A 45,923-nucleotide genomic window follows, 5' to 3' on the forward strand; every position below is an offset into this window, starting at 1 on the left:
ACCGCGCTTCGCTCTCGATGGCAGGAAGGACTATCGCCGTTTAATAAACGCTAGGTTCGCCTTCAGGGCGGGTCTTAAAACGCCGGTGCAGCCATAGGTACTGCTCGGGGTGCTTGCGAATGGCCAGCTCAATAAACTGGTTGATCCGCGCTGCATCGCCGATTTCATCGCCGCTGGGAAATCCTTCCAAAGCTGGCAAGCTTTCAATCGTATAAGTAGCATTATCCGGGTTGCGGTGAAACATCATCGGCACCACCGGCGCGCCAGTCATACGCGCAAGCTTGGCCGTTAAACGAATAGTCGCGGCCTGCTGGCCAAACAGCGGTGCGAATACGCTGACATCGCGGCCAAAATCCTGATCCGGGGAGTACCACACCATGCGGCCCGCCTTGAGCTGACGCACTGCACCGCGCAGATCATAACGGTCAATCGCGACGCCAAAATTACGCTTTCTAGCACGGGTCATAAAGCGCTCAAACAGCGGATTATTATGCGGGCGATAGACTGCATCAGCAGAGAAAAATAGCGCGTGGATGGCTCCCCCCAAATCGAGGGAAGAGAAGTGAACACCCACAATGATCACGCCTTTACCCTGGGCCTCGGCGCGGGCCATATGCTCTTCGCCGATGTAAGCGACCCGGTGGCGCAGGCTTTCACCGTCGCGACACCAGCCCGTCGCGGTTTCAATCAGGCCAATGCCATTGGCAATAAAAGTATCTTTGACTAGCTGGCGCCGTTGTTCCGCGCTCTTTTCGGGGAAACAGAGCGCTATGTTGGTTTCAGTAATACGCCGCCGCCGTTTGGCAAAGCGCCATGCGAGCAGCCCAAGCCCTTTGCCAATGGCCATTTTTATTCGCCAAGGCAGCCAGGCAGCGATATACATAGCGCCAATAGCAAACCATGTGGGCCAGTATCGCGGGTGGGCGAATGAGCTCGGATAACGTGATTTCGACATGGAAACAACCGATTAAGCAGAGCACCCATGATAACGCCGCGGCGCCCGTGGCAGTACCCCTGTTAGTAGCGTATAGCTAATGGTATCGCAGTAACGGGCCACTTCATCCACCGAAAGCACCTCACCATTGCTGGCTCTACCCCACAATACAACGTCGCTGCCAATCGCGGCATCGGGGACGTCCGTTACATCAACGGTCAACATATCCATGGAGACTTTACCGGCAATCGCGCAGCGCTGGCCGTTGACCAACACTGGCGTGCCATCGCGGGCATGGCGGTCGTAACCATCACCGTAGCCGCAGGCGACCACGGCAATTCGTGAACGCCGCGGTGCACGCCATCGCCCGCTATAGCCCACGGGTTCGCCCTCTTCTAGCTCTCGCAGAGCAATGATTTCCGAGCGCAGGGTCATAACCGGCTGCAGTTGCAGAGTGATTTCGTTGGCGACTTCCAAAGGGTCGCTGCCGTAGAGCATCACACCTGGCCGATTCCAGTCGCCGTGGGCCACCGGCCACGCCAAGGTGGCCGGTGAGTTGGCCAGACACAGCGGCGCTTCTAGCTCGCTAGCAAGCCCCTGAAGCCGTGTCATTTGCTGGTGGAAGTAGCGGTTGTCGCGGGAATCGGCGCTGGCAAAGTGACTCATAAGATGGAGCGAGGCCACGCTCGGCGCGGCACTTAACTGACGCCAGATGGCGGCGGCCTCATCGATAGCAAAGCCCAGGCGGTGCATGCCCGAGTCAACTTTTAACCAGACGGGAATAGGCGCCTGCGGTGAGGCTGCTAGTAAGACATCGACCTGCCACTGGCTGTGTACCGCGATCCAAAAGCCATGGTTATCCACCAACGCCAGCTCATCGGCGCTGAAGATACCTTCCAGCAGGATGATGGGTTGGGTAATGCCCCCTTGGCGCAGCGCGAGGGCCTCTTCGATACAGGCGACGGCAAACGCAGGGGCTAGGTCCTCCAGCGCTTGGGCGCAGGCCAGCGCGCCATGCCCATACCCATCGGCCTTGATAACCGCCACTGAGCGGCTTTGGGGCGCGCAGCTACACGCCAATTGATAGTTGTGACGCAGCGCGTCCAGATCAATATCAGCCACTAGGGGGCGCATGTGCTTTCTCACTTACCTGATTTAGCAGTAAAAGCTTATTAATAAAAACGTCTGCAATAAAAAACCGAGTAAGCGCTCAATGGCACTCGCCCGGCTTAGAGGGGTAACGCGATTTACGTTCGCTTAAGCTTCACTTAGGTTTCAAACAGAGCTTCCAGAGAGAGGCCCTGTTTTTCCAGAGAACGGCGCAGTTTCTTGAGTGCTTCAACTTGAATCTGGCGAACTCGCTCGCGGGTTAAGCCGATTTCGGCGCCCACTTCTTCCAGGGTTGCAGACTCGTGTCCACGTAAGCCAAAGCGGCGGACAACCACTTCGCGCTGTTTTTCACTTAGTTCATCTAGCCAAAGATCCACATGCTCTTTGACATCACCGTCCACCAGGCGTGCCTCTGGGCCCTGAACCTCATCATCAGCCAATGTATCGATCAGCGGCTTATCACTCTCGCCACCCATGGGGTAGTCGACCGACGACACTCGCTCATTAAGGCCGAGCATCTTTTTGACCACATCGACCGGTTTATCGAGGTGATCGGCGATCTCTTCGGCGGTGGCTTCGTGGTCAAACTTCTGGGTCAATTCACGCGCCGCACGCAGGTAAATATTCAGCTCTTTGACCACATGAATGGGCAAGCGGATCGTCCGCGTTTGGTTCATCAGCGCTCGCTCGATGGTCTGACGTATCCACCAAGTGGCGTAGGTCGAGAAACGGAAGCCCCGCTCGGGGTCAAACTTCTCCACGGCTCGGATCAAGCCTAAATTGCCCTCTTCGATCAAATCCAGCAGCGTCAAGCCGCGGTTTAGGTAGCGACGGGCAATCTTCACTACCAGCCGTAGGTTGGATTCAATCATCCGCGAGCGCCCCAATAGGTCACCCTTACGAGCTAAGCGGCCGTAGTAAACTTCCTCTTCTGACGTTAACAGTGGCGAAAAACCGATTTCGTTGAGGTAGATTTGCGTAGCATCCAAGCTTTGGGTCGATTGACGATCCTCGCGCCCTAGTGCTTTTTCGAAAGCGTCTTCTTCTACCGTGGCTTCATCAGTATCATCAAGCGCCCCCTCAGCAGCATCCAGGTCAACCTCCTGTAGATCTTTCTCCAACATACTCATGGCCTTACCCCTCGTTTGTCGCCTACCCGTCATTTAGAAAGTCAAAGGAATGCTCTCTAAGACGCACACCATATTGTTATGTGACAATTGTTATATGACGCTCGAATCCAGCCATTCGGGCAACGTCCAAGTTAAACGCTGTTTGCTCACTCTAGCGGTGAGTGCACTATCGGGAAGGCAGAAAGTCCATGGGATCTTGAGGCTGCCCATCACGGCGGACCTCAAAGTGTAATCTGACGTTTTCTGCATCGCTATCCCCCATCGTGGCGATTACTTCGCCAGCCTCTACCACGTCATTTTCACTGACTCGCAAGCTGTCGTTATGGGCATATGCACTCAGGAATTGATCGTTGTGCTTGAGAAGGATCAGGTTGCCATAGCCCCTAACGCCACTGCCCGCATAGACCACGATGCCAGGGCCTGCCGCTTTAACAGGTTGCCCCTTTTCACCGGCGATATCAATCCCGGCAGTGATGCTACCACCCTGCCCAAATGCCCCGACGACATTGCCATCAGCAGGCCACTGCCAAGCGATGTTTTCAGCGGGCGTGTAGGCCCGCGAAGAGCGATCTATACTGGCACTTTGTGTGGCTTGAGCAGCTTCTGGCTGTGGTTCTGGTTCTGGCTGTGGTTCTGGCTTCGAGACGGGCTGCGGCTCTGGCGCTTGTTCGGGTGCTGATGGTGGCTGAGGTGCGGGCTGTTCAGCAGCCGCGACCACTTCAGGCTGAGGCGTCGAGGATGATTCACTTGCTTCCTGCTCTGCAGCATTGCGTTCAGCCGTAAGGCGCTGGTTGCGCTGAATCGCGGATTCATCGGGCAGCAACCAATCCAACTCTTGGTCATCACTCGCCACTGAGGCCGTCTGTGGGCTCAACCCGGTCGCCACAGCGCCGCCGCCACGTGAGGTATTAGCAGCAGGCTGATTACTGGCGATTGACGCTGATGAGCCGCCTTCGCGCAGGGCAATCGTTTGTCCTGGCCGAATTTGGTAAGGCGGATCAATATTATTCATTGCCGCGAGCTGGCGATAATCCAAATTGTGCTGCCACGCAATGCCATACAGGGTATCGCCTGCTTTGACAGTATATTGGGGCGAGTTTTCCACCGCCTGGCGTGCTTGGCTTAAATCCCGCACTTGAGGGCTACCGCCTTGCTGGCTGGCACAGCCAGCAATTGCTAGTGCCAGCGCCGACATCATTAGTACTTTAGGTAGATAACCTTTACGCATACAAACCTACTCCTTTTCAGCGCCAAGCTGGGTCTCGATTGGCCGACGATCCGCATGTCGGTTAAGTAACACGACAATGAGAGCTCCCACGGCCATTAACGCGACGACACCAGCCACTTGTGCCGAAGCACCGGTCAATACGGCATAGTCAGCGGGCAATAAATAGCGGTGCTCCAGAGGTATCATTTGCCCTTCTGGCCCTATTTGGTAGCGTAACAGCTCTCGCCATGGCCAGAGAACCGGTAGCGAACCGACAATAAACCCCAGTAGCAGTTGCATGGTCGAGGTGTGGTGACGCCGTAACAGCCAGGACAGCAGCCGTGAAAACAGCGCTAAGCCCACCATACAGCCCATGCCAAACAGCACAATAATGCCCATATCTAAACTGCGAATTGCCCCCATGATGGTGCCGTAGAGGCCCATGGTCAGCAGTAGAAAGCTGCCTGAAACGCCTGGTAACAGCATGGCGCTAATGGCAATACAGCCTGCCACCATTACTACCAGCGCTTCATTACCCATTAATAACACCAGCGGCATCATACCGGGCAACGCTTGGGCCAGCATTACCCCAACCAGTAGCGGCACTAAATACCACACTTTCCAGCCGTTACTCGCCTGCCCCACCACCAGGGCAGAGGCAGCCACAAGGCCAAAAAAGAACCCATCCAGCAGCAGCGGGTGCGCCTCCATCAACCAGAGCGCTAAATGCGCCACGCTAAACAGACTAACCGCGACCCCCGCCAGTAACGGCACCAGAAAGGCGAGATTCAAATGTGTACTCAGGGCCCGCCAGCCACCGCGGCGCCAAGCGCCAATGGCACTTGGGCCAAACTGCTTGATCGTGTTAATCAGCTCTTCGTAAATACCGCTAATAAACGCAATCGTTCCACCCGACACACCGGGCACCGCGTCGGCGGCGCCCATCCCTGCGCCTCGTAAAAATATTCCCAAGGGTTGCCGCTTCAATCCACTACTCCTTGCAGTAAGGGTACAAAACGCACGGGCTCAAGCCGACGTTTTTCAAAAGCACTACCGATGCGCTTTACCTGAGTAAGCCACTGGCTGCCGTCAGGCTCTTCCAACGGGGCAATCAGCACCCCGTCGTGGCTCAATTGCTCTAGAAGCGCTGTAGGCACTGTCTGAGCACAGGCGGTTAACAAAACAACGTCAAACGGCGCGACCTCTGGCCAACCATAGCCGCCGTCCGCCACCGCCAGCGTGGCAGGTGCTGCTAGCCGCCTTAAACGCTTCGCTGCACGCTCGTGTAGCGCGCTGATGCGCTCAATGGAGTAGAGCTCTTCGACCAATCGCGACAGTATTAACGTTTGATAGCCAGACCCTGTACCCAGTTCCAATACCCGGCGCGCCCCGGCGCGCAACACGAGCTCCGTCATCCGCGCAACAATGAACGGCTGCGACAGCGTTTGGCTAAAGCCAATCGGTAGCGCGGTATCTTCGTAAGCGCGATGAGCCAGCGCTTCATCAACAAACAGGTGACGCGGTTCACTGGCCATCACCTCCAGCACCCGGGCATCGCTGATACCCTGCTGCATGAGGCGTTCGACCATACGGTCACGGGTGCGCTGGGAGGTCATGCCGCGACCGCGCAACTCTCCTGGAGAGATATCAGGCAAAAACATCCAACCAATCCTGCACATCGTTAAGCGCGGGGTGCCGCGTTAGGTCTGTTTGTAGGGGAGTAATCGATATATAGCCCGCCTCGACGGCAGCAAAATCGGTATCATCACCGTCATCAGCATTGGCTGCTACCGGCGCAATCCAGTAGCGCGTGCGCCCACGCGGGTCTTTTACCGCTAACGGTTTCTCTGCTGGCCCGCGGTACCCCAGCCGAGTCACTTTCACGCCTTTAATCTCTTCCCAGGGTACATCGGGCACATTGACATTCAGCAGTGTTCGCGGCGGTAGCGAGAGCTGATCCGCGGCGCCAATCAAGGTGGCTGCTACCCTGGCAGCGGTGGCGAAATGGCGCTCGCCACACAGCGACATGGCAATCGCCGTCATACCCAAATTGCGCCCCTCCATCGCCGCCGCGACAGTGCCTGAATAGAGCACATCATCACCTAGGTTGCTGCCGTGATTGATACCTGAGATGACTAAATCGGGTTTTTCGTCCCATACGCCATGAACACCCAAATAGACGCAGTCCGCGGGCGTGCCATCGACGCTATAAAAGCCGTTATCCAGCGGCGTCAACGAGAGTGGCCGTGACAGAGTGAGCGAGTTGCTGGCACCACTACGGTCTCGGTCAGGAGCCACTACGCGAATATTGGCATGGGCCAACAGCGCATCGTGCAGCGCACGCAGCCCTGGCGCGTGCACACCGTCATCATTGGAAAGCAATAGTCGCCGCATGGCGGGTCTCCTTGATCATAAGCGCGTAACGTGGTAGCTCATATCCATCACTTTTACTAACCTCTAGGCCTTATGAGTCATACAGGCACTAATGACTGAATCAGCCCACCGGCTTTAGTTCACTAATATCAGTTCGCCAACATCAGCTCACCCAGCACGGCGGTGGCAAAACTTCCCCGAGGTAATGCAAACGAAAGCCGGACGGCACCAGATTCCCAGGTAAGCTGGGGTTCCAGCAGCCGCATACGCAGTGAGCGGCGTGCCTGCTTTACCCCGCTGCGCTCTAAGCCACTGCATAGCCCAGGGTAGTGCTCCAGCAAACGAGCTTCATAGCCAGCGGCGTCGCCCTGGCCAGCTTCGCCAACGCCCCAAAGCGCCCCGGTGGGATGCACATCCAGTTCAGCGGCGCGGGTCTGTAGCGTCGCATCGGTGACGTCGATACGAAACACGCTTTGCGTGCCGTCCAGCATTAACGTATCGCCCGCCAGCGGCTGCGACCAGGTGCCATCCGCAATGCGCGCGCTGAGCAATTCGTTAAACAAAAAACTGCGCGCCGTAGAGAGCATCATACCTTGGCGATCATCGCGTTTGCGCCAACCTCGGTTAAGTATTGCTTCGGCACGCTGAAGATTACGTCCTTCAGGCCCAAAACGCTGGGGGCCAAAATAGTTAGGCACGCCATGCTGACAAAGGGCTTCCCAGCGGCCGACAAAATCTTCGCCCTCAATGGCTTCACCGCTCAAGCGCAAAACAAACCGATTAGTGCGGTGAACGCCACGTTTCAACTTACGTGGGTGGCGCGCCTGCTCAACGACAGTGATTCCCAGCGCATTAAGCGACTGCTCAAGCTCTGGGGGCGCGTCACGGCCGGGCAAATGCACACTCAGCCACTGGCGCGTGACGGCAATGCGGTCTTTCATGCCGGAGTAACCAATATCACGGGGCGTCACGCCGCAAAGCCGACTTAAGGTCTTAACGACATCTAACGTGGTTTGATTGCGCTTTTCAACGCGCAACCAAAGATGCTCACCGTGTGCCTCGGGGGTAAAATCAAGCTGTTCATCGACCCAGAAATCCTCAGGCTGGGCACGGTACTGGCCCGGCTTAGGAGAACCGAACTGTGCATCTAAACAGCGCTGCCACTCTGGCATCTTAATCATTCAGCGCCTCGGCACGGTTAAGCAGCACCACCGCCTCCGCGGCGATGCCTTCACCGCGCCCGGTGAAACCTAATCGTTCGGTGGTGGTGGCTTTAACGTTGACTTGTCCAAGCGTAACCCCTAGATCGGCGGCAATGACTTCTCGCATGGCTTCGATATGCGGCGCCATTTTAGGTGCTTGGGCCATCAGCGTGGTGTCGATATTGACCACCCCATAGCCCTGTTTTTGCACCAGCGTGACCACATGACGCAACAATTCGCGGCTGTCAGCGCCGGCCCACGTCGCGTCGGTGTCGGGAAAGTGGCGGCCAATATCGCCCAGCGCGCAGGCGCCCAACAGGGCATCGCTAATCGCGTGAAGCAGCACGTCGCCGTCGGAGTGGGCCACAAAGCCGTTTTCAAACGGCAGCTTAACCCCGCCGACCATTAAATGATCGCCGGGGCCGAAACGGTGTACATCGAATCCGTGGCCGATACGCATTACTAAGCTCCTAGTGATTAAAGCCCGCCGGGAGTGTTAGCAGTTTGGGCCGCCATAATCGCGGCTGCCAGCGCCAAGTCGTCCGGGTGGGTAATTTTTAGGTTGTCGCGGCGCCCGCTTATTAACTGCGGATGCTCGCCCAAGGCTTCAACCGCCGAAGCTTCATCGGTCACCAGCGTTTGCTGCTGGCGGGCGGTTTCCAGTGCCCGCAGCAGCAGTGCGTAGCGAAAGCCTTGGGGCGTTAGCGCGTGCCACAAGCCATCCCGCGGTTCGGTTTGTACACTCTGGTACTTATCATCGGCGCGCTTCATGGTATCGGCTACCGGCATCGCCAAGAGCGCGCCTGCGGGGTGCGTCGAGGCGGCTTGATAAAGCGCCTGAAGATCGCCCAAGGTAATACAGGGGCGGGCCACATCATGCACCATCACCACATCATTATCGTCGGCCGCCATCGCATGCAGTGCATTTAATACGCTGTCCATTCGTTCGCTACCACCCGACACACGCTGCCAATCAGTGAAAGGCACCCAGTATGGCGAAAACCAGCGGTCGTCGGCATCTAAACAGAGCACCAAGCGAGCACTCGGAAAGGCGCTATGAAGGCGCGCCAAGGTATGCGCCAGCACCGGCTGCTCGTCGGCCAAGGTCAAGTACTGTTTGGGCTTGTCGGCCCCCATGCGGCGGCCTTGCCCCGCCGCGGGAACAATCAACCAGGTTTGGCTCACTGGCGCGGCTCCTGAGGAGCGACCAACCCAGCATTGATGCCGATCAGCTCATTCTGGATCGCTACCCCCGGCACCCAAAAGAACTGTTCGTCGGTGCGAACCATGCCCATATCGCTACGCGCACGCTCCTCAATCGCGTCTAAACCGGTTTTTAAATCCGTCACTTCGGCCGCCAGCCGCGCATTGCGCTCGCGCATAGGCACATTGGCCGCCTCTTGCACTGCCACCCGCTGCTCCACGCGCTGCAAATCGCGCCAGCCGCCGTTGCCTAACCACAGCTCGTATTGAAGCAGCGCCAAGACAGCGAGCAATGTCATTACTAACCATTTGCGCATCACTGCTCTCCGATAACCTATCTCTTCCAGCCTATCCCTTAAAACTTATTGAATAGGCTGAATTTAAAAAAGACGTATTAAAACAACAATTGTTTCCACTAGACGCGCTGATTGGCGCGCATTATGCCATTAAGGCGCAACACCAGCGAGCCGCGCATCATTTAAATGACAGCTTAACTGACAGCTTAAATAACTACTTAAAGGGCAACGCTTGATGGGCCGCTTCGCGGTAGGCGCTGACATGTTCACCTTCTTGATGACAAAACTGGGCGACACCGGCAGCCAGCCCAGGGTGGCTAATGTAGTGCAGCGAACGCACCCGCTGGGGAGCGAAGCCGCGCACCAGCTTGTGCTCGCCCTGGGTACCCGGATCAAATAGCGTTAAACCATGCTGCAAACAATACTCAATGCCCTGGTAGTAACACGCCTCAAAGTGTAGGCAGTCAGCCACCACTTCACTTCCCCAGTAACGTCCGTAAAGCGTGCTAGTGCCACGAAAATAGAGTGCTGCCGCCACCGGGCGATCTTCAATATAGGCCTGCACCAGCACCAGCGCCTCGGGCATGGTTTGGCGCAGGCGCTCAAAAAAGTCATGGTTTAAATAAGGTGGGCGACCACGCTCATGGTAGGTAATCGCATAGCAGCGATAGAAATGCGCTATATCCGCTGGCGTAATCGCGTCGCCCTCTACATAGGCAACCTTCAAGCCTTGCTCGGCGACCAAGCGTCGCTCGCGCTTGATCATCTTACGCCGTTTCGAGGTGAGGCTGGCCAGAAAGCCCTCAAAGTCACCAAAGCCGCGATCACGCCACTGAAATTGCACACCTTCACGACTGATCAGCTCGGGGCACTGGGCCTGCCAGGCGGTGACCTCCTCCTCATCGGCAAACAGCAAGTGCCAGCTAGACAGATCAAGGCTGTCGCATTGTTCACGCCAAGCCTCGGCCAGCAGCGCACGGACGGCACGGGCATCGGCGTGCTTGGCGATGAGCGTACGCGCGCCAGGCACCGGCGTGAACGGCACCGCACTGAGGGCTTTGGGGTAGTAGCGGCCACCGACGCGTTCTAGCGCTTCTGCCCAGCCCCAATCAAACACATACTCGCCGTAGGAGTGCTGCTTGCGATACATCGGCATCGCCGCGACCAGCTGATCGCCTTGCCATACACTCAGGTGGCACGGCTCCCAGCCCGTAGCGACGCTGACAGAGCCACTGGCCTCCAGGGCGTGTAAAAAACCATGACGTAAAAAGAGCTGGTCATTATCGACCAGTGAATCCCACTGGCTTGCCGTAACGGCCTCAATGGTGGGTAGAATAGTGATCGACAGTGGGGGTAACGGCATAGCACCTTCCCGAGTGTGGGGCTAAAAGGCCACTTTACACTAACTGTTTATATAAACCGTTTACACTAACCCTCTACACCGATTTTCTATATCGACTGGCTACATCAACTGGCTCCACCAACGAAGGCAGATGCGAGGTTTAACTTGCACCGCACTGTACTGCACCATGCCACGCCGGCAACGGCACATAAGGAGAGGCCATGACGCGCGATCTGACGGGTGACTTTCAAACGCAGCGCCAGGCTGCCGACCAAATGCCCTACCCGACGCTAACGGAGCGTCGGGAACGGCTGGCCCGCCTAGCGCGTATGACCAAGCATCACCAGCTTGAGATTATCCGTGCAATTCAAACGGATTTTGGTCAGCGCAGTGACGTTGAAATACGCATGGCTGAAATCAGCGCGGTGCTCCACGCTATTCGCCACGCCAGACTGCATCTATGGCGCTGGATGCGCCCATGGTCAGTCAGCATGCCGTGGCGATTAATGCCTGCCCGGGCACGCATCGCACCGCAGCCGCTGGGGGTTATCGGCGTGATGTCACCTTGGAATTACCCCTGGAGCTTAGCGCTAATGCCGGTAGTGGATGCGTTTGCAGCGGGCAATGTGGTGATGCTGAAGCCTAGCGAGCACTCCCCTGCCACCAGCGCTCTACTGAAACAACTGGTACCGCAATACTTCACCCCCGAAGAACTCAAGGTAGTGGAAGGCGATGTAGACGTGGCGCGTCGTTTTAGCGGTTTGCCATTCGATCACTTGGTGTTCACCGGCTCCAGCGCGGTAGGCCGGCAAGTGGCCCAAGCAGCCGCGGCGAACTTGACCCCTACGACACTTGAACTAGGCGGCAAGTCGCCCGCTATCGTGGCGGGGGGTGCGGGTTTCGCTAAAGCGGCAGCCGATATTATTTTTGGTAAAGGCATGAACGGTGGGCAAACCTGTATCGCCCCCGACTACGTACTGGTAGAAAGCCGCCATATGAGCACCTTGGTTAAGGCGTTAAGCGAGGCTATTCAACAACAGCGCCCCAATGCTAACGCGGGCACCCATGCGATTAATGCGGCCCACCAGCAGCGGCTGGATGCCATGCTACAAGAAGCCCACGACCACGGCTGCAGAATTATTGATCACGGCCCTTATGCCCCGGCGCTGATTATCGACCCCAACCAGGGGCTTCAGGTGCTGCGCGAGGAGATTTTTGGCCGCTGCCTACCGGTGATTGGCGTTAGCGATATGGCGGCGGCAATACGCTATGTGAATGCCCGCCCCCACCCCCTAGCGCTGTATGCCTTCACACATGAAAAGGGCTTACAGCAGCAGTTGCTGCAAGCAACTCGCTCTGGCGCACTGGTGTTTAATGCCACGCTGCTCCATCACGCGGTCCCTTCACTGCCCTTTGGCGGCGTTGGCGAGAGCGGCATGGGGGCTTACCATGGCCGTCACGGCTTTGAGCGTTTTAGCCACTTGCGCAGCGTTTTTTATCAAGCCAAACGAACCACTAGCCGCCTGCTTTACCCACCTTACCGACGCTGGCTAATAAAACTTATAGGTCTTGGCTAAAGCTGATAGATTAATAACCGATAGGTAATTAGCTATTGGTCTAACAATCTGATGGTAGGTTTTATCAATTTTCTGCTTTGGAATGGCCATGCAAGCCCCAGATACTCCTCAAAATGAAACACAGCGCCTGGCGGCCTTGCATGCTCTACAGGTACTCGATACGCCTAGTGACAAGGCGTTCGAGCGTATGACACAACTCGCCCGCGACCTGTTCAATGTGCCTGTGGCCTTAGTGTCGTTAATCGATCAAGAGCGGCAGTGGTTTAAATCGCACCAAGGACTTGAGGTGTGTGAAACCGAGCGGGCCGTTTCGTTCTGCGCCCATGCCATCGCTCATGATGGACCGCTGGTCATTGAAGACACCCATAAGGACGAGCGCTTTGCAGACAATCGACTGGTCACAGACTCGCCGCACATCCGCTTTTACGCAGGTTTTCCCATACGGCCGCTCCAAGGCATGGCCGTTGGCACCCTGTGCATTATTGACCACCAGCCGCGTCAGTTCAGCGAGCGTGATTTAAAGCTACTCGGCAGTTTAGCGGGTCAGGTTGAAGAGCTACTTCGCCAACACAAGCTGCAGATGGAGCTCACCCAGACCGCTAACAAAATGCATAAAGAGCAGAAACTGCTCAAAATACTCCACCAAGGCATTACGGATTATCAAGCGCTGATGTCGGGAAAACGGCTGTGGGTATTTCTAATGGAGGCGCTGCGCGAACTTACCGATAGCGACTACGCGCTGATTGGCGAAGTGCTGCCTACCAACACCACCAATGCCCTTAAAATTCATGCCATCACAGATCTGTCCTGGAGTGAGGAGTCGCGCCCCCTGATGGAGCGGCTGCGTAGCGGCGATATGATATTGACGAATAGCAAGACGCTACTGGGCCAAGTATTTGCGTTTGGCGAAGTGGTCATGACTGACGATGTCGATAGCCACCCCCAACGTGGTGGTTTTCCCATAGCGGACACGCCGTTCCATAACTACCTCGGCGTTCCTATTTTCAGCGGCGAGCACCTGATTGGTATGTACGCCATCGCCAATAGCCAGCAACCACTGAACCAAGCGCTGTTGGATTGGCTCCAGCCGTTTACCGATACCTGCGCACTGCTGATCAATCTTTATAGCCAAATGGCCGAGCGCGAGCAGGTCATGGGCGACCTAGCCGCCGCTCGAGACCAGGCAGAAACCGCCAGCCGGGCAAAAAGTGAATTTCTGTCGTCGATGAGTCATGAGCTACGCACCCCGCTCAATGCCATCATCGGTTTCTCGCAAATTCTGGCTAATAGCCGCCGCAACCCGTTGGGGGAAAAGCAAAAGCGCCAAGTCTCCCAAATCGAGAGAAGCGGTCAACACCTGCTCAGCCTTATTAATGAAGTGCTTGATTTAGCCAAGATCGAAGCAGGTCATATGACGCTCTCCATCGAGCCAATTATTCTCGCCAACGTGTTTAACGACGCCTGTTCCACCTTGGAAGACTGCGCCGAGGCGGCCGGCATCCAGTTTCGCTATACCTCGCCCAATAATCGTTGGCAGGTAAACGCCGACTACACACGCACCAAACAGATACTTTTAAACCTGCTCTCCAATGCGATTAAGTACAACAGCACCAACGGCTCAATCGACATTACGGTGGCATACTTAGTCGACCATGTGCGTATCAGCGTGACCGACACCGGCCCTGGCATTGCCCCTGAACGCCAGCACGAGCTATTTGAACCCTTTAACCGCCTGGATGCAGAAGGTGGCAGCATAGAAGGCTCCGGTATTGGCCTGGCGATTACCCGCGAGCTGGTCGAGCGTATGAACGGCGAGATGGGGGTAGACAGTCAGCCCGGCCAAGGCGCCACTTTCTGGTTTACCTTACCCATGGCTAACGCAGGCGCCACCGCTGACGAAGCTCCTACGCTCAACTCAGTTCATACCCAACCCAGCAACGCCTTTACGCTTCTCTATATTGAAGATAACCCCGCCAATCAGCGGCTAATGGAAGACATCATCGATGAGATAGGTGAGATAAAGCTGCAAATCGCGCCTAGTGCAGAAATTGGTATGGAGATAATGCGTCACTGCTCGCCTGCCCTGGTGATGATGGACATCCATTTGCCGGGCATGAACGGCTACCAAGCATTGGAAGCAATGCGCCGCGACCCACTGTTGCAAGCCTTGCCGGTGGTCGCCCTCTCGGCCAATGCCATGCCTGGCGACATCAAGCGCGGTTTGGAGGCGGGTTTTAACGCCTACCTCACCAAGCCGCTCGAACTTGATAAACTAGAAGCCACCATTGCTCAGTTTATTCAGACTGCGTCAGGGAAGAAACCATGAGCCTCGCTGAAAAACACCTGTTAATAGTGGATGACAGCACGATTAACATCGAGCTCATGTTTGATCTTCTCGATGAGTATGGGTTTGAGAACATCCACGGGATCAACGACCCGCGCGAGGTGCTTCCCCACTGCCAGCGCCAGCTGCCAGACCTACTGCTGCTGGATATCCGCATGCCACATCTAGACGGCTACGCGGTTATTGAACAGCTAAGTACATACTTTGCCGAGCAGATGCCGCCGATTATCGTGCTCACGGCACAAATTGATGATGCTACTCGCCAACGCGCGCTAGCCATGGGGGTGCGTGACTTCATTACCAAGCCGTTTAAGCAAGATGAAGTCTTACAGCGCATACGTAATACCTTAAACATTGAGCACCGCTATCAGGTGCGCGAGAAGCAGGTCGACACCTTAGAACTCATGGTTGCCAAACGCACCCAAGAGTTAGACCGCCAGTCTCGCACCGACCCCATTACCCATTTGCCCAACCGACGTGGATTAAGCCAAGCGCTCCACGCCGCGGCCCTTCAGTCTTCGGGCACGGGGCTACTATTTATCGCTATTGATAAACTCGATGACGTGGTGCGCCTGCACGGCTACCGAGTTGCCGATCAACTACTGCGGTTCATTAGCCAGCGGCTTCGTCAGCAGCTCGACGCGGAGTGTCTGTTAGGGCTATGGGGGGGAAGCGAGCTGCTGGTGATTACCCCCACGGCAAACCCAGACAAGCTGCTGCACCTGGCCGAGCTATTGCTCGGCTGTTTCGAAAATGATCAGGCGTTGGGAGAGCTTTTACTTCCCCTCCGCGCACGTATCGGTATTAGCGCCGAAGCAGGCTATTTTGAGACAGAACGATTAGTACATATGGCGGCGTTAGCGCTGCCGCCTCTGGAATCGTTAAAGGTTCAACATTACACTCCCGCGCTTGAGACCAAACAGCGCCACCGGCTGCAACTTCAGCAAGCGATACGCGGCGCCACCGAGCGCGGCGAGATGTCGCTCGCCTTCCAGCCCAAACTTTCCCTGGCTGACCACAAAATTCTAGGCGCAGAAGCGCTGCTGCGCTGGCAGCACCCTGAGTTCGGGCTTATCTCTCCCGGCGAATTTATTCCGCTTGCCGAGGCCAGCGGTGATATTCTCTCAATCGGCGACTGGGTGCTGGATGAAGCCATGCGCTATATCAGCCTCTGGCGGGCAAAAGGGCTGCTCAATGACGATTTTCATATCGCGGTGAATGTGGCCGCTCGCCAGCTGTCCCGCAAGGACTTTGCCCAACAGCTGCTTGCTCGTCTTGAGCAGCGGCAAATTCCCCAGCGCTTCTTGGCCTTGGAAGTCACCGAATCGGGACTGATGAGCGATATGAATCACGCTCGTCAGCAGCTTGCCCAATTGGCCGAAATGAATATTGCCGTCGCCATCGATGATTTTGGTACCGGTCAGTCGTCACTGGCGTATATTAAAACGCTGCCGTTTTCGACGCTCAAGATTGATCGTGCTTTTGTAATGGACCTGGAAACCAGCGCGATTGACCGCGAACTGTCGCGCACGATTACCCAACTTGCCCACAGCGTGGGTTGTGATGTGGTGGCAGAAGGCATCGAGACCTCAGCCCAGGCAGCCTATTTAAGCTCTATCGGCTGTGAAGCTGCGCAAGGTTACTTCTACGCCCGTCCGCTCCCCGCTGAGGCATTTATGTCCTGGTGCAGCGAATGGAAACCGCTTTTTTCTACGACTCACACGGAGACCGTTAATGGCTCATGACTTACTTGACCGCTTACGCGAACGCTTAGAAGAACTCAACCGATCCGAGCGTAAAGTCGCCAATGTAATTCTTGAAGACCCGACGGTCGCCACCAGCCTGAGTATTGCCAGCCTCGCTCAGGCGGCTAGCGTCAGCGAGCCCACGGTTAACCGCTTTTGCCGTAACTTTGGTGCCAAGGGCTATCCCGATTTTAAAATCAAATTGGCCCAGAGTTTAGCCGGTGGCACGCCCTATGTGACCCGCGCGGTGGAGCCTGGCGACTCCGCCACCCAGTACACCCACAAGATTTTTGGCGCCACCATCGCCGCCCTTGACGAAGCCCAGCGCGAAATCGATATGAGTGCCGTTGAGCGCATGGTCGACTACCTTACCCAGGCCAAGCAGATCCACATTTTTGGTTTGGGGGCCTCCGGCGCGGTAGCCCAGGATGCCCAGCACAAGTTCTTCCGCTTTAACCTGCCGGTGATGGCTTACATCGATGTGTTAATGCAACGCATGGTCGCTGCGGCTTGCCATACGGGGGATGTGGTGGTGATTATCTCCTACACCGGACGCACGCGGGAGCTGGTGGATATCGCCCGTTTGGCGAGGGATGCCGGGGCCGTCGTTCTCGGCATAACCGCGCCCAACTCACCGCTGGCTAACGAGTGTACCGCCACCCTGGATGTTGCTACCCCCGAAGACACCGACCACTATATGCCGATGACCTCGCGGGTAATTCAGTTAACGCTGATTGATGCGCTAGCCACTGGGGTGACCTTGAGGCGTGGTGAAGACTTTTTACCTCACCTCAAGAAGATCAAAGACAGCCTGCGCGACACCCGCTTCCCGGTGGAAAAGCCCGGGAAGTGAATCGTTAGCTGCTAACCGCAGCAGTAACGGTAATTTCCACTTTGAGCTCATCTGCGGGTAGGGGTGCGCAAACACAGGTGCGCGCCGGAGCGTAGCCTTCCGGCACCCAGGCATCCCATACCTCGTTCATGGCGGCTACGTCGCTGCCATTTTTCAGATAAACCGTCGCGCTGAGCAGCTGTTCACGGCTTGAGCCAATCTCTTTTAACAACGCATCCACCCGCGCCAGCATGCTTTCCGTTTGGGCAGTAATATCCCCCTCGCGGGCCTCTGGGCCAGCCACCTGGCCGCACAGGTAGGCTACGCCCTGATGAATAACGGCACGGCTCATACGGGCTTTCGTATCGTGGCGCTGAATGGTCATAGGGAAAACTCCTAGCAGGTTGAAAAATAGCAGTCTAAACCGCCAACATTACTCTTGACCATGGGTAGTTTATTAAGCCCGATCCGTGGGCACCGGTCGATGCTCAAAGACCCGCCGTAACACAAAACTGGTATGCGCCCCCGTCACACCCTCAATGCGGTTAATCACATGCAGCAGCAGGTGTTGGTAGTCGTCCATATCGCGTACCAGGATTTTGAGCTGAAAATCCGCCGCCTGACCGGTAATGATCAGGCACTCGATGACGTTGGGTATGTCACGAATATGGCGCTCAAAATTATCAAAGCGCTCCGGTGTGTGTTGATCCATGGAAATATGCAGCAGCGCCATTAACTGATAGCCCAATTGGCGGGAATCTACCTCCGCTCGGTAGCGCAGTATAAGGCCGTGCTCTTCCAAGGCCCGCACTCGGCGTAAACAGGGCGAAGGTGAAAGCCCGATACGATCCGCCAACTCCTGATTACTAATGCGCCCTTCTAACTGCACTATATCTAAAATATGGCGATCAAAACGATCCAACACAAGCGGGGTTACGGCCATAGAGAGCAGCTCCTGCTAAAATAATTTATTTAAAAGCCATACTCTGCCAATTATCTCCCCATCCTCCTTATCTTCGCAAGAACCTAGCGCGGCAAACCCCTTATACTATTTGAACTGCCAAAAGCAGCGAATCAGCAGCACGGCCGCCACAAGCAGCCGATATCTATAACACTGTGACGACCACTATTTTAGGAAACCGCCATGCCTGCTTTCGATCATCGCAAATATCGCCCCGCGCCCCGCGTACCTGCCTTCAATCGCCAATGGCCGGATCGTGATCTAGCTCACGCCCCGACCTGGGTGAGCGAAGACCTACGCGACGGCAACCAGGCGCTGCTTGAACCGATGACCGTTGAGCAAAAGCAGCGCTTTTGGCAGCAGATCGTTAAAGTGGGCATTAAAGAAGTCATGGTAGGTTTTCCTTCCGCCAGCCAGCCCGATTACGACTTCGTGCGCTGGCTGATCGAAGAGGACCAGATTCCCGATGATGTGACTATTGCGGTACTGGTGCAGTGCCGTGAACACCTGATCGAAAAGACCTTTGCCTCGTTGGTCGGCGCCAAGCGCGCCATTGTTCACCTGTATAACTCCACCTCAACCATTCAGCGCGAGCGTGTGTTTGAGATGGATCGTGCCGGAATTGTCGATATCGCGGTACAAGGGGCCACCTGGGTCAAAACCTACGCCGGTCAGTACCCCGACATTGAATGGTGTTTCGAATATACCCCAGAGAGTTTTTCCAGCACCGAGATCGATTTCTCGCTGGAAATCTGCGAAGCGGTGATGGATGTCTGGCAGCCAACGCCGGATAACAAGTGCATTCTCAACCTGCCCACCACGGTGGAAGTGGCTGGGCCTCACCATCACGCCGATCAGATAGAGTACTTCTGCCAGAACATCAGCCGCCGCGACAGCGTGATTATCTCGGTACACACCCACAATGACCGCGGTGGCGCCGTCGCCTCTGCTGAGTTCGCCCTGCTGGCGGGCGCCGAGCGGGTAGAAGGCACCCTACTGGGCAATGGTGAGCGCACCGGCAATATGGATATCGTTACCTTAGCGATGAACCTCTATAGCCAGGGCATCGATCCTGAATTGGATCTCTCCAATCCTGATGAAATCATTCAGGTGGTCAACGAGTGTACCGGTATCGCTATGCACCCGCGCCACCCCTGGGTGGGCGAAATGGTGTATACCGCCTTCTCGGGTAGCCATCAGGATGCGATTCGTAAGTCTCTAAAGCATCAAAAACCCGACGAGCCGTGGCAAGTGGCTTATCTGCCCATCGACCCCCACGACATCGGCCGCGACTACCAGGCGGTGATTCGTGTTAATAGTCAGTCCGGCAAGGGCGGCATGGCCTTTCTGCTTGAGCGCGATTACGGCATCAACCTCCCGCGCTGGATGATGCTGGCCTTGGCACCTTACGTGCAGCGGGAGAGCGAACAGCGTGCCAGCGAGCTTTCCAGCGAAATGATTCGCCAGGTGATGTTCGATAATTTCACCCAGGAAGCGCCCTTATCTCTTGTGGATTACCAGCTATCCAAAGGTCAGCAGGAAGGCATTGAGCTCACGCTGCGCCAGGGTGACGAAACGCTGCGCCTTTCCGGTAAGGGCAACGGCGCGATGTCGGCGTTTACCGATGCGTGGCAACGCCACTCCGGCAGCAGTGTAGGAATTATCGATTACAGCGAGCACTCCCTCGGTGCCAGCAGTGAAGCCAATGCCATCGCCTTTGTTCAGCTCAATATCGATGGCCAGCGGCTCTGCGCGGTGGCCGAGGATAGCGACACCGTGAGCGCGTCGCTGAAGGCACTGTTGTCAGGTATTAACGCAGCCCAGGCCACTGAGCAGCACCAGCAGAAAGAAGCTGCCGCCGAAGCTTAAGGGGCTAAGATTTAGGGGCTAATCGGCACACTCAATACACTTCAACACTAACGGATCCCAGGTTAGGCGTTTAGCCCCAATCCACTCGCCACACTCGATACACTCACCGAAGCTTTCAGTTTCAATGCGTTGTAGGGCAGCGGCAATTTGCTTTAGCTTAAGCTGGCGGCGCTGCTCGCCTGCTTTGGCCATCGCCTGCCCCTGCATTGCATCCATACGCGACAGCCGTCCCACCGACGTTTGATCCAGCATCACCGTATCCCGTGAGTTTTCACTGCTGGCGCTCTCCTCACGGAGCGTGGCGTCGAGCGTCAGCAATTTCTCACGGATAACAGCTATATCCACCTCTGGGTGATTCATCTGTGCCTCCAGTTAGCCTACAATCATTAACCGACAATCGTTAACCTACTAATTATTTGATCGCGTAAGGGACTATTCGATGGGCTATCGCACCCTGCTGCGCGATCACCGCAGCGTACTCAGTATCGCGTTTTTAGCTATGTTTAGCTCAAGCCTTGGGCAGAGCTACTTCATTGGCCTTTTTCAAGCGCCCCTTTCAGACCACCTGGGTCTTAGCGTAGGCCAGTTTGGCACCGCCTATGCCATGGTTACCCTGGTGGCGGGTTTCTGCATGCTCCGCTTTGGGCCCTCCATTGATTGGATTAACCCGCGGCGTTTTGCTGCAATCGTCTTGTCGCTGCTATTAATTGGCGTTGTGCTGCTTACCTTATCGCCCTGGTGGTGGTTGGGGATAGTCGGCCTTGGGATAGTACGGCTATGCGGCCAGGGCATGTTGACCCACTTGGGCAATACCCTAGCTGCCCGAGAGTTTTCCACTATGCGCGGCCGTGCCATTGGTCTGGCTAACCTGGGCATTCCGCTGGGTGAAGCGCTGCTGCCACCATTAGTGGCTGTAGCGCTCATCTGGAGCAGTTGGCAAACCTTCTGGTGGCTACTGTGTGGCGTCATCGCCCTACCTTGGCTATGGCTGCTGTTAAAAGCGCCATGGCCCAGCGCACCGGGCATTAAACCCACCAAGCAAACACCCCACGGTCCTCGCCCGTTTCGCGAAAAACGCTTTTGGCTGCTTATGCCGCTACTCATGGCCCTGCCTATCACCATGACCGGGCTGTTTATTTATCAAGCCCAATTAACCGCAGCCCTCGATAGCTCGCTGGCCGTTTATGCCCTGGCGCTCACCGGCATGGGGATCGCCAAACTCCCTGGGGCGTTATTGGGCGGCCGCTGGGTAGATAAACTTGGCCCGGTGAGGCTCGCGCGCTTGTACCTGCTGCCCTACGCCATCGCCATGCTAATGGCGTTAACCATCGGCGGAAATATCAGTATTTGGGCGCTGATGGTCGGTGGTGGCTTGGCCATGGGCGCGCAAGAACTGATTGCCTCAGGCCTGTTGATTAAGCTATGGGGGGCTGAGCATCTAGGCCGGGTACGCTCCGCGCTTAGCGCTGCCATGGTGTTCTCCACCGGCGTCGCGCCTGCGGTGCTGGGGTTGGCCATCAGCGCAGGCGCTCCGTTTCATGCGCTGCTATTGGGCATGCTGGTGTTTATCATCGCCGGTTGGCTACTGGCCCAGCGCGTACTTCGGGAAGCCTCCAACATCACGGCTGAGCCATAAAAGTGCAGCAATCAGCGCAAAATCAGCACCGGCAGCTGCGCCTTACGCAACATCGTGGTAGTGGTGCTACCGACCAGCAACTGGCGAATGCGCGAGTGGCCGTAGGCACCCATCACCAACATATCGATATTATGCTCTTGCTTGTAGGTACGCAGGGTCTCTTCCACCTCGCCTGCGCGAATAGCCCCTTCAGCGGTGTGGCCAGCCTCACGTAAGGTTTCCAGTGCCCAGGTTAGCTGCGAGCGGTTTTCAGCGGTTTCCGCGCCCACAATCACAACATGGCAGGTGGCGCCTTCAAACAGCGGGCTTTTGGCCAGCATTTCGACGCCTTTACGGGCCGTTTTACTGCCATCGAATGCCATCATCACATTGTGCGGTTGAGTAAACTGTTTTGGCACCATGAGAATCGGCCGGTGCATTTCCCGCACCACGCGCTCAAGGTTGGAGCCTAAATGGCCGCTAGCCTGGTGCGCCGTCTCGCCACGCTTGCCCACCACCAACAGCCTAACGTCTTTTTCGTTCTCTACCAGAGTTTCCACCAGGGTTCCGTTGCGCTGCAAACACTGCGGGTCGGCAATACCAGCGCTGATAGCGCGCACCTTGGCAGCGTCTAGCAGCAGGCGGCCGCGTTCACGGGAGACTTTGGCATGCTGCTCTTCAATATTTGATAGCTTTTCCAGCAGATGTTCACGGGTACCTAACCCCAGGTTACCGGTTAAGTCGGGCTCGGCTACCTGGGCATGGTTATCGACTGTATGAATAAAACTGAGCGGGGCATCCAGCGCTTTGGCGGCCCAGGCCGCATAATCACACACACCTTCTGAAAACTGAGAACTATCGATAGCTGCCAACACGCGATCTGACATGTGTTACTTCTCCTTTAACATCGACATTGTTGTTATATTCTCTACCTTTTCTACACGAACTCATTGACTCGCGACAGCCTAAATCGTTCTTTCGTGATGTTCGGACGCTATAAAGCGTGCATGCTACACTTAGCGGCCTATTGAAGTGGACGCCGACGGAGGAAGCATGGGACATGGCTTAACAAGCGTACTGTTCGTCGCACTAGGCGGCGCGCTTGGCGGCATGGGGCGGTTTGCAGTTTCAAATGTACTCGCCCGCTATCTCGGTAAGACATTTCCCTGGGGGACCCTGGTAGTTAACACCAGCGGCGCGTTTTTAGCGGGGTGGCTGCTCGGCAACCAAGGTCTTCCCAGCGCTCCCTCTCCCTTGTGGCTCTTCACGGTGGTTGGTTTACTGGGTGGCTATACCACCGTTTCCTCTTTTAGCTTACAGACCATTGAACTATGGCAGAGCGACCAGCGGTTGCACGCCAGCGTTAATGTGGGTACCACGCTGCTGCTTGGTTTAGCCATGGTCACGCTTGGCTGGGTGTTGTCAGGGGCCTCCTTATGAGTGCCTGGAAGGCTTACCTTGCGGTGGGTATCGGCAGCGGTGTGGGCAGTGTGCTGCGTTACGGCGTTTCGCTGTTATCACAGGCGGCACTAGGGGGGTATTTTCCCTGGGGAACGCTAATCGTCAATGTGCTGGGTTCCTGCTTGATTGGCTGGTTGGCGGCCACCCTCTCGCGTGCCCCACACGGCCAACTAGCGCGTTTCCAACCGTTACTGGTCGCCGGGTTTTGCGGCGGCTTCACCACGTTTTCGCTGTTTAGCCTAGAGACACTGCATCTGGTGCAGTTGGGCCGACCTGGGATTGCGCTGATTTATATTGTGGTCAGCCTGCCCCTTTGGCTGGGTGCCGCCGTGGTGGGTGAGCGCATGGCACTTTTTCGTTAGCAACACAGCATCAATAGCAAAACAGTCAGCCAAAGGATGTGCCCGCATGCGCGATCAAATGGAAAAACATCAGTCTTGGCTCTACCTGATTTTCATTGGCTTAGGACTAGCGTTAGGCATCGGAGCACCGCAATTCGCTGAGCCGCTAGAACAGTTATTATGGCCTTTGTTAGGGTTACTGCTTTACGCCACCTTTACGCAAATCCCTTTGCTGCACATTGCCCGTAGCTTTGCGGACACACGCTTTATGGCAGCGCTGATAGTCGGTAACTTTATCGCTATTCCAGCTTTTTTAGCGCTTTTGGTTCTTTGGCTGCCGCTTTCCCCCGCAGTATTGGTTGGCGTTTTACTGGTACTGCTGGTGCCCTGTACCGACTGGTTTATCACCTTCACGCACTTAGGCAAAGGGGATACTGCCCGTGCAGTCGCTGCCACCCCATTACTGCTGCTGGTTCAGATGGTCGCGTTACCGATTTATCTGTGGCTGTTTTTAGGCAGTGAGTGGTTTCAACTGACACTTTCGACCGAGCTGCTTAGCGCTTTTGCAGGACTTATCCTTACGCCCTTAGCGCTAGCCTGGTTAACCGAATACGCCGCCCAACGACATAAAGCAGTTGAACGTAGCGTGCATAACCTGGGGTTACTGCCGGTACCTCTATTGGCGTTAGTGGTTTTCGTCATCGCTGCTTCGCAAATTAATACGGTGTTGGGACTTAGCCAGGTATTGGTTCAGGTGGTATTTATCTTTATCGGCTTTTTACTCTTTGCGGCACTGTTGGGGAAGGGGCTTGGCACGCTGTTTAGACTGCCAACCGCTAGCGCCAGAACCCTGGCCTTTAGCTTTGGTACGCGTAACTCTTTTGTGATGCTGCCTATCGCCCTGACGCTACCTAGCGCCTGGCAAGCAGCGGTCGTGGTGATTGTGTTTCAATCACTGGTAGAGCTATTTGGTATGGTGGCGTTCTTACGCTGGGTGCCTAATAAATTACTGCCGGAACCCTAGTTTGAAAAATCTTATGGGTAGAGAGCAATTAGCTAACACGGGAGTATCCTCCCAGCACACCCTGCTTACTCATCACCAACTGCCAAAGATGAATTTCCCTGGCCCGGAAAGCCCCTGCGCAAATAAGCAAGTAGTAGCGCCACATGCGATAAAAACGCTCGCCATACTGGGCTTTAAATGATGGCCAGTGCCTCTCAAAGTTATGGTGCCACGCCATCAGGGTGCGGTCGTAATCGGCCCCAAAGTTATGCACATCCTCCACCACAAACAGGGCTTCAGCGGCATCCGTGATTTGCCCCAAGGTGGGGAGTTCGCCATTGGGGAAAATATACTTATCAATCCATGGGTCAGTCACTGTGTTGCTTAAGTTTTTGCCGATGGTATGCAACAAGAAGAGGCCGTCATCTTTTAAGCAGCGGTTAGCAACGTTCATATACTCGCGGTAGTTTTTATGACCCACGTGCTCAAACATGCCGATGCTGACGATGCGGTCAAACTGCTCGCTTTCATTACGGTAATCCTGCAAGCGAAACTCTACCGGCAACCCTTTTTTGATCAGTCGCTGCCCGAACTCCGCTTGCTCTTTGGAGATAGTCAGGCCCACGCATTCGACGCCGTAATGCTCAGCAGCGTAGGCCATAAAACTGCCCCAGCCGCAGCCAATATCGAGTATTCGCATGCCTGGCTTTAGTTGCAATTTACGGCAGGCTAGGTCGAGTTTGGCTTCCTGGGCCTCGTCCAAGGTTTGAGCATGCTTCCAATAACCGCAGGTGTAGGTCATGCGCTGATCAAGCATGGCAGCATAGAAGTCATTACCAAGATCGTAATGCTTTTCGCCCACCTCCCAGGCGCGCTTAGCTGTTTGACGATTCAGCAGGCGCGACCGCAGCGAGTGATAAACCAACTGGGTAGGCTTGATGCGCTGCCCGAGTTGAGCACGCATTAACCGGTAAAATAGGTCGTCTAGTTGCTCCGCGTCCCACTCCCCCTTCATATAGCTTTCGCCAAGCCCAAGATTGCCTCGAGAAAGGACGCTATCGATAACGCCGGGCGCTTTCAACTGCATATCCCAAGGGCGATTGCCATCGAACTGAATATCAGCTTGGGCCAACAAATCGGCAACAAAACGGTGAGAAGTCGAGGCTCCATCGAAGCCAACAGGCGATTTTTCCAACATGGGCATATTCACAGCAGGCACCTCGCGCTATTCCAGTGAGTGAATAGGACACAACCTGTCTACCAGCATAGAAGCGCATTGCAGCATTAGCATTATTCGATGGAGACGATTTACGCGCTGCAAGCTTTAAGCGACATCTTTTACCGCAACGCTAAAGCTGCCTAGCATGATGGTTTCCCTTAACTGGCTACCCGGTAAGTTACTGACAGCACATACATAGTTAACTACTATGGCGTCCATACGTAAGTGGCTCCAGGGTGCCAACAGATCTTTAATCTGCTAACATTATTTTCGCGGTTCCTGGCTAACCGGCTTCTTTAGTGAAGATTTTTCGCTGTCGATTGAACATCAACAGGACCATAAAATATGCCCCACCCACTCCCAGGGTTGACGACTCCACCCTAGCTCTTTGCCTGACATTTATGCACACCGCTTGATTGTTTCTCATACCTAAACATATGAAAAACAATCAGTTATTTATTGGCTCATGCAATAAGTGCTGGCAACGATGACAACTGACCCTCCCTAAGCTTTGTTTGACTGCCCAGACTAAAAGTGCTTACCCCTTGATTGGTAAGTTTTTTTTAATCTTCAAACAAGGCTATCGAATTGCAAAACTTACCCATGCCCCATACGGCATTCTTCGACGAAACCTCCTCCTCCCAGCGATTTGTGGCCAGCCTGCTTGAAAAAGCAGATGTTCAGATCAATGGTGACCGTCCCTGGGATATGCAACTAAATGCCCATGGGGTGATAGAAGACGCCTTAGCAAGAGGCAATCTCGGCCTCGGCGAGCGTTATATGGACGGTGATTGGGACGCTGAACAGCTTGATAAGTTTTTTTTCAAACTGATGCATGCACGGCTGCCAGATCAGGTCAATCACAGCAAATTGGTGTTTCACCACCTAAAAACACGCTTAGTTAACTTACAAACCGCTAAACGTGCGTTTCAAGTAGGTGAAGCGCATTACGACCTTGGCAACGAGTTTTACGCTGCCATGCTCGATAAGCGCATGACCTATACCTGCGGCTACTGGAAAGATGCCAAGACACTCGACGAAGCCCAGGAAGCAAAGCTTGATCTGATTTGCCGCAAGCTCGAGCTAAAACCCGGTATGCGCGTGCTGGATATTGGCTGTGGCTGGGGAAGCTTTATGGCCTATGCCGCCGAACATTACGGCGTTGAGTGCGTGGGCCTGACGATTTCAAAAGAGCAAGCTGAATACGGCAAACAGCTAATGCAGAGCGAACTACCGGTTGAGTTCCGGTTAAAAGATTACCGCGATGAGACCGAGCAGTTTGATCGCATTGTGAGCGTCGGCATGTTCGAGCATGTTGGTCGCAAGAACTACCGCGAGTACATGAGCGTGGCTAACCGCTGTTTAAAAGATGACGGTCTCTTCTTGCTGCATACCATTGGCAAAAATGTGCGCAACACCTCCCCCGACCCATGGATCGATAAATATATCTTCCCCAACGGCGAACTACCCGCCCTGAGCCAAGTGACTAACGCAGCGGAATCGCTGTTTGTGGTGGAGGATGTTCACAACTTCGGGGCGGATTACGATCGCACGCTGATGGCTTGGCACGATAACTTTGAAGCCAATTGGCCCCAGTTTAAAGACCAGTTCAGCGAACGCTTTTACCGTATGTGGCGTTACTACCTATTGAGCTGTGCCGGTGCTTTCCGCGCCCGTGATATTCAACTTTGGCAGTTTGTACTCAGTAAAAAAGGTGTAATCGGCGGCTACGACCGCGTTAGCTAAGTCGTTATTGATGCTTGCGCTTAAAAATTTCGTCACAACTCATCTTTCGATCATTGGACTACTTAATGCAAAACACCTTCACCCTGTTTACATCCGAATCCGTCTCAGAAGGACACCCCGACAAGATTGCAGACCAAATATCCGATGCTGTTTTAGATGCTATCATCGCCCGTGATAAGCAGGCGCGAGTGGCTTGCGAAACCATGGTTAAAACCGGTGTGGCTATTATCGCGGGCGAAATCACTACCTCCGCATGGGTAGATTTGGAAACGCTGGTTCGCGAAGTCATTACCAATATTGGCTATAACTCTTCAGACGTTGGCTTTGATGGTGCCACCTGTGGTGTGGTGAATCTAATCGGCAAACAGAGCGTTGATATTGCCCAGGGCGTTGATCGCTCCAAACCCGAAGACCAAGGTGCGGGTGACCAAGGCTTAATGTTTGGTTATGCCACCAACGAAACCGAATCGTTTATGCCTGCGCCGATCCACTATTCACATCGCTTAGTCGAGCGTCAGGCAGAGCTCAGACAGCACGGCTTATTACCGTGGCTACGCCCCGATGCCAAAAGCCAAGTGACTTTCCGCTACAACGCAGAAGGTATGCCCTGCGGAGTCGATGCCGTCGTGCTATCCACACAGCACGACCCTAGCATTGACCAGGAGGAGCTGCGCAGCATTATTAAGCACGAAGTGATTGAGCAAGTCATCCCCGCCGAGTGGCTAGATGAGCACACCCAGTACCATATTAACCCAACGGGTAAATTCGTGATTGGCGGTCCGGTAGGCGATTGTGGCCTAACTGGCCGAAAAATCATCGTTGATACCTACGGCGGTATGGCGCGTCACGGGGGCGGTGCATTCTCAGGAAAAGACCCCTCAAAAGTTGACCGCAGTGCTGCCTATGCGGGCCGCTATGTCGCCAAAAATATTGTCGCTGCAGGGCTAGCCGATAAGTGTGAAATACAAATTTCGTACGCTATCGGTGTCGCAGAACCGACGTCTGTGGCCATTGATACCTTTGGTACCGGCACCATCGACGATGCCAAGATTGTGAGCCTTGTTCGAAAGCATTTTGACCTAAGGCCATTTGCCATTACCACTATGCTCGATTTGCTACACCCCATGTATCAGCTCACCGCCGCCTACGGTCACTTTGGGCGCGAGCCGTTTGAACATAGCTACCACTGGGTCGACGATAAAGGCCAAGCGCAGGTAGAAACGTTCACCGCCTTTCCCTGGGAAAAAATAGATAAAGCCGATGCACTGCGCCAAGCGGCACTGCTTTAACGAAAATTCACCATGTAAATGTGCCGTAGGCTGAGCTTTATTCATCAATGCGCCGATAAGCCACAGCCTACGCACCTATTAGCCACAGGATATCCACAGATGACCGAACAGAAAATGAATGTCGAGAGCTTCAACCTGGATCACACCAAGGTGAAAGCCCCTTATGTGCGACTAGCCGATATTAAAGAAGGTCAGAACGGCGACCGTATTCATAAATATGACTTACGCATTTGCCAACCTAACCAAGCCCACATGGAAATGCCGGCGCTGCACTCACTCGAACACCTGATGGCTGAACTTTCGCGTAATCATACCGATAAGGTCGTGGATATCAGCCCGATGGGATGCCAAACCGGTTTCTATATCGCGATGATTAATCACGATGACTACGACGATGTGCTCTCCATTATCGAGCGAACGCTGAAAGATGTTTTAGAAGCCACCGAAGTACCCGCTTGCAACGAAATGCAGTGCGGCTGGGCTGCCAGCCATAGTTTAAAAGGCGCGCAAGCGCTTGCTAGTGATTTGCTTGAAAAGCGCAATGAATGGACACAGGTCTTCGCCTAACACGCGGCTGCATTTAGCGTTACAAGATAGATCCGTTTATGAATCACTAATGCGGGGCCAAGCGCTTGGCGAATTCACATCATAGCGCTTGGCCGACTCTTGCGGTAAAAACCCCCTACGGAACACCAAACCTGACTAGCGGTCAATCGTGGTAAGATTCCGCTTCAACCTACCCCAGATACCTTTGCTTAAGGTCGCTGGTAACTGCATGAGGCAACTCAATGATACGGTTACACAACGGCTTCTGCCCTCCCCCACCCTAGCGCTACTCCATCCAGACGACGCTATGCATTCATTGCGTTTTATAACGCAATGACTTTGCCGAAACTGACCTGTGAGTGGAGTGACCATGCAATTACAAAACGCCTTTATCCCCAACATCGACGAATTAACCACATCCACTGAGTGGACTAGCGTGCACAGTTATTTACCCACCAACGCCAAAGCACCCCTGCTTGTGGTTTATCGCGATATCCATGGAGCTGGTGTGACATCGGCTATTTTAGAGCGCGGGCGGTTTTTGAGCGTTACCAACCGCGCCTTGGTGCGCGGCGTGCAGGCTTGGCGTTACATGGATGAATAAGCTTTTCTAACGGCCTTTTTAGTCCGATACAACATCACTATTTTCTTACTTAACAGGCACCATGGATACTAAAACTGAGACCTCCCAACGCGACGCTGAACACCGCCAATTAATGCACACCCTTGATCGCATTGACCTTAATATAGAGGAAATCAATCAGCGCTTAGCGGCTTATGCAGAGGATATACAGGCCCAGAAAGAGTATTTATGGACAAGCCGGGATGAGATGGATCACATCGAGAAAATCTCCGCCCGCGAGTCAATTGAGCAGGCAGTGATGACCGGCGATAGTGCCCTGGCACGCCGCCATAAACTCGAAAAACTCAGACATTCCCCCTACTTTGGGCGTTTCGATTTTGCTCAGCAGGGCTCTCCTGAAGCATCCCCATTACCTATTTATATCGGCATCCACCACTTTTATGACGACTTGGCCGGTCAAAGCCGCGTATACGACTGGCGGGCGCCCATTGCATCACTGTTTTACGATTATGAAACCGGGCCCGCCAGCTATCAGAGCCCGAAGGGGGAGATTAGCGGCCACATCACCCTTAAGCGTCAGTTCAGAATAAAAAAAGCCAGCATCGAGCTGATGATCGATAGCGATGTTCACGTGGTCGACGACGTGCTCCAGGACACGTTGAGTCAAGCTTCTGACGACACGATGAAGAACATCGTCGCTACCATTCAGCGTGACCAAAATGCGATTATCCGTAACGACGAAGCCCATACACTCATTATTCAAGGTGTAGCAGGCTCTGGAAAAACCTCGATTGCGCTACACCGGATTGCTTTCCTGCTATATCGATTTAAAGACACGCTCACCTCAGAAGATATTTTGATTATCTCGCCCAACCAAGTATTTTCCGACTACATCGCCAATGTGCTACCCGAACTGGGGGAAGAAACGGTTAATCAGGTGGGTATGGAAACCCTGGCCGATGAGCTTCTCAGCAGTCAGTACCGTTTTGAGACATTCTTTGAGCAAACCACGGCACTACTGGAAAAGAATGACGAGGCAATGAAAGCACGCCTGCATTTCAAAGCCTCACCTGAATTCCTTAAAGAGCTCGATCGTTATGCAGCCGAAGTTGAGGCAAAGCGTTTCACGGCTGAAGATATTTGGATTGCCCGGCGCTTAGTGCCTGGCTGGTTACTGGAGGAGGTGTTTAAAAAACATCGCAACTTACCCACCAATGAACGCCTAGGGCAGGTGAGCTGGGAAATAGAGCGTAAAATTGGCAATCAATATAACTATGATTTAGAGCCCGACGAGCGCAAAACGCTAAAAGCCACCATTAAAGGCATGCTAAAACAGAAAACTCTGCGCGAGACCTACAAGGAGTTTTACACTTGGCTGGGTAAACCCGAACTGTTCAAAACGGCCTCGCGGGGTCGGCTTGAGTATGCCGATGTATTCCCCCTGATCTACCTAAAGATGCGCTTAGAGGGCGTTCACTCCCGCTGGCGGAATGCCAAGCATCTGTTAATCGATGAAATGCAGGACTATCCCCCCGTGCAGTACGCGGTGATTGGTCAGCTGTTTCGTTGCAAAAAAACCGTGCTAGGCGATAGCTATCAATCGGTTAACCCCTATAGCGCCTCGAAAGCCGAGCAGATACGCCAAGTGCTGCGACAATCGATGTACGTGTCGCTGAATAAAAGCTACCGCTCCAGTATAGAGATTTCTCGCTTCGCCCAGCATATCGCCTATAACCCCGATCTAGAGCCGATAGAACGTCATGGCAAACCGCCTGCTATTCACCGCTGCTCATCGCGTAAGCAATCGCAAACTGCCATTCAGCAACTAGTCCATGAGTTTACAGCCTCAACGCATAACACCTTAGGTATTGTATGCAAAACCCAAAAGCAGGCCAGTCTCGTTTTTAAAGCGTTAGAAGGACAATTCGATAAGCTACAGTTACTCACTGAGCAAAGCACTGCTTTTGGGCAAGGCGTTATTATCTGTACTGCCCATATGGCGAAGGGCTTGGAATTTGACCGTGTGATTGTGCCCGAGGTAACGGCCACCCATTACGCAACGGATATGGAGCGCAACTTACTCTACGTGGCCTGCACACGAGCAATGCACCAACTTGACCTGACTTACCATGATCAGCCCTCGCATTTTATTGAACACCTAACTCAAGCGGCTTAATTTTCTAATCCCATCAAAAAAGCCGGCACACTCAACAAGTGAGGGCCGGCTGCGAAGGTAATACGCAATGCGAGCTAAACGGTTATGCGCTGCGGCTTATTAAGCCTTAGCGCAAAATCAGTACCGGTATGCGGCTACCACGTAGCATGGCCGTTGTTGTGCTACCTACTAGCAGGTGGCGAATACGCGAGTGCCCATAGGCGCCCATCACCAGCAGGTCAATGCTGTGCTCTTTTTCGTAGGCTTGTAAGGCTTCGTCTACCTCGCCAGCACGAATAGCGCCTTCAGCTTGATGGCCTGCTTCACGCAACGTGCTTAGCGCCCAATCAAGCTCAGAGCGGCGTTCAGCCGTTTCCGCACCGACGATCAGTACGTGGCACTCGGTGCCTGCGAATAGCGGTGAACGAGCCAGCATCTCAACGCCTTTACGGGCGGTTTTGCTACCGTCAAAGGCCATCAGGATCTTTTCAGGTCGCTTGAAGGTTTTCGGCACCATCAGGATCGGGCGGTGCAGTTCACGCACCACCCGTTCAAGGTTAGAGCCAAGATGACCACTGGCTTGGTGTGCAGTTTCACCACGTTTACCCACCACCAGCAAACGCACCTCTTTTTCAAGCTCTAACAGGCTCTCTACCAGGGTGCCATTGCGCTGCCGAGTAACGGGGTCGCTGACCCCATCCTTAATTGCCCGCTCTTTGGCGGCTTCCAGCATCAGCTTGCCCTGCTCGCGATTCACCTTAGCACGCTGTTCATCGAGTTCTGAGAGCTCTTTCATCAGCCGTTCGCGGGCACCAAAACGCAGGTTGCCAGAAAGATTCTGCTCTTCGGGTACTTCCGAGTGATTGTCGACCACATGCACAAATGTTAACGGTGCATCCATGGCCAAACTTGCCCAGGCGGCGTAATCACAAACGCCTTCGGAAAACTGGGAGCCGTCAATGGCGGCTAATACCTGTTCTGACATATCGCTCTCCTTGTCTTGAATTAGTGGCCGCCCATTAACTTTTCAACCGCTTCGGGGTCATTGTGAACCGCGTAGCGATCCACCACCGTAGCGCTGGCTTCGCTCAAGCCCACCATCTCTACCTCGGTACCTTCACGGCGGAATTTAATCACCACACGATCCAGCGCCTGCACGGCGGTAATATCCCAGAAGTGCGCCCGGGAGAGGTTGATGGTGACTTTATCGATACTCTCCTTAAAGTCAAAGGCAGCGATAAAGCGCTCAGAGGAGGCAAAAAATACTTGGCCCACAACATCGTATTCACGCTCTTTCCCCGGCACGATTTCTTTAGAGCCGATATACATAATGTTGCCGACTTTGTTGGCAAAAAACATTGCCGCCAATAACACACCAACGAACACACCAATCGCCAAGTTATGGGTACCTACCGTTACGATAACGGTGGCCACCATGACAAAATTAGTGCTCATGGGGTGCTTTTTCAGATCCCGAATCGATTCCCAGCTAAAGGTACCGATCGCGACCATAATCATTACCGCTACTAGTGCTGCCATGGGAATCTGGGATACCCAATCGGCCAGGAAAACCACCATCAATAACAGCGAAATACCGGCAATTAAGGTCGAAGTACGACGACGACCACCTGATTTGATGTTGATCACCGACTGACCAATCATGGCGCAGCCCGCCATACCACCAATTAAACCTGAACCGATGTTGGCAATACCCTGGCCTTTACACTCGCGGTTTTTATCGCTCTTGGTGTCGGTTAAATCATCAATGATCGTTGCTGTCATCATCGACTCAAGCAGACCTACTACGGTTAGCATCAGCGCCGTCGGTAGAATGATCATCAAGGTTTCGAGATTTAGCGGCACATCGGGCCACAAAAACATCGGTAGGCTATCCGGCAACTCACCCATGTCGCCAACGCTGCGAATCTCCATACCGGTCATCATGTACACGACGGTAAGAACAACAATACATACCAGCGGCGAAGGAATGGCTTTACCGACTACCGGCACATAAGGGAAGCCGTAAATGATGGCTAAGCCAGCAAGGGTCATGGCATAAACATGCCAGGTAACGCCGGTTAACTCTGGCAACTGGGCCATAAAGATTAGAATAGCCAAAGCGTTGACAAAGCCAGTGACCACCGAGCGCGATACAAAGCGCATCAACTCAGCAAGTTTTAGATAACCTGCAACAATCTGCAGCACACCGGTTAAGATCGTGGTGGCCAGCAGGTATTCCAAACCGTGCTCTTTGACCAGGGTGATCATCAGTAGCGCCATAGCGCCTGTAGCCGCTGACACCATGCCGGAACGGCCGCCGGTAAAGGCGATGATGACACAGATAGCAAAGGAGGCGTAAAGGCCGACCTTGGGGTCAACGCCTGCGATGATCGAGAACGCAATGGCCTCGGGTATAAGCGCTAGCGCCACGACAATCCCCGCAAGGGTGTCGCCCTTGAGGTTGGAGAGCCAAGATTGTTTAAACTTTTCGTACATGCGAGGGGTCCACGGTTTTGGGTTAGTAACAGGCCAAAAGCAGTCAAGCAGCGCAGCCAACAATGGGAAGCACCGCCAACATATTGGCACGCTGGGATGATCAACTTTTTATTTTAAATAGTGGTGAGCTAGCGTTAGGTACCGCTAAATTCAGATACTGGAAACTTGAGCACTGAAAAGTTAGGCACTATAAACAAGTACCAGAAAGCGATGACAGTACAGTTAATGCGCTATCAGCACCTTAAAAAGGGGGGCTTGGAAGGCTAGGGTGGAGTCATCAACCCAGAAAAATGCTGTGTAAATATAGTCATTGGCAAGATTCTTTCCTGTTACAAAAGAGTGTTGCGAACAGAGCATTGTGGAAAGCACGGTGCGACAAAGTGGCATATCCTATCAGCAATCGTGTTGCATTGCACCTAACGTCTAACGCAACCGAATAAGTTCCCGCGCTTAGAAAATAATCCCCCCTACTTAAGGCAGAGTGACCTTAGGCCCGCTTTTGACGTACCATTGCGCCGTTAAACGAGACATTGATTGCCAACTATTCACGTTGAAGCTAAAGAAACGCCCGCCGATAAGCAGATTAAAGAGGAGCAGTACATGAGCCAATCTATTGCAGTCATTAAGGGCGACGGCATCGGCCCCGAGATTATGGACGCCACGCTGCGAGTACTCGACGCGCTAGATTGCGGCTTAACCTACCAGCATATTGACGCTGGCTTAGGCGCGCTTGAAAAGCATGGCACGCTGATTCCCCAGGAGTCGCTAGATGCCATCGAGAAATACGGCATTGCGCTGAAAGGCCCGCTGACCACGCCGATTGGTAAGGGTTTCTCTTCGATTAATGTTCAGTTGCGCCGTCACTTTGATCTTTACGCCAATGTGCGCCCAGCGATTAGCTTCCCCGGCACCCGCTCGCGTTATGACGACATTGATATGATTACCGTGCGCGAAAACACCGAAGGTGCGTATCTCTCCGACGGTCAGGAGATGATCGACGACGGTGATACCGGCATTTCAGTTATCAAAGTCACCCGCAAAGGCTCAGAGCGTATTGTGCGCTACGCCTTTGAGCTGGCCAAAAGCAACGGCCGTAAGAAAGTTACCGCAGTACATAAAGCTAATATCATCAAAACCAGCTCTGGCCTCTTCTTGGATGTGGCGCGCGAAATCGCCAAAGAGTACCCCGAGATTGAATTCCAGGAGATGATTGTCGATAACGCCTGCATGCAGCTGGTGATGAATCCGCACCAGTTTGATGTGGTGGTCACCACCAACCTGTTTGGCGACATTCTCTCTGACCTGTGTGCCGGGCTTGTCGGCGGCTTGGGCTTGGCGCCAGGCGCGAACATCGGCGAAAAAGCGGCGATCTTTGAGGCTGTGCATGGCTCGGCACCGGATATCGAAGGCAAAAACATCGCTAACCCCTGCGCACTGCTGCTTGCCGCTGCCCAGATGCTCGATCACCTGGGCATGGCGGAGAAAGGCACCGCTATCCGCCAGGGTATTCGTACCGTGCTGGAAACCCGCCGCGACATGGTCACCCCCGATATGGGCGGCACCGGCTCTACCGACTCCTTCGCCCAGGCGCTGGTGGAATACGTTCAGGGCTAAGGCGTACAGAGCAACTAGTCCGCCCCTTTCTAGCCGATCGCTTTCTAGCCGATCATTTTCTAACCAATGTCATTAAAGCGGTAGCGCAACAGATACAACGCATTGAGGGTGACCAACACGGTCGCCCCAGTGTCGGCCATCACCGCGACCCACATCCCGGTATATCCCAGCACTGTCGAGACCAAAAACAGCGCTTTAAATCCCAGCGCTAGCGCTACGTTGGTTTTGACGTTGCGCATGGTGGCCCGGGAGAGCGCGATCATTTCGGCTATCCCGCCTACCCGGTTTTTAAGCAGCGCGGCATCAGCAGTTTCAAGCGCCACATCCGTACCGCTGCCCATGGCTATGCCTACCTCTGCCGCCGCAAGCGCCGGCGCATCGTTAATACCATCGCCTACTTTGCCCACTGGCCCCAGCCCTTGTGCTTGCCATTGGCGCACGCGCTGAGCTTTATCTTCGGGCATCAGCTCGCCTTCCGCCTCAATGCCTAATTGCTCACCTATAGCGGCTACGGTACGGGCATTGTCTCCGCTAAGCATAACGGCTTGAACACCCAAACGCGCTAACGCTTGAAGGCCCTTTTGAGCATCTTCACGAGGCTCATCACGCAGGGCGATTAACCCGATAGGCTGGTCGTTTTCTAACAATAATGCGAGGCTTTTGCCCTGCTGCTCCAATGCCTCAATACGCACATCCCAATCGTTTGCTGAACTATTGGAGCGTTGCAAATAGCGTGGGCTAACGAGCATCAGCTCACGCCCTTCCACCTGCCCGGCTACGCCCTGCCCCGCTAACGCCCGTCCACCGCGTACGGCGGGCAACGTCACCCCAGTCTGTTGGGTTCCCTCAGGGTAAAATCCTTCATTATGAAAGTAATCACTAATCGCCATGGCAAGGGGGTGGCTTGAACCCTGCTCCAGGGCGGCGGCAAGGCGCACTATTTCACCGGCACTGATGCCATTGAAGCTCTCTACATCCGTTACCGTGGGCTTGCCTGCAGTCAGCGTGCCGGTTTTATCCAGCGCGACCCGCTTGAGCTTGCCTAGCTGCTCTAGTACCGCGCCACCTTTCATTAACAGGCCGTTGCGAGCACCCACCGATAACCCAGCCGCAATCGCCGCAGGCGTTGAGATTACCAGCGCACAGGGGCAAGCAATGAGCAGTAGCGCTAAGGCTCGGTAGATGGATTCTGACCACAGCATCGACGACACCAGCGGCGGCACGATAGCGACCAGCAGTGCCACCCCGACGACCGCAGGCATATAGTAAAACGCAAAACGGTCAATAAAACGCGCCACCGGCGCTTTCGCCGCCTGGGCCTCTTCCACTAGTTTAATCACCCGTGCAATAGTGTTGTTTTCAGCGCTGCGGGTTACCTCAACCTCAAGCACGCCATCCAGATTAACGGTGCCTGCAAACACCGTCTCGCCTTCGCCACGCTCCCGTGGCACCGACTCGCCGTTAACGGGCGATTCATCGATTGAGGAGTGACCGGCAATAATTTGCCCATCGCAGGGTAGCCGGTCGCCGGGGCGAACCTGCACCCGTTGCCCCGGCTGAAGCGAGGCGGCGGCAATCTCGCGCACTTCACCCCGCTCCAGCAACCGCGCGGTGGAGGGCGTCAGCCTGGAAAGTGCCGAGATACTGCGCCGGGCCTGAGCGGCGGCGACACCTTCTAGTAGCTCCCCCACCGCAAATAAAAACACCACCACCGCCGCTTCGGCGGCTGCGTTTATCGCTAGCGCCCCTAGGGCTGCGATGCTCATCAACATTTCAATGGTGAAGGGGTTGCCCACCTTAAGCGCCTGCCAAGCACGGTGAATAACCGGCACAAGCCCAACGACCGTCGCGGCGATAAATGGCCAACTGCCCAAGGCGGGCCAGGCGAACTTAAGCCCCCAGGCAAGCGCCAGCAACGCACCGCTGACAATCACCAAACGTCCTTTCGGCGATTGCCACCAAGAGGTCATTTTTTTCGATTCAGCCGTGTCCACCGATTCATCAATCACCTGGTAGCCCAAGGCCTTGAGCGTCGACTTAATTTGGGAATGTGACAGCGCTTTCCCTGGTAGCGCGGTTAATCGAACCGAGCCGGTGACAGAGCTCGCGGAGACTTCTTCAACATGGCTTAAGCGCGTTAGCGCCGCTTCTACTTTACGTTCGCAGCCGCTGCAGTCCATGCCCTGCACGCGCAGGGTGACAGGTGTGGTCGACGCTTGCGGTCTACTGGCTTGCGTGGTCTTAGATGATCTGGTGTCACTCATCGCTCTTCACTCCAAGTTCGTCTATCTTAGGAGCAGCGTAATACCTGTAGTCACTAGAGGTTCAAGCAATGAAAGATCAAACCACTGAGCTATCCACTACTGAGCGCTATATCGGCATTGGTGAACTGGCACGCGAGTCCGGCTGCAAGCCCGAAACGGTGCGCTATTACGAACACATTGGGCTACTGCCTTCAGCGCCTCGCAATGAAGGCAACCAGCGGCGCTACACCACAGCCGCTATCCGCCGATTGACGTTTATTCGCCATGCGAGAGACTTTGGTTTTTCGGTGGAGGCGGTACGGGAGCTTTTACAAATGGCGGATTACCCGACCATGCCCTGCGAAGAGGTAGACACGCTAGCAAAGCGTCACCTAGCAGAGGTCGAGGCACGACTCGCGCGACTCACTGCGGTGCGCGATGAGCTAAAACGCATGATCAACCAGTGCGCGGGGGGCAGTGTTGGCCAGTGCCATATCATTGACGTGCTCAGCGACCACCGGCTGTGCCATCAAGTGGAGCCTCACGGTGGCGCGGATGTCATCGGCTAGGGATGGGTTAAAGTGGCTAACCCAGCCACACATCTAAAAACAGCATAATCACCAGCCCCATCGCCAAACCGAAGGTGGCTTTTTTCTGGTGCCCACAGCGATGGGTTTCGGGAATGATTTCGTGGCTGATGACATACAACATGGCACCGGCGGCAAACGCCAAGCCCCAGGGCAGCAGTATTTGCGAAACACTGACAATACTGGCACCAAATAGCCCGCCGATAGGCTCTATTAGGCCGGTTAGTGCAGCAATCGACCAGGAACGCCACTTTGAGTAGCCCTCGCCCATCAAGGCTACCGCCACGGCCAGCCCTTCCGGCATGTTCTGTAGGCCAATACCGATAGCCAGCGGCATGCCGCCCTCTAAGCCATTCGCCCCAAAGCCGACGCCCACCGCCATGCCTTCCGGCAGGTTGTGAATGGTAATCGCAAATACAAACAGCCATACCCGACGCAATGATGCGGCCTCTGGGCCCTCGCGGCCCTGGGCAAAATGCTCATGGGGAAGGTGCTCGTTAAGCAGCGCAATCGCGCCCATGCCTAACAAAATAGCCGCACAGACGATTGCAGCGGGCACGGGGCCACCGGCGTAGTAGATTTCTGCAGCGTCCAAGGCGGGGATAATCAGTGAGAAAAATGACGCCGCCAGCATTACCCCCGCCGCAAACCCTAGCGCTAAATCGCGAAAGCCACGGCTAGGCGTTTTGCCTAGCAGCACCGGTAGTGCGCCCACCGCCGTCAACAGTCCGGCAATTAAGCTGCCCAAAAACCCCAGTAACAATGTATTTTCCATGGACAGCATAAACTCAATTGGCAAACAGAAAGGCATCAAAGAGAACGCCACGTTGTTGTCTAACGTGACCTCAACACGTACTTTAACGCACTAACACCTAATGAATAAATAATGATGGTCTTCATCAGCACGATGTCAGTGCGCGCCCTGGGGACATCAATAAAGGGATACTCGTGCCTCTTTCCGCTACCTTAGCCGCCGCCCACTTTACCCAGCTACGACCTCGCTTAGTGGCCTTTGCGCGCCTGCAATTACGTGATGCCACCGCCGCTGAAGATGCTGTACAGGAAACCTTGCTCACCGCCTTTGAGAAAAGCGCCACCTTTGAAGGGCGCTCAGAGTTCGAGACGTGGGTATTTGGCATTTTAAAATACAAAATTTTGGATCAACTGCGCCAACAGCGCCGTCAAGGGACTTGGCAACCGTTAGGCCAGGACTTAGATGACGATACCCTTGACCGCCTATTCCAGCAGGATGGTCACTGGCAGAGCGCTGCCCGCCCTAGTCATTGGGGGGAGCCGGAACAGATATTGGAAAACCAGCGCTTTTGGCAGGTATTTGATGCCTGCCTGATCTCCTTACCGGAGAGCATTGCACGCGTATTCACCCTGCGTGAGCTCATGGGGCTTTCCACTACAGATATCTGTAAGGAAATCGGCATTACTGAAACCAACTGCTGGGTCATCTTACACCGTGCACGTTTACGGCTAAGAGAGTGCTTGGATCATGGTTGGTTAAATTAGCTGAAAGGAGCCTGATATGCTTATGTGCCGCGAAGCTACGGGGTTGATGTCATTAAAACAGGACAAAACATTAACATTGCGTGAAAAGATGGCTCTTCGTATTCATCTGTCGATGTGCCGAGCTTGTCGTCACTGCGCCCGCCAATTCGACCTGTTGCATCAAGCTGGCAAACATCATCCGGCCTCCCAGCATGATTCTCGCCAAGCGTTAGACGATTAGCCTCTTCAACTAGGCACTGCAAACCACCTCACTCCCCTCTTACGCTTCCCATCAGCAGAATGTTTCGTGCGTCCAATAAAAAAATTATACAAAATCTATACATTAGAGTGCTTTTGCTTAGGATTTTCTCTACAATTAAAATTATACACATACTGTACAAGAAGTTAAAAGAAACGGTTGGCCTCCACTGCTTTTTCCAAATTGCTCGAACAAGCAGCTTTTCAGGTGACATCAGCTAACGCTATTTATCATGAACAGTCTGGCTAGATGCCCTGATTATTAGCCGAAACTAATGGTAAAAAACACCTAAAAGCCCACAATTGCAACATTTTGTGTCATACAGATACAAAATGATGCTTACAAACCGGGACTGCTCTAACCTTGTACAAATGATTCGAATAGCCTCTTTGACAGGATTAGCAATGTTCACGCGCCTCGCTCCTAATGGTTTACACAGTGCACTGTACCAACATACCGCTTGTATCTCTTTTACACCTGAAGGGGTTATCAAGAAGGCAAGTGAGCAATTCCTAACCACCGTCGGTTACACCCTTGACCAAGTGAAGGGGCAGCACCACCGGGTTTTCTGCTTTCCTGAAGAGAGCAGTAGTCTTGAGTACCGTACTTTTTGGGAAACGCTGGCAGCGGGGCATAGCCAGCAAGGGCGCTTTCGGCGTTCGAATGCCCAAGGCGAGGAAATTTGGTTAGAAGCTACCTACTTACCGATCTGTAACCGGCGGGGTAAGGTCGTCGAGGTAGTCAAAATTGCCAATGACATTACTGCCGCGCACCAAGAGGCAGAGCGCAAAAACGCCGTCTTGGAAGCGCTAAATAGCTCTATGGCAGTGATTGAATTTACGCCCAGCGGTGAAATTCTCAATTCCAACAAAAACTTTGAGCAGGCGATGGGCTATCGAAATGATGAATTAGTTGGCGCGCACCATCGGATGTTTTGTCCTGCCGATTTTTCTCAAACCAACCCACGCTTCTGGGAGCGGCTTGGTCAGGGCGAATTCATGCAAGGGAAGTTTGAGCGTTTGGATTCTCGCGGCGCCAGCGTATGGCTAGAAGCGACTTACAACCCGATTCAAGATAGCCATGGAAACGTAGTAAAAGTGGTCAAGTTTGCCACCGATATCACCCGTTCCGTTGAGGCAGCTGAATCCGCCACGCGCGCCGTCACTGCCGCCCAGAGCACTTCATCTCAGACAGAGCAGATCGCCCAAAACGGCCTTAGCCACTTACAGCGAGTAGTACGTGATTCTGAACAGGCAGCGCTAACATTGGCAGAAGCACAACAACTAATCTCCGCTCTTAATAAACAGGCCCAAAGCATTAATAGCATTACCGAGTCGATTGCCCGTATTGCCAATCAAACCAACCTGCTCTCGCTTAATGCCGCTGTGGAAGCCGCTCGAGCGGGCGAACAGGGACGCGGGTTTGCAGTGGTGGCTAACGAAGTGCGCCGCTTGGCTAAAGGCTCTAGCGAAGCGGTGGAGGATATTACCCGGGTGCTAAAAGAGAACAGCGCATTAGTAGAGCGCACCACTCACGCGATGCAGCAGGTAGTCGAGCAGGGGAAATCGAGCCAAACCAGTGTGAGCGAAATTGAGATTATCGTGAATGAGATACTCACCGGGGCGCGGAGTGTCTCAACGTCTATTGAGCAGCTTGCGCTTGAGTCCGCTTGATGCCCATGCAAAAGCCAGCGCATAGGCGCTGGCTTTGCGCTTTTTACACTACTCTATTAACGCAGTGGCGTCTTACGCAGGTAAGGCAGAACCGTTTCATATTCGCCATACTTCTGCTTGGCATCCGCGTCAGAAACGCTAGGCGGAATAATCACGTCCTGACCTATCGTCCAATCGGCCGGAGTAGCAACACCGTGTTTCGACGTGGTTTGCAGGGCATCCAGGGCGCGTAGGATTTCCGCGAAGTTGCGTCCTACGGTCATTGGATAAGTCATGGAAAGCTTCAACTGCTTATCCGGCCCGATAATAAACACCGAGCGCACCGTTGCGCTGTCTGCGGGCGTACGACCATCGGGCAGGTAGGCATCTTCTGGCAGCATGTCATAGAGCTTTGACACCGTTAGCCCTTCATCGGCGATGATCGGAAAGTCGACCTCGCTGCCGCTGACGGTTTGGATGTCATTGCCCCAGCGTTTGTGATCTTCAACGCCATCCACGGATACACCAATCACTTTGGTACCACGTTTCTTCCACTCTGCACTCAGCTGAGCGACGGCACCAAATTCCGTCGTGCAAACCGGGGTAAAGTCTTTAGGATGCGAAAACAGGATTGCCCAGCTGTCGCCAATCCAGTCATGAAAACGAATCGACCCTTGGCTAGTCTCCGCTTCGAAATCGGGCACGACTGCATTAATACGTAATGACATGCTTTCCTCCTTAATGGGCGCTAGACGCCCTAATAGCTTATTTGACTTTCAACACCTTCACTATAGGTTATTTAGCGCTAAGACAGCGAGTTACAAGACAACGTTCATATTCACTTTCATTGTCAATACATAACCCTGGAATAGTGCTGATAATGACTTCTCCCTTTATCACCTAGTCAAGAAGACGCCTCCACAAGGGAGGCGGCTGTATAACTACCTGCGTACTGTCACCTAACGCTTAAGCAAACACTTCAGTCCACTCGCTGCGCTTGGCCAGTAGGTTGCGGGCCAGCTCCTGGGCGCCTTCCAGGCTGTGGCTGGCGGCCCAACCGCACTGCATCTCATTGCAGGCAGGTACTTCAGTGGCTTCTAGCACATCATTCAAGGTTTGTTCGATGATGGTGATCACGCCGTCGTAGTCGTCGTGGTTGATCATCGCGATGTAGAAGCCGGTTTGGCAGCCCATGGGGCTTATATCAACCACTTTATCGGTGTGATTACGCGACAGCTCAGCCATTAAGTGCTCAAGGGAGTGCAGCGCGGGCATATCCATATGCGCTTTGTTAGGCTGGCAGATACGCAGGTCGTATTTATGGATACGATCGCCGTTCTGGCCTTCTTTGATATCGGCTAACCGTACGTACGGGGCTTTTACCTTGGTGTGATCCAGGTTAAAGCTCTCAACGTTCATCTTTTTATCGGTCATGTTAGCTCCTTTTTAGCTTATACCTTGGGCGCGTCAAAATTCCATGGCTCATCGGTGTAAACGCACACATTGGCGTCTTCGATATCGCCATCCGGTGCTTCAACGTGTTTGGCAAAGAAGTCTTGAATCTCTTTGCGCTGGCAGTGAGCTTCAAACTCTTCACGGCTGGCCCAGATTTCATGAAAAACAATCGGGTAACTGGTGCCTTGGGCAAAAGGGTTTTCTATTTGCCGGGTCACGGTGTAGTGAATGCACGCGTCTTCACGGTGGGTATTCGGCTCTAACGACTGAAGTGCTTTGAATACCGCTTCTTCTTTGCCCGGTTTGGGTTTAAAACCGGCAACACAGTAAATTTTTTCTGACATGGTCATCTCCTAAGTCGTTAAGCGTGCGTCATTATGCGGCTTGTCGACGTAGGTTAACAACCTAGCGGATTATGCGTTCTGCCAATGCTTCTAGATCGGTCACCGTCATATCCGGCTCGACACCCCAAGGGTCGAAAGGTGCGTCAGAGCTGCGCCGTATCCAGGCACTGCGTAACCCTGCATGGGTGGCACCAATTACATCAAAGGGATTACTGGAAACCAGCCATGTGTGCTCGGGGCGCGTCTCTAAGCGGCTACGCAGATGAGCGTACACCGCAGGGTCTGGTTTAAAGCGTTTTACCTCATCAGCGCTGATTACATCGTCCATATGGCTCTCAACGCCTGCCCGAGTTAGTAACTTGGACACGGCATCGGCGGTGCCGTTCGAAAATGCCACGCAGCGTATACCCGCATCGCGAAGCTGATCGAGCGCAGGCACTACATCGTCAAAAGCAGGTAGCTCACCATAAATCGCCATCAGGTGGTCGTGGTCGTTATCCGAAAGCCCGGTTTGCAGAGCGCGGTCAACAAACACCAGCGCTTCGCGGGTACACTCCGAAAACGGTACGTAAGCCCCCATCAGGCCGTGGCGAAAGCTGTACTCGAGCTGTTTATCGCGCCAGCGACGAGCAAACTCGCCTGCTTTGGAAGCATCAGTTAACCGTCCCTCCAGCTCAACCGTAACGCCTTGGGTATCAATCAGGGTACCGTATACATCGAAAGCTAATACCGGTTGCATCGTTGGCTACTCCTTAACTTTCAATTGCTTAAATTAATTGTGGTCTGTGTTCAGCCCAAGCACCTTGACCAAGCACCTAGACCAAGTACTTAGACCAAGTACTTAGACCCTGCACTAAGTATAGTAGATACCCTCAATAACAAAACGCCGCTGCATAGGCAGCGGCGTTCAGAAGGTTACAACATACTATCAGACCGTAAACGCAGCCTCTTTCTTACCGCTTTTCAGGTCACCAGAGCGCGTAAGCTCATCGGTAACCCGGTCGATGGCGCGCTTGGCGCGGCCAATCATTTCATCCACTTCACCACGATTAATAGTCAGCGGCGGCGCAAAGCCAAGAATATCGCCTTGGGGCATGGCGCGAGCAATCAGGTTCTCTTCCATGGCGGCAGCGGCCACGCGGGGGCCGACTTTGAGTGCCGGATCAAAATGCAGGCGCTGCTGGGCGTCCGGCGAGAACTCTAGTGCCGCCATTAAGCCAACGCCGCGCACGTCGCCCAACAGCGGGTGACCGTCAAAATTAGCCTTTAGCTGCTGCTGGAAATAACCGCCAGTTTCGGCGGCATTACCCACCAGATTTTCACGTTCGATGATATCCAGGTTGGCAAGCCCTGCCGCACAGCCCAGCGCGTGGCCAGAGTATGTCCAGCCATGGCCGATGGGGCCGTATTCACCAGTGCCCTGCTCAAGCACCTGCCATACTTTCTCCCCCACAATCACGCCAGACAGCGGCTGGTAGGCGCTGGTGAGGCCTTTAGCGATGGTGACCAAATCAGGCTTCATGTTGTAGTGATGGCTGCCGAAATCGGAGCCGGTGCGGCCAAAGCCACACACTACTTCATCGGCAATCAGCAGCACGTCGTACTTCGCTAGCACGCTTTGAATGGCATCCCAGTAGCCTTCCGGCGGCGGTACGATACCGCCAGTACCCAATACCGGCTCCCCCGCAAAAAC

General features: G+C 54.2%; 45 protein-coding genes. 19 read left to right on the forward strand and 26 right to left on the reverse strand.

The window, feature by feature from the left end:
* Positions 1-40: 40 nt before the first annotated feature.
* The 12 genes from lpxL to KUC_RS13020 all read right to left on the reverse strand — a co-directional run bounded on the left by lpxL (position 41) and on the right by KUC_RS13020 (position 10,818).
* Positions 41-955: an LpxL/LpxP family Kdo(2)-lipid IV(A) lauroyl/palmitoleoyl acyltransferase gene (gene lpxL / locus KUC_RS12965; protein ID WP_040480847.1), complete on the reverse strand. Its 915-nt coding sequence runs from the start codon at positions 953-955 to the stop codon at positions 41-43.
* Between the two features lie 12 nt (positions 956-967).
* A complete protein-coding gene (gene alr / locus KUC_RS12970) occupies positions 968-2,068 on the reverse strand; it encodes an alanine racemase (RefSeq protein WP_007113661.1) in 1,101 nt (366 codons plus the stop codon).
* A gap of 134 nt (positions 2,069-2,202) precedes the next feature.
* Positions 2,203-3,174, reverse strand: a complete 972-nt coding sequence (gene rpoS / locus KUC_RS12975; protein ID WP_007113662.1) for an RNA polymerase sigma factor RpoS — start codon at positions 3,172-3,174, stop codon at positions 2,203-2,205.
* Between the two features lie 166 nt (positions 3,175-3,340).
* A complete protein-coding gene (locus KUC_RS12980; protein WP_007113663.1) occupies positions 3,341-4,402 on the reverse strand; it encodes a peptidoglycan DD-metalloendopeptidase family protein in 1,062 nt (353 codons plus the stop codon).
* Between the two features lie 6 nt (positions 4,403-4,408).
* Positions 4,409-5,368: a DUF368 domain-containing protein gene (locus KUC_RS12985; RefSeq protein ID WP_040480849.1), complete on the reverse strand. Its 960-nt coding sequence runs from the start codon at positions 5,366-5,368 to the stop codon at positions 4,409-4,411.
* Complete coding sequence (locus tag KUC_RS12990; RefSeq protein WP_040480851.1) at positions 5,365-6,042, reverse strand: protein-L-isoaspartate(D-aspartate) O-methyltransferase; 678 nt, start codon at positions 6,040-6,042, stop codon at positions 5,365-5,367. Before KUC_RS12990 ends, KUC_RS12985 begins: the two co-directional genes overlap by 4 nt.
* On the reverse strand, positions 6,029-6,775 hold the full coding sequence (gene surE / locus KUC_RS12995; RefSeq protein WP_007113666.1) for a 5'/3'-nucleotidase SurE: 747 nt from the start codon (positions 6,773-6,775) through the stop codon (positions 6,029-6,031). The genes KUC_RS12990 and surE overlap by 14 nt, the downstream gene beginning before the upstream one ends.
* Positions 6,776-6,903: 128 nt before the next feature.
* On the reverse strand, positions 6,904-7,935 hold the full coding sequence (gene truD / locus KUC_RS13000; protein WP_040480853.1) for a tRNA pseudouridine(13) synthase TruD: 1,032 nt from the start codon (positions 7,933-7,935) through the stop codon (positions 6,904-6,906).
* The gene (ispF, locus tag KUC_RS13005) at positions 7,928-8,416 is read right to left on the reverse strand and encodes a 2-C-methyl-D-erythritol 2,4-cyclodiphosphate synthase (protein WP_007113668.1); all 489 of its coding nucleotides are present in this window, start codon (positions 8,414-8,416) and stop codon (positions 7,928-7,930) included. The genes truD and ispF overlap by 8 nt, the downstream gene beginning before the upstream one ends.
* Positions 8,417-8,433: 17 nt before the next feature.
* On the reverse strand, positions 8,434-9,141 hold the full coding sequence (gene ispD / locus KUC_RS13010; RefSeq protein WP_007113669.1) for a 2-C-methyl-D-erythritol 4-phosphate cytidylyltransferase: 708 nt from the start codon (positions 9,139-9,141) through the stop codon (positions 8,434-8,436).
* Entirely contained in the window at positions 9,138-9,476 is a 339-nt protein-coding gene (gene ftsB, locus KUC_RS13015) for a cell division protein FtsB (RefSeq protein ID WP_040480855.1), read from the reverse strand. The genes ispD and ftsB overlap by 4 nt, the downstream gene beginning before the upstream one ends.
* Positions 9,477-9,669: 193 nt before the next feature.
* Complete coding sequence (locus KUC_RS13020) at positions 9,670-10,818, reverse strand: GNAT family N-acetyltransferase (protein WP_007113672.1); 1,149 nt, start codon at positions 10,816-10,818, stop codon at positions 9,670-9,672.
* 200 nt (positions 10,819-11,018) lie between these two features.
* Between KUC_RS13020 and KUC_RS13025 the strand changes: the two genes are divergently transcribed.
* The 4 genes from KUC_RS13025 to KUC_RS13040 all read left to right on the forward strand — a co-directional run bounded on the left by KUC_RS13025 (position 11,019) and on the right by KUC_RS13040 (position 17,316).
* On the forward strand, positions 11,019-12,374 hold the full coding sequence (locus KUC_RS13025; RefSeq protein WP_007113673.1) for an aldehyde dehydrogenase family protein: 1,356 nt from the start codon (positions 11,019-11,021) through the stop codon (positions 12,372-12,374).
* Between the two features lie 88 nt (positions 12,375-12,462).
* A complete protein-coding gene (locus KUC_RS13030; protein ID WP_040480857.1) occupies positions 12,463-14,700 on the forward strand; it encodes an ATP-binding protein in 2,238 nt (745 codons plus the stop codon).
* Positions 14,697-16,463, forward strand: coding sequence for an EAL domain-containing response regulator (locus KUC_RS13035; RefSeq protein WP_007113675.1), 1,767 nt, complete (start codon positions 14,697-14,699; stop codon positions 16,461-16,463). Before KUC_RS13030 ends, KUC_RS13035 begins: the two co-directional genes overlap by 4 nt.
* Positions 16,453-17,316: a MurR/RpiR family transcriptional regulator gene (locus KUC_RS13040; protein ID WP_007113676.1), complete on the forward strand. Its 864-nt coding sequence runs from the start codon at positions 16,453-16,455 to the stop codon at positions 17,314-17,316. Before KUC_RS13035 ends, KUC_RS13040 begins: the two co-directional genes overlap by 11 nt.
* Positions 17,317-17,320: 4 nt before the next feature.
* Here KUC_RS13040 and KUC_RS13045 read toward each other — a convergent pair whose 3' ends face one another.
* Together KUC_RS13045 and KUC_RS13050 are read right to left on the reverse strand one after the other, a co-directional pair.
* Positions 17,321-17,680, reverse strand: coding sequence for a RidA family protein (locus KUC_RS13045; protein ID WP_007113677.1), 360 nt, complete (start codon positions 17,678-17,680; stop codon positions 17,321-17,323).
* A gap of 72 nt (positions 17,681-17,752) precedes the next feature.
* On the reverse strand, positions 17,753-18,238 hold the full coding sequence (locus tag KUC_RS13050; RefSeq protein WP_007113678.1) for an Lrp/AsnC family transcriptional regulator: 486 nt from the start codon (positions 18,236-18,238) through the stop codon (positions 17,753-17,755).
* Positions 18,239-18,439: 201 nt separating this feature from the next.
* Here KUC_RS13050 and KUC_RS13055 point away from each other — a divergent pair, with 201 nt between their 5' ends.
* A complete protein-coding gene (locus KUC_RS13055) occupies positions 18,440-20,125 on the forward strand; it encodes a 2-isopropylmalate synthase (RefSeq protein WP_007113679.1) in 1,686 nt (561 codons plus the stop codon).
* Between the two features lie 18 nt (positions 20,126-20,143).
* Here the strand turns inward: KUC_RS13055 and KUC_RS13060 are convergent, their stop codons facing one another.
* Positions 20,144-20,485 carry a TraR/DksA family transcriptional regulator gene (locus KUC_RS13060; RefSeq protein WP_007113680.1) on the reverse strand — a complete coding sequence of 114 codons (342 nt, stop codon included), beginning with the start codon at positions 20,483-20,485 and terminating at the stop codon, positions 20,144-20,146.
* 79 nt (positions 20,486-20,564) lie between these two features.
* On the opposite strand from KUC_RS13060, the gene KUC_RS13065 reads away from it, so the two are divergent.
* Positions 20,565-21,761 carry an MFS transporter gene (locus KUC_RS13065; RefSeq protein WP_007113681.1) on the forward strand — a complete coding sequence of 399 codons (1,197 nt, stop codon included), beginning with the start codon at positions 20,565-20,567 and terminating at the stop codon, positions 21,759-21,761.
* 11 nt (positions 21,762-21,772) lie between these two features.
* On the opposite strand, the gene KUC_RS13070 is transcribed toward KUC_RS13065, so the two are convergent.
* The gene (locus KUC_RS13070) at positions 21,773-22,627 is read right to left on the reverse strand and encodes a universal stress protein (RefSeq protein ID WP_007113682.1); all 855 of its coding nucleotides are present in this window, start codon (positions 22,625-22,627) and stop codon (positions 21,773-21,775) included.
* A gap of 166 nt (positions 22,628-22,793) precedes the next feature.
* On the opposite strand from KUC_RS13070, the gene crcB (KUC_RS13075) reads away from it, so the two are divergent.
* Genes crcB (KUC_RS13075) through KUC_RS13085 form a run of 3 tightly spaced genes read left to right on the forward strand, consistent with a single transcriptional unit; the run spans position 22,794 to position 24,566 of the window.
* Complete coding sequence (gene crcB / locus KUC_RS13075) at positions 22,794-23,180, forward strand: fluoride efflux transporter CrcB (protein ID WP_007113683.1); 387 nt, start codon at positions 22,794-22,796, stop codon at positions 23,178-23,180.
* The gene (crcB, locus tag KUC_RS13080; protein ID WP_007113684.1) at positions 23,177-23,563 is read left to right on the forward strand and encodes a fluoride efflux transporter CrcB; all 387 of its coding nucleotides are present in this window, start codon (positions 23,177-23,179) and stop codon (positions 23,561-23,563) included. The genes crcB (KUC_RS13075) and crcB (KUC_RS13080) overlap by 4 nt, the downstream gene beginning before the upstream one ends.
* 46 nt (positions 23,564-23,609) lie before the next feature.
* Entirely contained in the window at positions 23,610-24,566 is a 957-nt protein-coding gene (locus KUC_RS13085; protein ID WP_007113685.1) for an arsenic resistance protein, read from the forward strand.
* A 28-nt stretch (positions 24,567-24,594) separates the two neighbouring features.
* Here KUC_RS13085 and cfa (KUC_RS13090) read toward each other — a convergent pair whose 3' ends face one another.
* Positions 24,595-25,755 (reverse strand): cyclopropane fatty acyl phospholipid synthase, encoded by a 1,161-nt coding sequence (cfa, locus tag KUC_RS13090; RefSeq protein ID WP_007113686.1) that lies wholly within the window; start codon positions 25,753-25,755, stop codon positions 24,595-24,597.
* A 612-nt stretch (positions 25,756-26,367) separates the two neighbouring features.
* Between cfa (KUC_RS13090) and cfa (KUC_RS13095) the strand changes: the two genes are divergently transcribed.
* The 5 genes from cfa (KUC_RS13095) (at position 26,368) to KUC_RS13115 (ending at position 32,104) form a co-directional block, all read left to right on the forward strand.
* Positions 26,368-27,510 (forward strand): cyclopropane fatty acyl phospholipid synthase, encoded by a 1,143-nt coding sequence (gene cfa, locus KUC_RS13095; protein ID WP_007113688.1) that lies wholly within the window; start codon positions 26,368-26,370, stop codon positions 27,508-27,510.
* A 65-nt stretch (positions 27,511-27,575) separates the two neighbouring features.
* A complete protein-coding gene (gene metK, locus KUC_RS13100) occupies positions 27,576-28,799 on the forward strand; it encodes a methionine adenosyltransferase (protein ID WP_040480859.1) in 1,224 nt (407 codons plus the stop codon).
* 99 nt (positions 28,800-28,898) lie between these two features.
* A complete protein-coding gene (locus tag KUC_RS13105) occupies positions 28,899-29,366 on the forward strand; it encodes an S-ribosylhomocysteine lyase (RefSeq protein ID WP_007113690.1) in 468 nt (155 codons plus the stop codon).
* 349 nt (positions 29,367-29,715) lie between these two features.
* Positions 29,716-29,949, forward strand: coding sequence for a hypothetical protein (locus tag KUC_RS13110; RefSeq protein ID WP_007113691.1), 234 nt, complete (start codon positions 29,716-29,718; stop codon positions 29,947-29,949).
* Positions 29,950-30,010: 61 nt separating this feature from the next.
* Entirely contained in the window at positions 30,011-32,104 is a 2,094-nt protein-coding gene (locus KUC_RS13115; protein ID WP_007113692.1) for a HelD family protein, read from the forward strand.
* A 106-nt stretch (positions 32,105-32,210) separates the two neighbouring features.
* Here the strand turns inward: KUC_RS13115 and KUC_RS13120 are convergent, their stop codons facing one another.
* On the reverse strand, positions 32,211-33,068 hold the full coding sequence (locus KUC_RS13120) for a universal stress protein (protein WP_007113693.1): 858 nt from the start codon (positions 33,066-33,068) through the stop codon (positions 32,211-32,213).
* Positions 33,069-33,088: 20 nt separating this feature from the next.
* A complete protein-coding gene (locus KUC_RS13125; RefSeq protein ID WP_007113694.1) occupies positions 33,089-34,579 on the reverse strand; it encodes a SulP family inorganic anion transporter in 1,491 nt (496 codons plus the stop codon).
* A 600-nt stretch (positions 34,580-35,179) separates the two neighbouring features.
* Between KUC_RS13125 and KUC_RS13130 the strand changes: the two genes are divergently transcribed.
* A complete protein-coding gene (locus KUC_RS13130; protein WP_040481086.1) occupies positions 35,180-36,193 on the forward strand; it encodes an isocitrate dehydrogenase in 1,014 nt (337 codons plus the stop codon).
* A gap of 59 nt (positions 36,194-36,252) precedes the next feature.
* On the opposite strand, the gene KUC_RS13135 is transcribed toward KUC_RS13130, so the two are convergent.
* Positions 36,253-38,457: a heavy metal translocating P-type ATPase gene (locus KUC_RS13135; RefSeq protein ID WP_040480861.1), complete on the reverse strand. Its 2,205-nt coding sequence runs from the start codon at positions 38,455-38,457 to the stop codon at positions 36,253-36,255.
* 68 nt (positions 38,458-38,525) lie between these two features.
* On the opposite strand from KUC_RS13135, the gene KUC_RS13140 reads away from it, so the two are divergent.
* Complete coding sequence (locus tag KUC_RS13140; RefSeq protein WP_007113698.1) at positions 38,526-39,005, forward strand: MerR family transcriptional regulator; 480 nt, start codon at positions 38,526-38,528, stop codon at positions 39,003-39,005.
* A gap of 16 nt (positions 39,006-39,021) precedes the next feature.
* Here KUC_RS13140 and KUC_RS13145 read toward each other — a convergent pair whose 3' ends face one another.
* Positions 39,022-39,798 carry a ZIP family metal transporter gene (locus tag KUC_RS13145; protein ID WP_040481088.1) on the reverse strand — a complete coding sequence of 259 codons (777 nt, stop codon included), beginning with the start codon at positions 39,796-39,798 and terminating at the stop codon, positions 39,022-39,024.
* A 173-nt stretch (positions 39,799-39,971) separates the two neighbouring features.
* On the opposite strand from KUC_RS13145, the gene KUC_RS13150 reads away from it, so the two are divergent.
* The 3 genes from KUC_RS13150 to KUC_RS13160 all read left to right on the forward strand — a co-directional run bounded on the left by KUC_RS13150 (position 39,972) and on the right by KUC_RS13160 (position 42,452).
* Positions 39,972-40,541, forward strand: coding sequence for a sigma-70 family RNA polymerase sigma factor (locus tag KUC_RS13150; RefSeq protein ID WP_007113700.1), 570 nt, complete (start codon positions 39,972-39,974; stop codon positions 40,539-40,541).
* A 22-nt stretch (positions 40,542-40,563) separates the two neighbouring features.
* Positions 40,564-40,761 carry a zf-HC2 domain-containing protein gene (locus KUC_RS13155; RefSeq protein WP_255157775.1) on the forward strand — a complete coding sequence of 66 codons (198 nt, stop codon included), beginning with the start codon at positions 40,564-40,566 and terminating at the stop codon, positions 40,759-40,761.
* Between the two features lie 422 nt (positions 40,762-41,183).
* Positions 41,184-42,452, forward strand: a complete 1,269-nt coding sequence (locus KUC_RS13160; RefSeq protein WP_007113701.1) for a methyl-accepting chemotaxis protein — start codon at positions 41,184-41,186, stop codon at positions 42,450-42,452.
* Positions 42,453-42,508: 56 nt separating this feature from the next.
* Here the strand turns inward: KUC_RS13160 and KUC_RS13165 are convergent, their stop codons facing one another.
* From KUC_RS13165 to KUC_RS20065, 5 genes are all read right to left on the reverse strand, one after another.
* On the reverse strand, positions 42,509-43,159 hold the full coding sequence (locus KUC_RS13165) for a peroxiredoxin (protein WP_007113702.1): 651 nt from the start codon (positions 43,157-43,159) through the stop codon (positions 42,509-42,511).
* A 238-nt stretch (positions 43,160-43,397) separates the two neighbouring features.
* Positions 43,398-43,865, reverse strand: a complete 468-nt coding sequence (locus KUC_RS13170; RefSeq protein ID WP_007113703.1) for an S-ribosylhomocysteine lyase — start codon at positions 43,863-43,865, stop codon at positions 43,398-43,400.
* 17 nt (positions 43,866-43,882) lie between these two features.
* Positions 43,883-44,230 (reverse strand): putative quinol monooxygenase, encoded by a 348-nt coding sequence (locus tag KUC_RS13175; protein ID WP_040480866.1) that lies wholly within the window; start codon positions 44,228-44,230, stop codon positions 43,883-43,885.
* Between the two features lie 61 nt (positions 44,231-44,291).
* Positions 44,292-44,969, reverse strand: coding sequence for a haloacid dehalogenase type II (locus tag KUC_RS13180; RefSeq protein ID WP_007113705.1), 678 nt, complete (start codon positions 44,967-44,969; stop codon positions 44,292-44,294).
* A 189-nt stretch (positions 44,970-45,158) separates the two neighbouring features.
* Positions 45,159-45,923 (reverse strand): aminotransferase class III-fold pyridoxal phosphate-dependent enzyme (locus KUC_RS20065; RefSeq protein WP_244264797.1); only part of this gene is annotated, 765 nt, incomplete at its 5' end.

It is taken from the genome of Vreelandella boliviensis LC1, assembly GCF_000236035.1.
GTDB classification, from domain to species: domain Bacteria; phylum Pseudomonadota; class Gammaproteobacteria; order Pseudomonadales; family Halomonadaceae; genus Vreelandella; species Vreelandella boliviensis.

Coding starts and splice junctions, on each gene's coding strand:
- lpxL (WP_040480847.1), bottom strand. CDS start 955: ATGTCGAAATCACGTTATCCGAGCTCATTCGCCCACCCGCGATACTGG.
- alr (WP_007113661.1), bottom strand. CDS start 2,068: ATGCGCCCCCTAGTGGCTGATATTGATCTGGACGCGCTGCGTCACAAC.
- rpoS (WP_007113662.1), bottom strand. CDS start 3,174: ATGAGTATGTTGGAGAAAGATCTACAGGAGGTTGACCTGGATGCTGCT.
- KUC_RS12980 (WP_007113663.1), bottom strand. CDS start 4,402: ATGCGTAAAGGTTATCTACCTAAAGTACTAATGATGTCGGCGCTGGCA.
- KUC_RS12990 (WP_040480851.1), bottom strand. CDS start 6,042: ATGTTTTTGCCTGATATCTCTCCAGGAGAGTTGCGCGGTCGCGGCATG.
- surE (WP_007113666.1), bottom strand. CDS start 6,775: ATGCGGCGACTATTGCTTTCCAATGATGACGGTGTGCACGCGCCAGGG.
- truD (WP_040480853.1), bottom strand. CDS start 7,935: ATGATTAAGATGCCAGAGTGGCAGCGCTGTTTAGATGCACAGTTCGGT.
- ispF (WP_007113668.1), bottom strand. CDS start 8,416: ATGCGTATCGGCCACGGATTCGATGTACACCGTTTCGGCCCCGGCGAT.
- ftsB (WP_040480855.1), bottom strand. CDS start 9,476: ATGCGCAAATGGTTAGTAATGACATTGCTCGCTGTCTTGGCGCTGCTT.
- KUC_RS13020 (WP_007113672.1), bottom strand. CDS start 10,818: ATGCCGTTACCCCCACTGTCGATCACTATTCTACCCACCATTGAGGCC.
- KUC_RS13025 (WP_007113673.1), top strand. CDS start 11,019: ATGACGCGCGATCTGACGGGTGACTTTCAAACGCAGCGCCAGGCTGCC.
- KUC_RS13030 (WP_040480857.1), top strand. CDS start 12,463: ATGCAAGCCCCAGATACTCCTCAAAATGAAACACAGCGCCTGGCGGCC.
- KUC_RS13035 (WP_007113675.1), top strand. CDS start 14,697: ATGAGCCTCGCTGAAAAACACCTGTTAATAGTGGATGACAGCACGATT.
- KUC_RS13040 (WP_007113676.1), top strand. CDS start 16,453: ATGGCTCATGACTTACTTGACCGCTTACGCGAACGCTTAGAAGAACTC.
- KUC_RS13045 (WP_007113677.1), bottom strand. CDS start 17,680: ATGACCATTCAGCGCCACGATACGAAAGCCCGTATGAGCCGTGCCGTT.
- KUC_RS13050 (WP_007113678.1), bottom strand. CDS start 18,238: ATGGCCGTAACCCCGCTTGTGTTGGATCGTTTTGATCGCCATATTTTA.
- KUC_RS13055 (WP_007113679.1), top strand. CDS start 18,440: ATGCCTGCTTTCGATCATCGCAAATATCGCCCCGCGCCCCGCGTACCT.
- KUC_RS13060 (WP_007113680.1), bottom strand. CDS start 20,485: ATGAATCACCCAGAGGTGGATATAGCTGTTATCCGTGAGAAATTGCTG.
- KUC_RS13065 (WP_007113681.1), top strand. CDS start 20,565: ATGGGCTATCGCACCCTGCTGCGCGATCACCGCAGCGTACTCAGTATC.
- KUC_RS13070 (WP_007113682.1), bottom strand. CDS start 22,627: ATGTCAGATCGCGTGTTGGCAGCTATCGATAGTTCTCAGTTTTCAGAA.
- crcB (WP_007113683.1), top strand. CDS start 22,794: ATGGGACATGGCTTAACAAGCGTACTGTTCGTCGCACTAGGCGGCGCG.
- crcB (WP_007113684.1), top strand. CDS start 23,177: ATGAGTGCCTGGAAGGCTTACCTTGCGGTGGGTATCGGCAGCGGTGTG.
- KUC_RS13085 (WP_007113685.1), top strand. CDS start 23,610: ATGCGCGATCAAATGGAAAAACATCAGTCTTGGCTCTACCTGATTTTC.
- cfa (WP_007113688.1), top strand. CDS start 26,368: ATGCCCCATACGGCATTCTTCGACGAAACCTCCTCCTCCCAGCGATTT.
- metK (WP_040480859.1), top strand. CDS start 27,576: ATGCAAAACACCTTCACCCTGTTTACATCCGAATCCGTCTCAGAAGGA.
- KUC_RS13105 (WP_007113690.1), top strand. CDS start 28,899: ATGACCGAACAGAAAATGAATGTCGAGAGCTTCAACCTGGATCACACC.
- KUC_RS13110 (WP_007113691.1), top strand. CDS start 29,716: ATGCAATTACAAAACGCCTTTATCCCCAACATCGACGAATTAACCACA.
- KUC_RS13115 (WP_007113692.1), top strand. CDS start 30,011: ATGGATACTAAAACTGAGACCTCCCAACGCGACGCTGAACACCGCCAA.
- KUC_RS13120 (WP_007113693.1), bottom strand. CDS start 33,068: ATGTCAGAACAGGTATTAGCCGCCATTGACGGCTCCCAGTTTTCCGAA.
- KUC_RS13125 (WP_007113694.1), bottom strand. CDS start 34,579: ATGTACGAAAAGTTTAAACAATCTTGGCTCTCCAACCTCAAGGGCGAC.
- KUC_RS13130 (WP_040481086.1), top strand. CDS start 35,180: ATGAGCCAATCTATTGCAGTCATTAAGGGCGACGGCATCGGCCCCGAG.
- KUC_RS13135 (WP_040480861.1), bottom strand. CDS start 38,457: ATGAGTGACACCAGATCATCTAAGACCACGCAAGCCAGTAGACCGCAA.
- KUC_RS13140 (WP_007113698.1), top strand. CDS start 38,526: ATGAAAGATCAAACCACTGAGCTATCCACTACTGAGCGCTATATCGGC.
- KUC_RS13145 (WP_040481088.1), bottom strand. CDS start 39,798: ATGGAAAATACATTGTTACTGGGGTTTTTGGGCAGCTTAATTGCCGGA.
- KUC_RS13155 (WP_255157775.1), top strand. CDS start 40,564: ATGTGCCGCGAAGCTACGGGGTTGATGTCATTAAAACAGGACAAAACA.
- KUC_RS13160 (WP_007113701.1), top strand. CDS start 41,184: ATGTTCACGCGCCTCGCTCCTAATGGTTTACACAGTGCACTGTACCAA.
- KUC_RS13165 (WP_007113702.1), bottom strand. CDS start 43,159: ATGTCATTACGTATTAATGCAGTCGTGCCCGATTTCGAAGCGGAGACT.
- KUC_RS13170 (WP_007113703.1), bottom strand. CDS start 43,865: ATGACCGATAAAAAGATGAACGTTGAGAGCTTTAACCTGGATCACACC.
- KUC_RS13175 (WP_040480866.1), bottom strand. CDS start 44,230: ATGTCAGAAAAAATTTACTGTGTTGCCGGTTTTAAACCCAAACCGGGC.
- KUC_RS13180 (WP_007113705.1), bottom strand. CDS start 44,969: ATGCAACCGGTATTAGCTTTCGATGTATACGGTACCCTGATTGATACC.